Genomic DNA, 57,671 nt, shown 5'->3' on the forward strand with positions numbered 1-57,671 from the left:
ATTTATTTTGTACGACCACTTATTTACTTACAATTCAGGATGTAACCAATTAAATAACCCCAAAGAAGCAACTGTCCCAATGTAATGAGCGGTGATACCCGTCATACTTGCCATGGCGACAAAAATATCTAGGGAGCGAATAATCCGAGTTGGATCGTAAATTGCTACCCCTTGTGGTTGAGCAATAGATTTTGAGAGTAGAACACCCAAACCAGATCCTCCTCCCAAAATAGTCAGCAACAATCCTACAAAACCTGCAATTACAGCAATTCGCAGCACTTTCATTACTTCTGCTTTCTTAGGATGCAAGGTTGGATCGGGATTGCGGAGTCGTTTGGCAAAGCGAGTAATTCTAAAAGCTAGATAGGTAGTAAATAATAAGGCTAGAATTCCACACACTCCCCAAAAGATACTAATGTTAACTCCGGGTGTTGTTCCTTGATTATAATTTACACCTGGTACTGCACCTGGCACTCCTGGGGTAGGTGTTATTGCTTGATTGAAGCTACGACCAGAAATTGCGAAGATCAACATTAAAACAGAAGCTGCTCCCAATCCAAGTTGTAACCACAAGCTCACCCAACTAACAAAGCGTAAAATGTTGGCGATTCTTTCCAATTTAGTATTAAGAGTCTGTACTTCTGGCTGGGCTTGCATGGCTGTTGAATATAATCTGAAGATAAGTTTTTCTTATCTCAACAGTAGGTATCTTAGCAGGAGATTACGACCTTCTGAAGTAAGAATGTCCTTGACTGAAAGTATTACTTAAGTAGCGGTAGTTAAAACTTGGTGCCAAGGCGTTTATGCGATCGCTTCTTGATTAGCACTCAGCAAAGACAATTTGGATGAGAACTTCAAAATCGCAACTTAGCGCAGTTCATCAAACCCTAGAACTATCTTTGCTAACCTAGTTATATAGTTATATTAAATTTCATTCCTTTTCCAGAAAATAACTGCGACTAGGCAAAAAAGGTTTAATAAAATGGCTCATTTAGATCTGCGTCGCCCCGAAAATGTTAGTGGCGACTTTTATGTAGATACCACCTGCATTGACTGTGATACTTGTCGTTGGATGGCTCCCGAAGTTTTTATTGAAGCCGAGGGAATGTCAGCTGTTTATCACCAACCAGCGAATGCAAAGGAAAGAATTAAAGCGCTGCAAGCACTTTTAGCTTGCCCAACCAGTTCTATTGGTACAGTTGATAAACCTCAAGATATCAAAACAGTTCAACAAAGTTTTCCAATTCCTGTAGAAGATAATGTTTACGATTGTGGCTACCATTCGGAAAAATCCTATGGTGGAGCAGGCTACTTTATTCAACTACCAGAAGGTAATGTGTTGGTAGATTCCCCTCGCTTTACGCCGCCTTTAGTCAAGCGTTTGGAAGAGATGGGAGGAATACGTTATATGTTCCTGACTCACATGGATGATGTGGCAGATCATAAAAAGTATGCAGAGCATTTTGGATGCCAGCGCATCCTCCACAAAGACGACATCACTGCCGATACTCGTGATGTAGAAATTCAGTTGACTGGTTCAAAACCGACTCAATTAACTCCTGATTTATTAATTATTCCAGTTCCCGGACATAGCAAAGGACATACAGTCTTGTTGTACAAAAACAAGTTTCTGTTTGCTGGCGATCATCTAGCTTGGAATGATGAACTTGGGCATTTGTTCGCTTTTCGTCAATATTGCTTTTACTCTTGGACAGAATTAATTAAGTCAATGCATACATTGGCTAATTATACTTTTGAATGGGTTTTACCGGGTCATGGACGAAGGTATCATGCAGATGCAGAAACTATGAAAGAGCAAATGCAAAAGTGTATCGAGTGGATGGAAGTTAATTAACTGATTTAGTGCTGATGAAAGTGTTTTGAAAATTAGGCAGAGGGCAGAAGGAAAGAGAAGTTTTCATCAATTCGTTGAGGAATCATCCAAAATTTGGGGAGGATATTTCTTGAGCATGCCAGTCTTGAGCTTGTTGATGGATGCTTTGTAAATCTTCTTGAGAGATTTTATCTAAATTTTTCATAATTAAGCTCATCCGCCCTTGAAGTTGGAGCTGCTCGCGGTGTCGATCAAGAAAGTTCCAGTAGAAGAAGTTGAACGGACAAGCATTCTTGCCGATACGTTCTTTGTGGTTATAAACACAGCTTTTGCAATAGTCACTCATCCTATTGATGTAGTTAGCAGAAGCGGCATAAGGTTTGGATGCCAAAACCCCTCCATCAGCAAATAAACCCATACCGATGACATTTGTCTGCATTACCCAGTCATAAGCATCAATGAACGCGGCATGAAACCAATTTTCGACTGATTGCGGCGAGATTCCAGCAATTAGCGCAAAATTACTCACCACCATTAACCGTTGGATATGATGAGCATAGCCCGTGCGCTGCACTTGCGTAAGAACTTGGTGCAAACAATTCATTTTAGTTCTACCTGTCCAAAAAAAATCTGGTAGCGGTTGTGTGTGGTTAAACCAATTTTTTTCTGAGTAGTCTGCATCGACATAGTGATAGATGCCATGCATATATTCTCGCCAACCCAAAACCTGACGAATGAAACCTTCCACGCTATTTAAAGGTAGTTGGTGTTGCTCGTATGCTTGTTGAACTGCTTGAATTATCTCTAAAGGTTGAAGTAAACCGATATTCAAATAAGGAGAAAGCAACGCGTGCCACATTGTCTCTTCTCCCGTTACCATTGCATCTTGGTAAGAACCAAAATTCTTGAGTCGATTTTGAATAAACCAATCTAGTACCTGAAGTGCTTGTTGGCGAGTTACTCCCCAGCGAAACGGTTCTACTTCTCCATAGGTTGGCACAGAAAGAGAATTAACTTTGGCGATCGCCTTACGAGTAATTTCGTCTGGCTCAAACCAATGTGCAGGTGGTGTATTTAGCTTTCCTTTTGGTGGTTGACGATTTTCTTGATCAAAATTCCACTTTCCCCCCACTGGCTTGTCTTTCTCCATTAAAATTTGAAAACGTCGCCTTCCTTCGCGATAAAAATCTTCCATGAGCAGGCGCTTTCTACCTTTAGCCCAATTGTTAAATTCTTCTGTACTCCACAAAAAATGATCGTTAGGAATTAAAAGTTTCTGGCAAGAAAGTTCTAAACTTTGAATTATTTGTAGGAATGGGCGATCGCTTGGCATCATCACCCGCAACTCAGTAATTTGATTCGCCTCGATCCATTCTTGAAGCGGTGTCTCAAAATCTTCTGCAATCTTGTATGTTACTAAGTATCCGAGTTGGCACAATTCTTCAGCAAAATGCCGCATTGCTGACCAAACTAAGACTAGCTTTTGCTTATGATAGGGTCTGAGTTGGATATAACGCAACGATTCAATTAGAATTACAGGTACATTCTGTTGATGAGAAAAACTTTGCAAAGCTGCTTGTTTTTCCCAAAGCTGATCGCCTAAGATCCAAACCCCAATCGTCATTGTTAGTACCAAAACTACCCAGAACTACAGATAAACATAACGCAGTTAGCTTCCGGAACGCGGAAAAGTCAGAACTCATGTCACGGTGGTAGGGTGTGTTAAAGGCTATGTAAAGTTTTGAGAGTTTAAGAGAGTAAGAACTAGCCGTGACGCGCTGCTTTCACGCAACGCCAGGTGCTACCCTCTGGGCGTCTACAACGCGCCTAACCCGCAAGGGCGCATTGGCTCCCCTACATCTAAGGTTTAGTTGATAAACTATCTCTTAATGATTTATATTACAATTTCATCTAGTTATTAATGACTAATTTATATTCCAGAGTTAAGATAAAAGTACTATCTAATCAGGAATAAATATTTTGGTGCTTTAATCTAGTATAGAAATAAAGTAAAAAAGTATCTAAGTAAAACTGCTAGAAAATTCTAGTACTGTAGTTCATAGCAAACCGCATCAGTCTTAACTCTCTCTAACCTGAATGAGAATGAGAGAGCAACAATTTTCTCACGCTTTATGCATTGACTAGTTTAGGATCTGTCTATGTCACACCGTCGTTTCAATCCCGCTTTCTTAGGCAATCTCAAAACTAAATTATGGAACCTGAGCCAACCAAGTTTTTGGGGAACAGCAATTTTTTTATCTGTTGTGGGGTTGGTGGTTAAAGAATACTTGACCCATCCAGATCATCTCAGTGCCGGGCAAAAAGAGCAAGTCGAATCACAAAAATCTACTGACTCTTCTTTATCAGTGGAAGATAGGGCGATCGCGGCAGATATTGATAATTTACCAGTTCTTTTTTATGACTTTGAGCATGCAGATATAACTCCAACGGCTAGTACGCCAAAGAAAAATACCAGAACCAATGAAAATAAAGGCGTATCAAACGATTTAAGTAATGCCACTTCAAATCCAGGCTTAAAGCTAGCTAATCCTGCACCCGTCCCCAAGCTAGAAAATCCATTTGTAGTACAAGCCGAAAATTTATTGCAATTAAAAACATTTCAAAGCGATCGCCAGTTCTCTATAGTCAATGGGGTGACGACATTGCCGACTCAAATAGGTTCAGGAGAAAACTCTGCCTTTAGTCAAAATACTGCTCCACTTAGCGCTTTGCAAACAGCAATCAACCGATCGGCAAGCCAGAATCTACCAACTGGAAATAACACAAGTTTAACTCAGATGAATTCTTTTGAGCGATCGCTGCCAAATATGGGGTTGACTACACAAGCAAACACTACCGTGATTAATGGCAGTAATTATAATACGGTAACAGCAACAAGCCAGCCACAAAACTCTGTGACTATTCCCAATAATAATTTAGATTCCCGCTTCACTAACACTCAAAATCAATTTCCAAATAACTCTGTTAATTTAAATAGCAGTCAGTCATCTTCTGGCATCACACCATACAATTTTCAAACTCCAAATCGAGATGTTGTTGTTCCAAGCAACATAATGCAAAATAACTTTGATTCTGGATTTCCTAACCAATAGCATTTAGTTTCATTACAGATATAAGTAATTCAAAATAAATAAACTAAAAATCTAGATATAGAATCCTAGCTTCTTAGAGAAATTAGGGTTCTAACTAATAAAAAACCAGTGGTGTTAACACCACTGGCTACCCTGGCATTTAAATGGTTGAATTCTATGACAACAAAAATCTCGAAACTGATGATGTCAGTAAATTCTTACCTCGTAAAGTCATATGCAACTTTCATGCAACATTAAAAATTTTGGGTTGTGTAGCAAAAAATTTGAGGGCATGAAAACCCTAATCATAAATGACAAATGACTATCTTAATTAGTTAGCTTGATTTGCACCGACCTACTTATAAAATTTAACTAGCAGAGAAAACATAATTTTTCTGGTAATATGTTTGATACTCTTCCGACAGCAGGGGTTGCCACCAGTCGTAGTGAGCAAGATACCATTTCACAGTCAATCGTAAACCTTCTGCAACCGTAACTGAAGGCATCCATCCAAGCTGATTTTTAATTTTAGTAGCATTAATTGCGTATCTGCGATCGTGTCCTGGTCTATCTTTAACAAAAGTAATCAAATTCTCGGCAGGATTTACAGGCAATTCAGGCGCTAATTCATCCATTAACTGACACAACATCCGCACTAGGTTAATATTTTCCACCTCGTTGTTACCGCCGATATTATAGGTTTCACCGGGAGCGCCACTATTAATCACTACATCCAAAGCACTACAATGATCGCCCACATAAAGCCAATCCCGAACATTTTTGCCATCGCCATACACTGGTAATGGTTTACCCATTAAAGTGTTAATGCACATGAGAGGAATAAGTTTTTCAGGAAACTGGTAAGGGCCATAATTATTAGAACAATTTGTAATAATTGTTGGTAGTTCGTAGGTATGGTAATAGGCACGAACTAAGTGATCACTACCAGCTTTTGACGCTGAATAAGGACTATTGGGAGCATAGGGAGTAGTTTCGCTAAACGCAGGATCTTCAGCACCAAGACTACCGTAAACTTCATCGGTAGAAACGTGTAGAAAACGGTAATGAGCAGGATGTGAATTTGCTTGCCAGTGTTGGCGAAAAGCTTCAAGTAGAGTGTATGTACCCACTACATTAGTTTGTACAAAAGCACCAGGCCCCAATATAGATCTATCTACATGAGATTCAGCAGCAAAATGGGCGATAGTGTCAATATTTTCGGTTTGGAGTAGCCGATCCACCAACGAGCGATCGCATATATCCCCTTGTACAAAGCAAAAATTTTCCTGCTCCTCCCATCCCGCTAAATTTACTCGATTTCCCGCATAAGTTAAGGCATCTAATACTACCACTCGATCATTAGGATAATGCTGACACCAATGATGCACAAAATTTGAGCCAATAAAACCTGCACCACCGGTTACTAACAAACGACGACTCATGCAACTCGCTCCTGTTTGTTTTTAGCACTACAATACTAGCTGTTAAGTAAGTATTAGGTACAAGTTACAGGAAACAGGGAACAGCAATCAGTGAAGGATACCCAATCCCCGATCGCCTATGTCGCTGGGACGATGCTTTCAATTGCAGGTGGTTGAGAAGATACTCAAAAAAATCACAAATCTGCCAATGACTGATTTAACTCTACCAAAAGCGATTAGAAACATTCTCAACACTCATACTGAACCAGATTCTGTCTTTAATGCCTTACTTCCGGTACTTGGAGAAATATTGCAGTGCGATCGCTGTTTTCTTTATGTACGAAACCCTCAAACTAAGCTTGGTAAAGTTCCCTATTGTTGGCGGCGCAGTCTGGAAATTCCAGAAGTTATAGACTCTGAATGGAAATTAGAACCAGATTCGTTAACAAAAGAAGATCCGATGTTTGCTGCTGCAATTAGAACTGATCCTTCTATTTATGTCGAAGATGTAGAAATCGCAAATCCAGAGGTAGTGAATCAAGAATTTGAACGTAAACAATTTGGACATCGAGCTCTAATTCATGCTCACTTATGTCAAGATGGGCAATTATGGGGTATTTTACAGCCAGCCATCTTCGGTCAAAAGCGAGTTTGGTCAAAGTTTGATCGTGCCATTGTCACTAAACTTGAAAGTGAACTAACACCGTTGGTGGTTAGGTACGTTGTATCTAAGGAGATGCAAACTTATGACTGATGCGAACGAGGTTGTCAAAGCGATGTGTAAGAAGTATCAGGCAGCCGTTAACGCTAGCGATTCGACAGCTTATGGGAAGCTATTCGCCGCAGATGCGATTCGGATTCCACCGGGTTCAGAACCTGAGCATGGTGCAGTTGAGATTTCAAAAAGTGAACAGAAGGATTATGACATTGCGAAATGGACTATTCAATCTCAACCCATTGATGTTCTACAGATTGACGATCAATGGATATACGGCATTGCGCACATTGATATAACCACTACCGCCCATGCTGATGGAACGACGAATTCATTCAAAGCGACAAAAACCTGGCTTCTCCACAAAGAGAACTCAGGGGAATGGTTGATCAAAAGGCAGATGTGGAATCTCAAGTAATTAATTGAACAGAGTATCTTGATCCCACCTGGTAGTGAGTGAATTTGTCTGTGGCGATGAACATAAGAGCTTTTAACATCATATAATTTTATTTGTGTTATACGATTTCCCTAAATTTTGGCTAGAAATAGAACAAGGTTTGTAATTGCGCTTAAGTGCTATTACAAGCTACGTGTAGCCTTACTTTAGAGAATTGGTATTACACCATTTCACAAAAATTCTGATCCAAGTGCAGACAATGTAGAGACGCTAAATTTAGCGTCTCTTATACTAAATTGCCATTACAAAAGAGCCAAAACATCAATTATGAACTAAGTACTTTCTGTAAAGTCAGTAATAATTCCTTAACAGTATAAGGTTTTGACAAAAATGTTTTAGCCCCAAAAGTGGCTGCTTCCGCCAATTTACTGTTAGACATCAGTCCGCTTGTGGCGACAATTTTTACTGATGGATTGATTTTTTGTAAAGTACGAATAGCGGTAATTCCATCAAGTGATGGCAGCATCATATCCATCAGCACAACACTGATTTTATTTCGATTTTGGGCGTACAGCGCGATCGCTTCAATCCCATCACTAGCAATCAATGTCTTGTAGTTATAAGCCTCTAGCGATGCTTTAGTAATCTCTTGAATGGCAGGCTCATCATCCACAACCATAATTAATTCTCCCTTACCTGCCAGTGGTTCTAGTTCTTGAACTAACTCTGTTTCAGTTTCCTGTGCTGCTGGCAAGTAAATTTTAAAGCTGGTTCCATGCCCAACTTCGCTGTACACATTAATAAATCCACCGTGGCTTTTGACGATGCCAATGACAGTGGAAAGTCCTAAACCTGTACCTTTACCCAATTCTTTTGTGGTAAAGAATGGCTCAAAAATTCTCTCTAAGATTTCTGGAGGAATGCCAACACCAGTATCGCTAATAGTAATAACAGCGTAGGAGCCAACTTTGGCTTCTAAATGCATCCGAGCATAGTTTTCATCAATTACCAGGTTTTCGGCAGTAATTGTTAAAATACCACCACCTGGCATTGCATCACGAGCGTTAACGCAAAGATTCATCAATACTTGATGTAGTTGCGTACTATCTCCGCAAACCGTCCACAGGTTTTGCGGTAAATCCATAATGACTTCGATAGATTTGGGGAAAGTTTGTTTGACAATCTTGACAACTTCTTTAATCAAGTGCTTGACTTGCAAAGTCATGCGCTTGCCTTCAACACCCCGCGCAAACGACAAAACCTGCTTAACTAAATCGGCACCGCGTCTAGCACTATCTTCTAATATTTCTAACAGGTGCTCGTGTTCCGGATATAGATCAGGAAATTTAATTGGTAGCAGTTGAGCAACTGCCAAGATTGGTGTGAGGATATTATTAAGATCGTGAGCAATACCACTGGCAAGAGTGCCGATACTTTCCAGACGTTGAGTGCGAAATAATTGCGTCTCTAATTGTTTTTTCTCAGTAATATCGGTATCAACAGTGAGAATAGATTTGGGAGAACCGTCTTGTTGACAAACTAAAGTCCAACGGCTGGCAACCAAAATTTCTTTGCCTGTTTTAGTAACTTTAGTTAACTCGCCCTGCCATTTACCTTTGGCAATAACTGTTAACAGTGCTGCTCCTACTTCTGGCGGTAATTCGTCATTATACAAAAGTTCAGTGGCATCTTTACCGTAAACTTCTTCTGCACGCCAACCGTAAAGATTTTCTGCACCTTTATTCCAAAATATAATTTTGTTTTCTAAATCTCGCACCAGAATTGCATCTGTTGTCACATTTAATAATGCTGCTTGCTCGCGGATTTTTTCTTCTGCTAGCTTGCGATCGCTAATGTCAATACTGGCACAGGTTATTCCCACTACTTCTTGTGCTTCATTGCGCAATGGCTCTACAGTTAAATCGTAATATCGAGTTCCTTGTACTGTAGTGATAGATACTTCTTCTCTGGTGCCAATCCCAGTAGAAAGCACACGTTGTTTAATTTCTAACAGACGTTGCACTTGATCAGGAGCAATTAAATCTAAGTCTCGTTTTCCGATAATTCCCTCATCCACAAAGCCTGGTGAGGTATTATAAACCCACGTATAACAGAGTTCCTTGTCTTGAGTAGAAACAATAATTGGAGAGTTTTTTAATGCTACCCGAAATCTCTCCTCACTTTGCCGCAGTGCTTCTTCTATCCGTTGTCGCTCAATGGCATAGCGCATACAGCGCACAAGCAAGTCTCCATTTACTTGCCCTTTGATTAAATAATCCTGCGCTCCCTCTTGCATCGCCCTTGTAGCCAAACTTTCATCATCTAAGCCTGTCAGGACAATAATGGGAATCGCTGGTGCTTGCAAATGTAGTTTGAGAAATGTTTCTAACCCCTGGCTATCTGGCAGTGAGAGATCCAAGAGGATGACATCAAAGCTTTCTTGCTTGAGAGTTTTTAATGCTTCATCAAGCTTTTCAACTGATATTAATTGAAACTGTGCAGAAGTGACTTCCCACAAAAATTCCTGCAACAGACGGGTATCAGCGGGATTGTCTTCAACCAACAAAATTTTGAGCGGTTGTTCTGCCATTTTAGTCATTAGTTATTAGTCATTGGTCATTGTGGTTAGTAGTTAGTGGTTTATTACTCCCCTTCCTTGTCTCCCATTCCCCCTTGCTTGCTGCTCCTGTGCTCCCCCTCCCCGTGTCCGCTTGTCCTCTTCCTAATCCTTCGTCTTCACTCTGATGGCAGTTTGACAATGGTAAACCAAAAGCTTTCTATGGATTGTACGATTTTAACGAATTGATCGAAGTCCACAGGCTTGGTGATGTAGCAGTTAGCTGCGAGACTGTAGACTTTTAAAACATCTTCTTCAGCCTGAGAAGTTGTTAAAACTACTACAGGTATTCGCTTGAGAGTTTCATCTGCCTTGATTTCTGCCAGTACTTCTCTGCCATCTTTTTTAGGCAAATTTAAGTCAAGTAAAACAATATCAGGGTGGGGTACATCAGCATATTTATCTTCTTTGCGCAGAAACGCGATCGCTTCTACACCATCCTCAACCACACTCAAGTTGACAGAAATTTTGCTATCTTCTAGAGCTATTTTGGTTAATTCTACATCACCAGGATTGTCTTCTACTAACAAAACCTCAATAGGCATGATGTCTGTTGGAGTATTCACGATGTCGTACCTATCCTATCTGGAATTGTGAAGTAGAAGGTGGCACCTTGCCCTGCTTCTGACTCTACCCAGATACGCCCACCATGACGTTCGACAATTTTTTTACAAATTGCCAAACCAATACCGGTACCGGGATATTTGCCCCTAGCGTGCAAACGTTGAAAAATGACAAAAATGCGATCGCGATACTGAGCTTCAATCCCAATACCATTATCGCGCACCCAAAAGAGCCATTCTGTGAGTGAAGAGGAAGAGTGGGGGAGTGGGGAAGAGGGAGAATTTACAATATTACTTCTACTTTCTGCCTCCTGCCCTCTGCCCTCTACCCTAGTTACCCCAATCTCAATTTGTGGTGTTAGTTCGCTCTTGAATTTGATGGCGTTATTAATCAAGTTTTGAAATAACTGGGTAAGTTGGGTTGCATCGGCGATGACTTGGGGCAAGGCTTCCGTATGGGTGATCACTGCACTGCTTTCAACAATGGCAACTTTCAGGTTAGCGATCGCTCGCTGTAAAATCAGATTGCAATCAACAGTCTCAAAGGGTTGGGCGCGGGTACTAATGCGAGAGAAGCGTAACAAGTCATTAATCAGGATTTGCATCCGACTTGCACCGTCTACAGCATAAGCAATAAATTCATCTGCTTTGGAATCAAGTTTGTTCTTATATTTTCTCTCTAGCAGTTGTAAATAACTTGTCACCATCCGCAATGGTTCTTGCAAGTCGTGGGAAGCTACATAAGCAAACTGTTCTAATTCTGTGTTGGAGCGAGCTAGTTCTTCTCTTTGATGCACTTCTTGTTCTAACAGTTGTGCTTGAGATAGGGCAATACCAATTTGGTTTGCCAATTGTTGCAACAAATCAATTTCAAAACTACTCCAATCTCTTGGATATGCACACTGTTGAGCAATTAGCAAGCCCCAAAGTGTATCTCTAAGAATGATTGGTACAACTATGTGTGCTTTTACACTTAATTTCTCCAAAAATTCTCTATGACAAGGATGAAGGTTTGCCGTAGCAATATTAGGGACGACATGAATTCTTCCTTGACGATAAGCTTCTTGATAGTCTTCGTAAAAACAATGGTCTACGAGCTTTTGCGCCAAAATAGAGGTACAATCATGTACTAAAGCCTCTTGCACAACTGTTCCCCAACCATCGTGACCTAACTGAAAAATTAATACTCGGTCAGAATTGAGTAGTTTTTGGATTTCTGTAACTGTAGTTTGAAGGATTTCTTCAGTTCGTAAAGATTGGCGAATTTTAAGGGTAATTTCAGCTAAAAGTTGCGATCGCTGATTTTGGTGTCTTAATTCCTCCTCGGCTCGTTTACGTTCGGAGATATCACTGAGCGCTCCTAACATCCGCAATGGACGCCCCTTTGCATCCCTAATTGCCTTGCCTCTAATTAGGTACCAGTTGTAACTGCCATCGAACTGACGTAACCGTACTTCCATTTGACATGGTTGGTTGAGTTCCAGATGTTGATAAAGTAGTTCTGCAAATCGCTCTCGATCTTGGAGATGTACTAGTTGATAAAGAAATTCATAGAAATGCCTTTGTTCTTCTTTTGGCGGCAATCCCAGGAATTGATAAAATCGTTTTGAGCAAAAGCAATTGTTATAAACAATATCCCAATCCCAAATTGCATCATTGATAGCATCAATTACTAACTGCAATCGTTCTTCACTTTTCAGTAAGCCTGCTTCTGCTTGCTTACGCTCTGTAATATCAGTAATTGTCCCGACAAAGCCAGTAATTTTACAACCATTTTCTCTTTCCGCAACTGCTTGACCAAATACCCAAAAAACTGCTCCATCATCACGTTGAAACCGATACTCCGATTGAAATGGTAATAAACAGGTTGCATCCAAACTAACTGTATTTACCCATTGGTACCATCCACTCGCAACACGCTCTTGATCGTCTGGGTGTAGAGCTAGTATCCAGTCTTCTCCTAGTGCATCTTGGAAGGAGAGTCCGGTAATTTCACGCCAGCGTTCGTTAACATAAATAAAACTTCCTTGGGCATCTGTACGGAAGATGCCCACAGGCACGGCTTGGGCAAGAGTGGCATATCGACGTTCGCTCTCCCGCAAAGCCAGTTCTGCTTGCTTGCGCTTCGTAATATCTAAATCTATCCCTGCAATTTGGATCGGTTTGCCTGTATGATCGCAGATGACATGACCTTTTGTAGCAGCCCAACGAATTTTACCGTTAGGTAAAACAAAGCGAAACTCTAAGTCAAGGTAAGAATCTTCTTTTTCCTCGATCGCGCGGGCAGTAGCATCCAACACTCTGTCTCTGTCTTGTGGATGCAGCAACTGGATGAAAGTTTCCGAGCGCCCATCAAAGCTCCCTGGTGCCATTTCAAACAGCTGTTCTAGATTAGCAGACCAACTCAACCTTTGTGTCAGTAGATTCCAGTCCCAAGTCCCCATTCCAGCTACTTCCATTGCCAGTCGTAATCTAGCTTCGCTATCTTGTAGTGCTTGCTCTGTCTGCTTGCGATCGCTAATATTAATCCAATAACCAACGATTTCTAAAGGCTCACCAAAACTGTCTCGGACTAAAGTCATTTCATCCCGAACCCAGCGATAACTCCCATCTTGGTGTTGAAAACGATATTCATGGGTGTGATGTCCTTGCTCAAACAAAGTGGTTAAGTTTGCAAATACACTGGGAGCATCGTCAGGATGGATATGCTCTACCCAAAAATTGTTTTTTTCAATAAATTCACGGCTGTTATAGCCCAAGATAGAGCTAACATTGTCACTAATAAAGGTAGCGGAAAAATCTCCACTAGGTTGGCAAGAGTATATAATTGCAGGGCTAGCGCTCAGTAAGTGACGCAATCTTGCTTCCGCAAGTTGATGTTGTTCTTCAACTTGCCGCACCGAGATGATATCTCGCCGCATTTCTATTTGTGCCATCACTTGGCGTGCCAAAGCTTGCAATGCAGCCACCTGTTGTGAATTCAATTGCCGAGGTTCTCGATCCATAACGCAAATAGTAGCGATCGCTTGCCCCTCTGGCGCAAACAGGGGTACACCAGCATAAAATCGCACATGAAAAGGAGAAGCCACGATTGAATTTTTCTGCCACTGTGGATCTGCCAAAGTATCAGAAACAATTAAAACATCGTGCTGCTGAATACAAGCAGGACACATCCCAATATCGCGTAATAATTCTTTAAAATCCCAACCAACTTTTGCTTTCAACCATTGACGGTTTTCATCAATAAAATTGATACAAGCTATTGGAGTGCCACAAATGAGAACTGCTAATTGGACAAGATTATCGAAAGCCGCTTCGGGTTCAGTATCAAGGATTTGATATTGACGGAGCACTGCTAGCCTTGCCCTTTCCCGATCAATTGGTAGAGCTGACATTAATATTAGTGAAGCAAATCAAATTTTAAGCTTGAAAATAGTAAAATTTAAAATTTGCAAATATTCTAACTACTTAAATATTGGCAAATTAAAAGCATAGTAACTCTATTATTTTTTAAGTTACTAAATTAATTTACTTAAATTGATTTTTCACAGGAGTTTCTTTAGATTTTTGTTAAAAAATGAAATACAAAGAAGGTTGTTCAGGCACACCCACTTCTACGGGAATATCTCTGGCGAAAGAGAAACCCTTGCCCGAATTGTCAACCAATTTTTGGCAAACTCAACGGCAGATTTGACCGGAAACAGCCTAGCAGTAGTAGAACCAACTTTCGATACTTTGACGTAACCTGCTTGTTCAAAAGCTGTACCCAACTCAACAAAACAATCGTCTTCAAACTCAATATCTGTGTAGAGTTTCCATACTCTCTGTCCTGCCTCCAAAATTGCAGCCCCTTTGACAACTCGTTTTGCTCCATTGATGGAGTACTCGGCAAGATGAAAGCAGGTGGAACTATCGTAGCCGACTCCCAATAGCAGCACCCAACCGTTCAAGTCATAGAGCCGAGCTAGGGGAGAACCCTCTCCAAGAGAGTCGTCTAGAGAGTGATCTGTGACAATCGCTTTGGCGTGCTGCCCCCAAGCGGCAAATGAAACCGCAGGATGAGAACTCCGCAGCACATCAGGGCAAGTTCGGAATACTTCTGCAATCTTACCCATGCCTCGTGTGGGAGTTACCTGGGGGTCAAAAGCTGGCATCGTTTCTCGTATAATTGGCCACCACTCGGCTGGAACAGGTGGAGCTTGCCAATTACCCGGATCGGAATAATCACCAGAATGGGTAGGCATTACCAAAGTTCCTGTCGTTGTGACAACATCCATCAGCACCTCAATCACTGTCACAGCACCACCACAAACCCATCCTAGTGAACTGAGGGAAGAGTGTACGATTACTGTCATGCCCTCTGCCAATCCAAGTTGACGCAAATCGTTCAACAGCGAGGCACGAGTGCGAGGTGATGGTGTGCTTAAAATTGTTTCCAATTCACTCATTTTACGCAGAAAGTAAGAACTAAATTATGAGAAACTAAGCTCTATAAAAAATCATTAGTTGATTACTCTTTAGCACGAAAAGCATGATGGTAGTTAGATGATTTCTCATACATTATGTATCAATAATTAATTCCAAGTAAGAACTATGAACTTAATTTTAGGAATTGTTCTGGCAATTTGTATTGGTATGAGCTTGGGATTAATTGGAAGTGGCGGATCAGTTGTGGCAGTACCAATTTTAATTTACGTACTAAATGTACCGCCAAAATCAGCGATCGCGATGAGTTTAGTTATTGTCGGTGCTGTAAGCTTAATTGGTGTTATTCCTCACTGGCAACAAGGTAATGTAAATCTGAGAATTGCCGCCTTATTTTCTCCTACTGCCATGCTGGGTGCTTACATAGGTGCCAGAATTGCCTCATTGCCAATTATTTCCCCTACATTTCAGCTAATTTCTTTTGCGATCGCAATGGTAGTAGCTGCTATTCTAATGATTTGCAACAATAGCAACGAATTGGATGATAGCGATCGCCACAAAAACTATCAGTGGTTGGTAATACCAGCCGAAGGATTAGGGGTAGGAATTCTGACAGGATTTGTTGGTATTGGGGGCGGTTTTTTGATTATTCCGGCGTTAGTCTTACTAGGTAAAGTACCAATCAAAGAAGCTGTAGGCACATCATTAATAGTTATTACCTTAAAGTCAATGACAGGATTTGCTGGCTACTTTGGTCGCGTGTCCATTGATTTTAATTTGATGATGTACTTTACCATCGCTGCTAGTATAGGCACAATTGCTGGTGCTTATTTCACAAAATTTACCCAGCCCAAGCAACTGGAAACTGGTTTTGGTTTGTTCATGATTGCTATAGCTATATTTATCGTCATCAAAGAATATGTTTTCGGTCTGACATGAAAATAAGGCAGAAGGCAGTCCTAATGAAACAAGTTTCACCGTCAGGCATGAAAAACCTCACCCCTTGCCCTCTCCTTACCAAGGAGAAAAGTCAGTGCGATGGCTCCCCCACACCCAACACCCTTCTCTTTGACGACATTCAGTCATAGATTAAAAATTTGTAAAGATTTGTCACTAGTACAAGTATTCATTGCTTATGTAGTGGATGACAATCCTGACACTTAGTTGTTGAAGCAGTCGAGGGAAGCGTTAATGGAATTTTTGTCTGATACCGTAGTGTTGTCAAGGATGCAGTTTGCACTGACAGCCATATTCCACATTCTTTGGCCTGTATTAACAACAGGCTTGGCCATTTATCTAGCCATTGTTGAGGGAATGTGGTTGAAAACCCGCAATCCAGATTACTATTACCATGCTCGTTTTTGGTCAAAACTTTATGTCCTAAATTTCGGTATTGGCGTAGCTACTGGTATCCCGATGGAGTTTCAATTCGGGACAAACTGGGCTCCTTTTTCTGAGGCTGTCGGTAATTTTTTTGGCAGTGTGATTGGGTTTGAGGCCTCTTGGGCATTTATGCTGGAAGCTGCTTTTTTAGGCATTATGGTGTTTGGCTGGGAGCGCGTTCATCCCATCATTCACTTTATCTCTACCATCTTGGTTGCCACTGGTGCCAATCTCTCAACTTTGTGGATTTTGACAGCAAATTCGTGGATGCAAACTCCTGCGGGTGGAGAGATGGTAAACGGCAAGTTTATTGTCCACGATTACTTTCAGGCGATTCTCAATCCGTTTATGGCGGTGAGCGTGTCGCATATGTTCCTGGGTACACTGGAGACTTCGTTGTTTGTAGTTGGTGGAATTAGCGCCTGGTATATCCTTAACAATCGCCAAAGCGCCTTCTTTGCTAAAGCCTTTAAGATTGCCTTAATAGCAGCGATCGCTGTGGCTCCATTGCAGATATACGTAGGACATTTGAGCGGTGAGCAAGTGTATCACTATCAGCCTTCAAAATTGGCAGCAATGGAAGCGCAATGGGAAAGCACCCCAACAGGACAACCAGCAGATTGGAGCCTGGTGGCTCTACCAAATGAAAAAGCTGAAAAAAATAATTGGGAAATTACGGTTCCCAACGCCCTTGGATACATTTTGGAATTTAAGAAAAACCTTTCTGAACCTGTACGAGGACTCAAGGAATGGCAACCCCAAGATAGACCGCACCTTGTTGGTCTAATTTACTACTCCTTCCGCACGATGATTGCCATTGGCTTCTTTTTAGCAGGATTGATGCTCGTCAGCACTTTGCAATGGTTACGTGGCAAACTTTCCCCAGAAAATATTGCCCAGCAGCGTTGGTTGATGCGTGCTTGGATTTTTGCTGCTCCCCTGGGATATATTGCTGTCGAGTCAGGCTGGATTGTACGCTGTGTCGGACGACAGCCGTGGACGGTTTACGGACTGATCCGCACAGTTGATTCTGCCTCCCATGTACCTGCGACTAATGTCTTAACGTCTTTAATTGGGTTTGCAACTACCTACACAATTCTATTTATAGCTGTCTTGTACTTTGGTAGTCGTATTATCCGCATCGGGCCAAGATTAGACTTGCCAATACCAGGGATGGAAACTAAACCTGCAGTAGAAACAACTCCAGGGCAATTTGTTCCCGATGAGCGTCCCGTAGAAGCGCAGCAATAGGAGGTGATATGGAGACGCTAACTTATTTTCTACCACAGGTTTGGTTTGGAATTTTAGCCCTTTTTCTCTTTCTCTATGTGATGTTGGATGGGTTTGATTTGGGAGTAGGAATTTTGTCCCTGACTGCTTCCAATGAAGAACGCCGTGGAATTTTGATGACTAGTTTGAGTAACATTTGGGATGCGAACGAAACCTGGTTAGTGCTGATGGGAGGAGGTTTATTTGGGGCATTTCCTCTTGCCTATGGCACAATCTTGAATGCCCTTTACATCCCAATTTTGTTGATGGTGTTTGGGTTGATTTTTCGTGCCGTGGCGTTTGAGTTCCGCGAACAAGCAAAACGGAAGTTATTTTGGAACTTTGCCTTTGGCGCAGGGAGTTTTCTGGCAGCACTCGGTCAAGGATTTGCCCTTGGCGGCGTACTAAAGGGAATTCAAGTAGATCAAGCAGGGCATTTTATTGGTACAACTTGGGATTGGTTAAGTTGGCAAACTATATTGGTAGCTTTGACTCTAATTCAAGGTTATGTGCTGATTGGCTCAAATTACTTGATTTGGAAAACTACAGGCGAGTTGCAGGAAACACACTATAAAACAGCAAAAATTGCGGCTGTGACAACCCTAATCGGAGCAATTTTGATTACTGTCACAACTCCGATATTTTATGAGTACGCTAGAGAGCGTTTATTTCATCGTCCTCTAGTTTATGTGTTTGCCACAATTCCCTTGCTGGGAGTCTTTTTGATTTCGCTACTAATTAGGAGTTTATTTCGTAGAGAAGAGAGAGCACCGTTTATTTGGACAATTTTGCTTTTCATGCTTACGTTTATTGGATTGGCAATGGTTGTTTTCCCTTACATTATTCCGACTCAAATCACCATTTATGAAGCCGCCGCTGATCCCAGTGCGCTGGTGTTCATGATTATTCTCATCGGTGCGCTCATCCCCGTGATGTTGTTTTATAACATTTATCAGTACATTGTGTTTCGGGGTAAGGTTACTGGCGGGCAATATGGGGAATAATTAACAAGAGTGGAGACGCGATATATCGCGTCTCTATAATAGTTTTGGCGTTACACAAAATCATGTTTACGCTATGAAATTAGCAACGCTTTGTTGGTTGAAAATCCAATACAATGGATCGCTGTAGAAACAATACAACCAACAAGAAGTATTTTTAGCAAATATTGGCGCTTGAGTTAAGTATTCAAACAATAATTGACCTCTTTAAGCTAACTCTAATTCACCCTAGTTGCCACACGCTCTCGTCCACTTTGATGTAGGATTACGTGTGATGCTTTGCCTGTCTCATCTACTACAAATGTGCGTTGAGCATCTATTAGCTTCATAAAAAACTTTGTTGATGACTCTGGAAACAATTCAACTCTTTCCTGTCCAATCCATTGAGCAAAAAGGCGATCGCATTCTTTTGTCACTATCATCACCCATCCCGGCTCCAATTCATATTGCCCGACGTAGGCATCATAAATTGTGGGATCAAGTGCGATCGCTTGCCGTTTTTTAGGCAGCTGATAAGGTTCACCAAACAAAATCGCAGCCAAATCATTTGCAATAGCCACAACTGGTGTTGCTACTGCTGGATCTATGTTGGTAAGCACAATCATAGAAACTTGTTCATCTGGATATCTAGCAATGCGAGTGCTAAAGCCATCGATTCCACCACCGTGATACAAAAGCTTGCGTTTAAAGTGAGTGCATATAATTCCCCCATAACTGTGGTAATATCCTTTACCATCTTCTGCTGCACTAATCGTAACCTTGGGTGTAAACATCATCTCTCTAGACGCCTCACTCAGTACTGCATCGGTATAAAGTCCTTGCTCCCATTTGTAAAGATCCTCAATGGTTGAGTACATTGCCCCTGCACCCGATGGCCATGACATATCGATAAAATCTGCGTTTTGATAAGTTTCGCCAGTGAAAACATAGCCCGAAGCTCGATGGGGCAAAATCACCTCTTGGCGATCGCAGCCTGAGTCTACCATTTCCAAAGGTTCAAGAATTTGGTGTTGCAGGTACTCGGTGTAGGAGTAACCAGAGACTGTTTCAATAATCTTGGTGAGGACTACGTAGCCAGAGTTTGTATATTGGTAACGCTCACCTGGTGTAAACTCTAGTGGTTCACTACTAAATCGGGCAATCAAATCATCCAGAGTTACCTTAATTTTCTTTGTCCGCTCAAAGTTAGAAAATTCTGTGTAGTTGGGAATACCTGAAGTGTGGTTGAGCAGGTGATGAATAGTAATTTGCTCACCGTTGGGATAGTCAGGCAAATAAGTTGAAATCGAATCATGCACCTCAAGCAAACCTTGCTCATGAAGTTGGAGAATTGCCGTCGCTGTGAACTGCTTGGTAATCGAACCGAGGCGAAACTTTGTCTGGGGTTTATTTGGAACATTATGTTCAAGGTTAGCCATGCCGTAGCCTGCACTTAAGAGTACTTCACCTGCACGGGCAACCAACACCGATCCCATAAAGTAGCGATTGGCTAAACATGCTTGCAGATAAGCTGTCATCTCGTCAACAACAGCTTGATGGCTAAAGTGTGACTGTTTTCTGTGCTCGTCCATGCAGACTCACCAAGATTACGACTAAAAGGACGTACCAGACACAGCATAAACCCCCAAGAGCGATCGCCCTTGAGGGTTGCGAAGATGTTAATTTTCTTCAATCTAGGAAACAACTGCAATCCTAACTACTAGCAGTAGCAGTTGGCTTTTTCCGCATCTTTTCAAAATAGTCTTCCCAGAATTTCTTTTGAGCGTCTAGCATCATCCGGTGATTTTTTTCCTGGGCTTCTAGGAAGGATTTTACAATTTCTTCTTGGAAATCCAGGGATTTATTAAAAGCTTCGGAGAGATTTTCTTCTCGTTGCATATCCGGGAAATTTTCTAGGCAGGTATCTAAGAATTTTTTCTGCCAATCGCTAAACTGCTTTTGCCACTCGTTGAATTGTTTTTGGTACTCGTCAAAATAGGTGGTATACATTTGACGTTTAACCGCTACAAACACCATTTTTACTGTTTTGGGGGGAGTGGGGCGGCGTTTGCCACTTCCCTATGAGTAAATACTCATCTACTAATAGTATATGCCAGTTGAATTAGCTCAATTTCAACCACTTTACAGAAGTTTGCAACTATTCATCATCCATATAACTAACGCAAAATTCCTCTCAAATCCTCTTGCCTCCGTGTCCTACCCTGAGGGAAGCCGCTTACGCGTCTATGCATCCTTTGCGGTTTATTATTCCATCACTCGTGTGCAAGTCTCGATCAATTAGGACAACCCAAATTCGGAGCGATCGCGAAATTTTTGCAGGCATCACAAATTAATCTCTGCTTTTACCAGATCTGGCATACGATGCAGGCGGAAGCCAGCCTTTTCGCAGGTTCTTTGCATAGCTGTATTCTCCGGTAGAATATCAGCAGTGATACGCTTGATGTGTTCATCCTGTCCTACTTGCAGCAGTCGTCTTAGCAATTGTGTACCCAATCCTTGGTATTGAAACTTGTCACTAACCAGCAAAGCAAATTCTGCCTCACTCAAACCATGCAATTTAGTCAATCTGCCTAACGCTATAATTTCACGCTCATTTGTAGTTGGATTTTGATATTCCGCAACCAATGCCATTTCGCGATCATAGTCAATGCAGCACAGACGCATTAGACGTTCGTGGGCAATCCGTTGACTGAGTTTAACTAAATGGAAGTAGCGAAAATAAATACTTTGCTCCGACAACGTTTTATGAAATTTTACAGCTAGCGGCTCATCTTCAGGACGGATTGGGCGGATGATAACGTGCGTGCCATCTTTTAGCGTCCAAGGTGTAACATATTGCGTTGGATAGGGACGAATTGCGATTTTTGGGAGTTCCTCTTCCTTTATATCTGTTGGATGAAGAACTATTCGCGCATCTAGGGCGATGAGACTAGTAGAGGATTTAATTGTAGAAGCAAACAGGGGATTAATATCAATTTCCTTGATCCAGCGTTGTTCTACCAGTAGTTGGGAAAATCTAACTAATAGTTGCTCAACAGCTGCAATATCCACTGGTGGACGTCCCCGCACACCTTTCAGCGCTTTATAAATTCGAGTTTGTTCCATCATTCGCCGCGCCAAGGTTGTGTTGAGGGGAGGAAGTGCGATCGCTCTATCTTTAAACACCTCCACTAATTGTCCCCCTGCACCAAACAATAATACCGGCCCAAACTGCGGATCGAGGCTACTGCCGATAATCAATTCGTAGCCGTCATTCAGGTTCAACATTTGCTGTACCGTCACTCCCAAAAAGTGTTCTGCCCCCACTTTTTCTGTCACAGAAGTTTCAATGGTGTGGTAAGCCCAGCGTACAGCTTTGGCATCCATGAGGTTTAACTGCACACCTCCAACATCAGTTTTATGGGTAATCGTCTTCGACAACAGTTTGAGTACGACTGGATAACCAAGGGAATTAGCACAATCAACGGCTTCATCTGCTGTGGTTGCCACGCAGACTTGTACAGTGGGAATACCATAGGCTTCCAGAATTTGTTTTGATTCCATCTCTGTGAGAATGGTTCGTCCTTCCTGACGGGCTGTTGCAATCAGCTTTTCGGCAAAGGTGCGATCGGGTAATTGATCCCATTTTTCTACTAGCACTGGAGTTTCGTAGATGCCACGCAGGTTATATGTGTACTGCCACATATAAGTAAATACACGCGCTGCTGAATCTGGATAGGGATAAGTGGAAATACTAGCACGATTGAGAATTGCTTCTCCTGCCATCACCTCTGCTCCTCCCATCCAACTTGCCAGGATCGGTTTGCCTTTTAGCGATGTGTCATGAAGCACTTCTACACAAGATTTCAGCCGTTCAGCAGTTTGGGTAGGATCAGTCATTGCTTGGGGAGTGAGAATCACCAAAAATCCATCGCTATGAGGATCTTGGGCAGCAACTTCTAGAGTTTTGGCATAGCGTTCCGGATCGGCATCTCCCAAAATGTCGATTGGATTGTTGTGACTCCAATAAGGAGGCAAAAATTCATTATATGCAGCAATGGTATCTGTAGAAAGTTCCGCCAATTCCCCACCAGTGCTAATCAGACAATCAGTTGCCAGCACACCCGGCCCACCTGCATTGGTGATAATAGTTAGGCGTGGGCCTTTCGGACGAGGCTGTTTTGCTAGTACCTCCGCCATGTTAAACAATTCAGAAATTCTCGTGACTCTCAACACCCCACTACGCCGAAAAGCAGCATCCAGTACTTCGTCACTGCCGGTGAGCGCCCCTGTGTGAGAAGCCGAGGCTTTGGCAGCTGCTTCTGTTCGACCTGCTTTAATCATAATAATGGGCTTAGTTAATGCCACCTCACGAGCCGCAGACAGAAATGAGCGTGCATCTCCTATTGACTCCATGTAAATAACTATACTGCTAGTACGTGGATCGTCACCAAGATAATAAATTAGATCGCCCCAACCCACATCCAGCATTGAGCCAATAGAAATAAAAGCACTAAATCCGACATTTTCTCGCAAGCTCCAGTCCAGAATAGATGTACACAGTGCGCCACTCTGACTGATAAAGCCTACCCTACCCGGACGGGTGATCGCGCTAGCAAAAGTTGCATTCAGTCCTGTATGAGGATTCATTACCCCCAAACAATTGGGGCCGATAATTCTGAGTTTAGCTTTGCGAGCTTCCTGTAAAATTTGTTGCTCTAGTTCTATCCCAAGTTCACCAATTTCCTTAAAGCCAGCAGAAATGATGACTGCACTTTTTACTCCAGCTTCTACACACTGCCGCACTATACCAGGAACTGTTGAGGCGGGTGTGGCTATAACTGCCAAATCTATAGGTTCTGGTAATTCTGCAATATTTTTGTAAGCTTTAATACCCATTACACTGTGGTGTTTGGGATTTACGGGAAATACTGTGCCACCGAAGGGGTTGCTGATTAAGTTCCACAGTAAGGTACGTCCTACACTTCCAGGCGAGTCGCTCGCACCGATGACAGCAACTGTCTCCGGTAAAAAAATAGAACTGAGAGGTTGATGTTCGGAACGTAGAATATCGTAGGTGAGATCGGTTTTAAACTTACTGCTGGATTGCATATCGCTAAAATTCCTTAATCAGGACAGCCTTGTAAAGCTTATAAATCCAGCTCGTAGGTTAAAAGAAACAGTTGAGGAAATTGTGAGGAAATTTAACAAAAGCGCTCAAAAGTGCTGTTTTGATTGCATGAGTGAGCGTTGAGAGAATGGTATTTTTGTGATGCGAGAATTTTTTGTGTTTGCTCAAGCCTGGTTCAACTGACTGCATCGGCGGCTCTTATCAACTTAACTCCGCCATATTCTCATTGCTTTGGTGTGTGAGTGCGATCGCCCTTTTGATGAATTAACAAACGGTGGGCTATGACTTGCGTCTAACCCACCCCACAGATAAATAAAACTTGAATCTTGCCTAAATCCGCGACTTCACAAATTTCTCTAACCTATCCATCCCTTTTTCAATTGTTGCTAAATCGGTTGCGTAGGAGAGGCGAATGTTGTCGTCTACACCAAAAGCAATACCAGGAATGACTGCAACTTGCTGTTCTCCTAGTAAAGCATCACTAAAATCTAGAGATTTAAGTCCCGTTTTGCTGATGTCGGGGAACAGATAAAACGCGCCATCTGGCTGAGGACAACTCAATCCTGGTATAGCATTGAGCCTTTCTAACATTACCTGACGGCGTTTAGCAAAAGCTTGGCGCATTTCTTCGACACAGTCTTGAGAATCTTCTAAAGCCGCGATCGCACCATATTGGGCAAAGGTGCATACATTGGAAGTGCTATGGCTTTGGATGGTGATTGTAGCTTTAATTACATCAATTGGCCCTGCTAAATAACCTATCCGCCAGCCCGTCATCGAGTAAGCTTTGGCAAAACCGTTGCTAATAATTGTGCGAGCAAATATTTCGTCTCCCAAGGAACCAATTGTCACGTGTTTTGCGCCGTCATAGAGAATCTTTTCGTAAATCTCGTCAGACACAACCAAAATATCTGCTTCCACTACTACTTGCGCCAGTGCCTTAATTTCTTCTGGCGTATACACCATGCCCGTAGGGTTAGACGGCGAGTTGAGGATAAATAACTTTGTCTTGGGAGTAATTGACTTTCGCAATTGATCAGGAGTAATTTTATATCCTGTAGAGGCATCTGTAGGAACAATTACAGAAGTACCACCTGCTAGCGTCACCATTTCGGGATAGCTTAACCAATAAGGAGCAGGAATAATTACTTCATCACCTGGTTCAATTGCTGCCAGCATCATATTGAACAGAGAATGTTTGCCACCATTAGTAACAATGACATTTTCTGCTTTATAGTTCAGACCATTATCGGTTTTTAGTTTTTTGGCGATCGCTTCTCTTAGTTTTGGTTCTCCAGAAGCTGGTCCGTACTTGGTTTTTCCTTCCTGTAAAGCCTTTTGGGCTGCGGCTTTGATGTGCGCCGGAGTATCAAAATCTGGTTCGCCAGCGCTAAAACTACAAACATCAATTCCTTCTGCCTTCATTGCCTTAGCTTTCGCTGCGATGGCTAAGGTTATAGAAGGTGTCACTTGACTTACTCTTCCTGCCAGCTTCATCGTCACTAAAATGATCCGTAAATAGGTGTAAAATACATTCAGCTAAGGGATTCAAGTCCCTACGAGCAATTGAAATAGAAGATTTCTTGCGATTAAGTTCTCAACTATTCCAGAATATCTCAGAATCTCGATTGAGAATTTGCTGTCTTGTCATGATTTCATGAATTAGGGGATGTCACCCCTCATCTGATTTCATCTGGAAAATGCTAAACATAGCGGGCTGAGAAGATAGGCTTCGTTAGAGTTCAAAATTTACGGTGGGTTACGGCTTGTGCCTAACCCACCCTACTGGCTACTACGGTAAAACACAGCGGCGGCAGATAAAATAGAACTCAGCACCAGCTTGCGTGTGTCCGTTGCCGTGATGTGTTAGGCATGAGAAAACCTGGAATTCTGGGTTTTGGTTCCATAAGCTCAATCTAATGGTGACTTTTTTGCCTAAACAAGTAGTTAAAATAACTCGTCTATTTTCTGTAAGTCTCGCTCCGAAAGGATTTTAAAGCTCATTAGCTGCATTTACCCAATATTGCTTAACGACATCAAGCGATCACACCCAATGTTGAGCAAGTTACTCAGAATTACTCAAAATAAATGCTTATTGTGAGCTATCTATTGTTTTGATATCACAAGTATTTCTGAATTTTTGATTTCTGCTGATTGGGCGCTGATTGAGTGATCGCTAATTTGTTCAAATCTTCTATCCATGCTTTTGCCCGCCAAGAAATTTATTTCTTGGCGTTTTAGGGGTGAGGTACTGCTTTTTGATCAATCACTCAAATACGACTGTACGATTTCTATACACCAACACGCGATTCTGCAAATGCAAACGTACTGCTCTTGCCAATACAACCCTTTCTAAATCCTTACCTTTTCTAATCAAATCTTCAACTTCATCACGATGGCTAACTCGCACTACATCTTGTTCAATAATTGGCCCCGCATCTAAATCAGAAGTTACATAATGTGCTGTTGCACCAATAATTTTCACGCCACGCTCAAAAGCCTTATGATAGGGATTTGCACCTACAAATGCTGGTAAAAATGAGTGGTGAATATTGATAATTTGTGGAAATTTAATAATAAAATCAGCGCTCAAAATTTGCATATATTTTGCCAATACAACTAAATCAATGTTGTACTGCTGCAATAATTCTATTTGTTTGGCTTCTTGTTCAATTTTATTCTCTTTTGTAATTGGAATATGATGGTAGTCAATACTAAACTGCTCCGCCATCTCTCTTAAGTGGGGATGGTTACTAATGATGAGGGGAATTTCAGCAGTAAATTCTTTGGCACGATTACGCCAAATCAAGTCTAACAGACAATGATCTTGCTGGCTAACCCAAATCGCAATGCGCGGCACAGTGTCGGAAAAGTGCAGTTCCCATTGAGCTTGTAAAGGTTGGGCGATCGCATTGAATGCAGGTGCGATCAACTCACGGGGTAAATTAAAGCCTGCTAATTGCCATTCAATACGCGTCAGAAATAAGCCTGCGGCAAAATCTGTGTGTTGATCTGCATGAATAATATTGCCGCCATTAGAATAGATAAAATTAGCAAATTTCGCTACTAGTCCCCGTTGATCAGGGCAAGAGATTAACAATGTTGCTGTTGGACTTGTCATGATAACGTTACTATATCGAAAGATTGATGTCACCAAGGATAGCTAAATTTAAGCTTAATTAAGACAGCAAAATTAGTATATTTTATTTGAAAAATTTTGTAATTAGAAAAATTTTGTAGTAGTCAATAAAGTTAGTGTTGAATTATTATAGTTAATCGAGCAACAAATCATTTGAAATAGAAAATATAATTATAATTATGAACATCATCGAGCACAATGTTTTCTTTTATATAGCTATTATTATTTACTTAATAATGACTTACTGTTTTTTTACTAACTGGCTGGAGTTCTTTCAACAAGATAAAGACATGAATTCAGGAGAGCGCTCTTTTTCTAGTGCCATTTTGGTGATAGCTACTATTCTATGGCCGATTATCGTTCCTTTTGCTTATTTAGAGTTATTGAGGTTTCACAAAAAACATAAAAAATCTATTGATCAATTAATTCATGAGTCTACTTCTACTTTTGGCGATCGCTAAGATAAAAATACTAATTTATTCATAAACATACTTAAGTTTGTAGTGTTCGTTAACTTAGTGTAATTCACATCAATCATCCTACCAAAAGCCACCAGGCAGCAACCCACAAACTATCATTACCTGATTCAACCTGGTAACGACAACTGGAGCCTTTGGCATTTAATTTTGTGGAGTGGGTAAATTTAGGCTAGGTAAAGGTTTGCCTTCACCAACATCTGGAGTTTGTTTCCACTCCGACAGTTCCCGATTAACTGCATTTTCAAAATCTTTGGATACTAGTAGCACATCTACATTTTCACTTGATTTACGATCAGGATCAGTTTGAGCATATACGAAACTACCCTTAAAGTCAGGCTTACCCAAAATTAACTGATGAGTTTGCTGATTTTTCAGTGCAATGACGATTGTTGCTTGAGGCTGAACTAAACCAAATTCGGTAAGCTGATCAGCTGGAATTGATAAAGTGCGATCGCTTTTACCCTTAACCAATAAATCCATTAAATAAGACACGATCGCGTCACTAGCTGGAGCTTGTTGGGGAGATGTCATCAACCACTTTGGTGGCTCGGAATTATTGTTACGCTCTAAGTTGAGAGTATAATCTTTGGTTTTTACTGTCAAAGACTGTACATCATCTGCTGTAAAAGAGAAAATTTGTTGTGTTTTTTTCTGTACTTCCTCTTGTTGAGTCTTGGAGTAAAATTCATAAAAGTAAACAAAACCTCCTAAACCCAAAGCTAATAGTATCAAAATTAAAGTTGTTCGCTGTAGTTTCATATTTTAGTCATTTGTCATTTGTCATCAGTTAACAGCAACCACTGTACAAGCGGGTTTAAAAGAGAAATTATCGTTTTTAACTCAAAGTTAATCAACAAAATCTACCCCTACTAACCACTAACTACTAACTTTTTATCTTCGCAGCCACCACAAAACAAATGCTGCTGCAAATCCAATTAAAGGTAAAACTAACAGAGAAGATAAGCCAATCACACCAGCTTGCAAATTTGTCAGATTGATACGACGGTTTTTTGATTCTTTAGGGCGAATGGAAAGGGTTTGTTGATTTTGCTGAGTTGCCCAACTGACTGAATTAAGGAATACATCTCCATTTAGCTGCTGTAAAAATGAGCCATTGGTAACAAAGTCTGAATCGCCTATAATGACCATGCGAGACTCGGTAGCAGTTGAGCTAGGGGATGGAGATTCTACTGTTAGTTTACGCTTTAAAGCTACACCTAATGTTAAAGGGCCTTGGCGATCGCTTTCCTTATTGAACTGCAAGTTTTCGTTTTGTAAATCGCTTTCCGCCCAAGTGTTGGGATAAGCTTTTGTCAGTAGTATGGGAGTAGCTTCAACACCAGGTACAGGTGTGGTATAAATCGGTCGTGCTAAACGATAAAAAGAAATACCGTTGCCAAAATCTTTTGTAATCGGATGCTGTCCGTAATCTGTCACAATTGGCACAGCAGGGCCAAAAGCAACACTACCAGAGACATCAACTGCTAAACGATTGTCCAGTTTTACACCCCATTGTGAGAGTAAACTATCGAGTTTGGAATCTGTACCTGGGTCGAGCATCAGTAACAAATTACCACCGCGATTGAGATAGTTTTGTACTGCTGTGACTTCACTGTCCAAAAGTCCTCGTTTGGGATCGGCTATCACCAAGACATTAGCATCACTAGGAACACTAGATTTTTCTGTGAGATTGAGTGGGGCGGTGGTGTAATTTTTGTTGCCAAGAGCCTCAATAGCCTGTGACATACCATTTTCACTTGCATCAAGTGGGCGTTCGCCATGTCCTTGTAGGAAGTAAACTTTGGCACTCGTTGGATTAACGATTTGTTGTAGGCTGTTAGTTAACTTGACTTCTGAGAGGCGATCGCTAACATTTACCGTCTGCACCAATTGGCGTCTATTTCCAGATTGTAGGTAAACTTCACCATAATCTTTGACACCAAATTTCTCTGCCAGTGCAAATCTAGTTTGCGGATCGACGAACTCAAACTGGAATTGAGGATTTTGTTGACGATAATTATCCAATAATTCTCGGTCTTGCGGATTTTGAGCTACATCAAATACCCAAACTTTTACGGGTTGTTGTAAATTTTGTACCAATTCTTTTGATTCGGGCGCAAGGGTAAATAACTGAGTTTCTGTCAAATCTGCTCGAAAGTAGTAGCGAGTTGCTAAAAAATTAATTAACGCTAAAATTGCTAAGACAGCAACAGATGCTACTAAGGCATTAGTACTAGCTTGGGTAGAACGACGCCCCCACCAGCTACTGTATCGGCTTTTTCCTCCTAACCACAAGCCAATAATTAGTATGCCAGAAATTATCAACGCTAAGGGTATTGCTCCCCATTGATCTGTAATTAAACCTGTTATTAAACCAGCAACAACTAGGGATTGGCCAATCCAAAATAATAGATATTTCCAAGTTTTATTTTTTGCAATAATCTTCATTTTTTTAGTTACTTGTCCTTTGTCATTTGTGCTTTGTTATTAGTCATACGTCCTTAGAGATTATTTATAAAGTAAACCTTAAATTGTAGGATGCGTTAAAGCAGCGCGTAATGCACCGCATTTATTGATGCGTTCGGCTAATCTGACTCTCTTAAACGCTCAAATCCCTACATAGCCGTAACACATCCTACTTAATATTAACTTTATATATAGCCTCTTACTGATGACGAATGACTGTTGACTAATGACTAATAACTACTGTCGTTGAAAGCGGAGTGCATCAATTGATTGTGCTGTGAGAAAGATCCCTAAAATTATGTAACTGCCAAATAATACCAAGCTGCCAGTGTCAAAAATTCCTTGGATGAGAGTATTGTAATGTTTTAATAGTGATAAATGCCCCAAAGCTTCTCCGATAGGGCCGCTAATATTTTTAGCTACTAAATCAATAAATAACAGCAACAAAATGACTGCAAAGGTAAGTACAGCGGCCAAAATTGTGCTGTCTGTCAAAGAAGAAATAAACATTCCCAACGATAAAATTGCTGCTGCGAGCAGAATTAGTGCTAAATGTCCAAGCAGGGGAATGATGGGTGGCATTGATGGAGTTGATCCACTCAAGGCGATCGCTTCCAATGCCAGCAATGGTGCTACCATCGTGATAAAAAATGTTAGCACTCCCAATAATTTACCTACAGCTACTGCCCAATTAGTCACTGGTGAAGTAGCTAGCAGTTCTAAAGTGCCGCGCTTGCGTTCTTCGGCATAAAGCCCCATCGAGAGGATTGGCAGCACAAACAATAACAACCATCCCAACCGATCTAGAAATGCCCGCACAAATTCATAAGGCACGTCTATTGGTGGTACTGGAATTCCAAATTGTTGTCCTTGCAAATCTGCTGCTGCTACTGCTGTTAAGATACCGTCTGGCCCCATCAAAATTAGAACCAAGAACAATCCTGCTAAAAACCAAAAAATGCCAGCGATCGCATAAGCCAAGGGAGAGACAAAATAACTCTGTAACTCTCGACGATAAATGGCAATCACATTACTCAGTATTACACTCATTTAAGCTGCCTCCTCCTCATTAGTTATTGTTGAGTCAGCCTCATTTTCTGGAATATTTTCTTCTGTAGTTAGCTGCAAAAATACATCTTCTAATGTGGCACTAACACGTCGCATTTCATACAAGTTAAATCCAGTACGTAGCAATGCTGCCGCAATTTCCTTTCCTGGTTCTGTACCTGGTTGCGAAATTACCCGCAGGTAAATACGCCCATCTTGAATAGGAGTATGACTTGGTAGTGCCGTTGCAGTAATCGATTCTACCAGCTTTACACCTGGCAGATTGTGCAGCATTTGTTTAGCTAAACTTGCTTCGCCTTCAATTTCTAATTCATAGCCTGAACCAACTGTTAATTGAGTTAACAGATGTTCTGGGGTATCGGTAGCTACTACTTTGCCGCGATTAATAATAGTTACGCGGTTACAGGTCATACTTACTTCTGGCAAAATGTGAGTGGAAAGAATAATGGTATGGGTTCCAGCCAAGCTTTTAATTAAATTTCGCACCTCAATAATTTGTCGGGGATCGAGTCCTACCGTGGGTTCATCTAGAATAATTGCTGGTGGATCGTGAACAATTGCCTGAGCAATACCTACTCTTTGACGATATCCCTTAGATAATTTGCGAATAATGACGCGGCGCTTTTGTTGTAAGTTGCAACGTTCTATCGCTGCTTTCACTTTCGCAGAGCGATCGCCTGCTGGTACTCCCTTAATCCGTGCCACAAAATGCAAAAATCCTTCCACCGTCATTTCCGGATATAACGGTGGTGTTTCAGGTAAATAGCCAATCCTTTGCCGCACAGAAAGAGAATTTTCATGGACATCGAATCCAGCAATTCGCGCTGTACCGCTCGTTGCGGGCAAATAACCAGCTAGAATTCTCATAGTGGTAGTTTTGCCAGCGCCATTTGGCCCTAAAAATCCTAAGATTTCCCCTTTTTCGACGTTAAAAGTTACATCAGTAATTGCTGGGGTAGAGCCGTATATTTTACTCAAATGCTCAACTTCAATCATTGGTATCAGTTATCAGTTATCAGTTATCAGTTACCAGTTCCCATTCCCTGTTCCCTGTTCCCTCAACCCTATTCCCTTTTATTTGTTGTGACATTCTCTCATAGAGGTCTGTCTAGTAAATGACGAGTTTATGAAAATGAAACCACAAATTCACAAAACATCAAAAGTAGCTTACAAGATACAGGTGACAGCTTGGTTAAATTCCTCATGTTTCTTGCTTTCCCCTACAACGCCAGTCGCACGCGACTTGCACTCAACCAGGGAACCTCCAAGGGCGCAGTGGTTCCCGATCCCCTTCTATTTTTAAAACCATCTGACTATATTTTCATATGCAGACATAAAGTTCTTGTCATTAGGTAAATCAAAAGTTATTTTTGATTGTCATCATTTAAAATTTTTGCTCGTATATAAATAGTCAATGGTCAACTCTATCCTCGTTGCTACACTTTATGTCAACCCCGTAACGGGGAATGATAAAAATGCGGGGACGCGGTTGCTTCCCTACAAAACTCTTACTCGTGCCTTAAAACTATCCAGAACTGCAATCATTATTCAGCTAGCACCAGGAACTTATAGTTCTGCTAATGGTGAGCTTTTCCCGCTGATCGTTCCAGGTGGAGTGATGGTAGTGGGTAATGAGGCAACCAAAGGTCAAGGTATTATCATTTCTGGAAGCGGCGAGTATCAAAGTGAAAGTTTTGGAGCGCAAAATATTACACTGCGATTACTAGATGATTCTAGTCTGATGGGTGTGACGGTGACTAATTCCATTGCCAAAGGTACTGGTGTCTGGATTGAATCAAATGCCTCACCAACTTTGGCTAATAATACTTTGATTGGCTGTGGACGTGAAGGTGTTTTTGTCAGTGGTAATGCCAAACCAGCAATTTTAGATAATGTGTTTGTAGAAAATGGTGCCTCTGGGTTATTCATGGCACGTCATAGCAAAGGGGAAGTGTTACGCAATGTTTGGCAACGCAATGCGATCGCCATCGCGATTAGTGATTTTGCTGCTCCTTTGCTTGCGAATAATCATCTCTCCCAAAACCAGACTGCGATCGCTCTTGCTAGAGAAGCACGACCAGTTCTGCTGCACAATATTATTGAAAAAAATCGCCAAGGTGGTTTGTTGGTGAATGGTAACGCTATCCCCGATCTAGGTAGCGCTCACAATCCAGCAGGTAATATTTTTCGCGACAACGAAGCTTTTGACATTCAAAATGCTACATCAAATAAATTAGTTTCTGCTGGCAATCAACTTAATCCTGTGGGCATCAAGGGTTTAGTTGAATTAAGCGCAACGGCAGCAGAAGCTCCCAAGTTAGTGACTGTTAGTACTAGTTTTTCCGATTTGCGGGGACATTGGGCAGCAGCTTTTGTGGAAGCCTTGCTAAGTAAAGGTTTAATTAGCGGATTTGGCGATGGTAAGTTTCAAGCTCAAGCCCCAATGAATCGTGCCGCGTTTGCCGCCATGATTACGAAGGCTTTTGATGTACCAGTAAAAAATCAAGCATCTAAATTTACAGATGTTAAATCAGACTTTTGGGCAGCAGCAGCGATCCAGCGTGCTGCTAATATGGGTTTTCTTGGTGGATTCCCGGATGGGACTTTTCGACCAGGACAAAATTTAACCAAGATTCAAGCAATTGTATCTATAGTAAATGGATTACAAATCAATGGTGGCAATCCTAATGTGTTAGCAGTATATCGCGATCGCGCTCAAATACCTAGTTACGCAATTGACGCCATTGCAATTGCCACTCAAAAACTATTGGTAGTCAATTATCCACAAACCGAACTATTAGAACCGTTGCGGGATATCACTCGTGCTGAGGTAGCAGCATTAATTTATCAGGCGTTAGTAGCCAACGGCAAACAAAAACCCATTGTCTCTCCCTATATTGTCAATCCCGATGCAGATATTCCTTCGTTTACCGACATTATGGGGCATTGGGCAGAAGGGTTCATACGGGCATTAGTAAGTATGAACTTAACTCGTGGTTTTGCTGATGGTACCTATAAACCAGATCAGTCTATGACTCGTACTCAATATACGGCTTTAGTTGTAGCTGCATTTAACCCAACTCCTAAACGTCCAGTACCAGATTTTACTGACGTACCTCCAGAATTTTGGGCATATAAGGCGATCCAACAAGCCGCACAAGGTGGTTTTGTCGGTGGATTCGGCGATGGCAGTTTTCGTCCGCAGCAAAATGTGCAAAGGTTACAAGTGATCGTCTCCTTGGTAAACGGGCTTACCTTACCACCAGCTCACGCTGATACTTTATTAAATTTTAAGGATCGCCATAAAATCCCTGAATATGCCCGTACAGCTGTTGCAACTGCTACAGTGCAAAGAATTATAGTTAACTACCCAGATCCTAAGCAAATCGAGCCTCTGCGAGAAGCAACACGGGCAGAAGTGGCAGCAATGGTGTATCAAGCTTTAGTTGCAATTGGGCGATCGCCTAGCATTCATTCACCATATATTGTTTCCCCTTTTGCTGTTGGCAGCAAGTAGAATTAAGAACACCTCTTGAAAAAAGACACTCTTGGGACAAAACACTGTAGCAAAAAGCGCGGTAGGCTATATGCGAAGGGAGAACAATTTAGCTGTATTGCCTCAAGTTGATAGCCCAATGTTCACGCCAACTTTGGGAACATCTGCTGACTTGGCAATAGCCTTATTAATTCACTATAGTTTCGACCTCAGTGGTTATGGTGCTACTGAACTAGTTGAGCGCTGGCAAAATCAATTTCCAGATGGCTGGCTACACTTAGCGGTAATTGAAGCACTATATCAAGGTCGCTACAAAGCCATATCGGTACAGCAAATATTAACACTCTGGCAACGACGCGATCAGCCTAGTTTTCATTTCAATATGGAATTTGAACGCCTGATTTGCGGTAAATTTCCTGAAAACTTAACCTCGTTTGCAACTCCATCCCTAAACTCTGCTCATCTTCATGAACAGAGATATCAAGGAAATGTAGCAGGAGTAGTTTCTAATTCACCTCAATTGCCATCTTATAAAAAACACTCTTCTGGGCATTTACAAGCAGAGGAATCTCCTTATAAAAATGGTTCTTCCACCCTCAAGCTTCCTACTCCCTTACCTCCTGTCTACCATTCTCCATCGAGCGAGCACAAGACAAAGCTACTACCACCCGCTGTCAATCACCCACCGATTGAACAATTCACCCCCCAAAGGTGTGATCGCTCGCAATCTTTCACAGAAAAACTCAAAGCGATCGCCCAAGAAGAAAATCAAGATGAAAACAGCTTAGAGTAGTCCCCAGGGTTGCTTACTCCTCTATGAAACGTCATCTCATCTTCATCAGCGAGATATTATTTGGGATCTAGCAGCTTTTGTTGAGTTTGCTAGTAATTAGTACTAAATACTACTAAGTAGTAAGAATTTGATAAACTATTTATCGAAATAAATTTTTTAAGTACAATACGTTATATAATATTGGTTTGCGTACTTATTTTTAATTTACCTGCCTAGTTTTAGTAAAAAGCATAATTATTTACATTAATATGTATAGAGTTTTCTAGTTTTACGGTTAATTCCTAATTTACTCAAGCGACGTTCATAATTTGTTATTTACCTAAAGTTAAAGTATATCTGCAAATCTACCTCTTAAAAAGAGATATTCATGACACAATAGGGATTTACTGAATTACGCTTGATTGAATAACTTTCATGTTAGTTATTAGATAGAATAAATAAAATTTATTGGCTAAAATAAAGGCTGAAACAGCATTTTCAATAAATTTAGAAAATCTAATCCTAGAAAAAGCTTGTTTAAAGTTTTACTTCAGTTATAATAAGGCGTGATGTTAAGTAGAAGGCAAATTGCGGATAGCAGAAAGTGAAAGCCTGTTTCCACCTGCTGTCTAGAAATTAGTATTTCATATTTAAATGGTGTCCACCTGCTGTCTAAAAAGTAGTCTTTTGAATTGAGATGGTGTGCACCTAGTGTCTAAAAATTAGCAACTTATTATTGAATGAAGCTCACCTATTGTTTTGACTGAATCTAAAATTAAGTATAAGCGTCACAAAGCTAGAAAAAGCTCAAAAAGTCTAAAAATCGCTTTATAGATTTAGAGTTTAGTGGAAGTAAAAATGCACTGCTGATTATATTGATTACAAAGCGGTTTACAGCCAAAAATTGAAAGTTACTTCTACCGTTCCCACAATGCTGTTTCTCAAGGAAGCTATTCATCATGAGAATCTTGCTAGCAGAGGATGATAAGCGTATTGCCGATTTACTTGCAGAAGCTCTTGCTACCCAACATTACATTGTTGATATAGCTACTGATGGTGAAAAAGGTTGGGATTTTGTGAGGACTTTTGCTTATGATTTATGTTTGCTGGATGTGATACTACCAGAACTAGACGGTATCAGCCTTTGTCAGCGGGTGCGCTCTCATGGTTATCAGATGCCAATTATGCTGGTGACTGCTCGCGATGCAACTAATGATATAGTTACAGGGTTGGATGCAGGTGCAGACGACTATGTGCGTAAACCGTATAATCTCCAAGAATTATCGGCTCGCATCCGAGCTTTATTGCGTCGTGGAAACACCACTTTATCACCTGTGATGGAGTGGGGAAGTTTGCAAATCGATCCTAATATTTGTCAAGCCACTTATGAGAATCAGCCTTTACATCTGACTCCTAAAGAGTATCGTTTATTAGAGCTTCTCCTTCGTCGAAATGGTTGCATTCTCAGTCGTAGCGATATTCTAGAGAATCTTTGGTCTTTTGAGGAGCCTCCAGAAGAAGATGCAGTCAAAGCTATTATCAAGCGTTTAAGACAGAAATTGAAGGCAGCCGGAGCACCCAGTGATTTTGTGGCGACAGCTTATGGCATGGGCTATTATCTCCAGAATTGTTCACAAGAGCAAATTTCCAATTATGAAGAGCCTCTCTCTTGCCAGAGTGTGAATAATAGTTCTAGAAACGGCAGGGTAGGTATTTCAAATAGAAAAATCCGCTCTTAGTAAGGGATGCAATGAAAAAATCTAGGCAACAGAAGCCGCCATTGAGTTGTATATAGCATTCATTCAGCCTAATTTTCATGTTTCAATCTCTGCACAGACGTTTTCTGTTTCCATTGCTAAATAGACGTTTTACACTTGTGCTACTTTCTGTGATCGCAATTTCAGTACTGCCTGGGGTATTTTCTTTAGAAAATCATAGATATTTTGTAGGTAAATCTCAAAATTCCTCTCTGCATCCAGTAAAAGATTTGAATGATCGCCTGCTGGCTTTAGCTCAGAGTGCTGCTCCTTCTCTAAGGAGAATAAAATTTCAAGGATTGCAAGGTATAGAAGAAACAGGGTTACCTTGGCGTCAATCTTTAAAGGAAGGGCAAGGGTTGGAATGGTTTGATGCCAACGGCAAACATCTAGTAAGTGAAGGAAATACTGCCCCTAACACTCCTTTAGCTAGAGTTTTATTTTCTTCGCGTTTAAATAGGGATGCTCCAGTCATAGAACAAAATGGACATATCCGTTCTGTGTCGATCGCTGTATATACTAAGGAAGCAGCTAGGGAAAATGAGCGGTTAGAAGGCTACATTCGAGCTAGCGAGCTTACCCATCAAGTGGCATTGGAAGCAAAATCGCTGGAATTGGAACTGGAATTAGTTGAACTAGTGTTCATAATCTTAGCCGGTACCATTACCGTAAGTCTGTTTTGGTTTACGTTGAAGCCACTCAAGAAGAGTTTCCGGCAGTTACAACATTTCAATGCCGATGTTGTACACGAGCTACGCAATCCCTTGACGGCGATATTTATCGCCGCTGAAGTGATGCAAAGTCAATCACAACAGCTAAATCCCCTAATTGCAAAAAAGCTGGCGGTGATTCTCAGTTGTACTGAGCAGCTAACACGTCTTGTAGATGATCTATCTATGCTATCAAAGCTAGATGAGGTGGACAAAGACTCTCGTGTTCATCATTCTCTTATTCCTTTGGATGAACTGCTACAAGATTTGGTAGAGCGGTTTGAGGCTCAAGCGGAAAACAGAAATATTCATTTCGAGTCACAGTTACCTACTGGCATATTCATAACAGGTGATGCTCATCAACTTAGTCGTTTATTTTCAAATCTCCTAGAGAACGCCTTTAAATACACAGCAGCAGGAGGAAGAATTGCTCTGATGTTGAGAATCGAGAAACGATTTGCTGTTGTACATGTAGAAGACACTGGTATTGGTATTCCTCAGGAGAATATACCACTTATCTTTGAACGTTTTTGGCGCTCTGATAAAGCAAGATCTAAGCAGAAAGATGGTTTGGGATTAGGATTGGCGATCGCAAAAACTATAGTAGATAGACATAGCGGTCAAATTAAAGTTAGAAGTACAGTAGGAGTGGGTAGTAGCTTTCTAGTCTACTTACCATTAGCCGGAAGTAGAACTGCCTAAATCAATTTTTGATATTCCCGTGTTGGCTCAAACACAGATCATTTTCGGATAGTGAAGATTAAATTTAGTCTGATGTCCAGTTGAGCAGTTTAGCAACTTGTTCTGGTAGTGTCATGGGGTTAAACGGTTTGGCGATCGCTCCTGCTATACCCATTTGTTTGAAACCATTTTTTACCAGAATCAAAGTACTTGGTGATTTGTGGTTTTTTTGAATTCAGGTAATTTTTTTCAAATCTCTCTAACAAATTTGCAGCCTTATAGACTTGTTCCCATGTCTTTTCAGATGCTTCTAATAGCAAATTATTGCCAATTATGAGATATTTTTCAACTTTAGCAAATATAAACAGCTTCGGAACTTCTAACAAAGAAGGAATTTTCATTTTCAAGCTCCTTGAAAGTTAAAAATTTAATAACAATTTTCTTAGAATCTCTCAATTTGAATAATTATCTCCAATTTTGAGAACTTTTCAACGAAAGTCTAAGTAGTTATCTGATTCTAGATTCTCATTATTCAACTGATTAAATCTTCAATATTTTGATTATTGTAATTATCGAACAAACGTAATTTGTGAGAGTGATGCTGTCTTTTACAAGTGATTAAATCTTCAACATTGCGGTGCATAGTACTGCAAATCAGATCCAGAGGTAAATCATTTGGATCATGTCCAAAAGGTTCTTCTATTTCAGCACCAATTTCATCAATGCCAAGCAAAACTAAGCTAATAAAGCCGACTATTGGGCCTGTCCATAAGTGTAAACCTCCTACCATTTCTACAGGCAACAATAGAAAATAGATTATCAACAACATTTTGAGAATCATAGTATATATTAAAGGCATTGGTGTTTTGAGAATTCGCTCGCAACCGCCTAAAATATCTACCAAATCATCTAGTAATTCTTGTAAAGAATTCATTTGGAAAATATTTAGATTTTTCAATTCGTACTGATGTTGTAGAAAATCGCCAATCCAAAAAGCAATTTCTAGTGGGGGATGATTGACTTTTGTAAGTTTAGAGTATTGTAATTCAGATATCAGTAAAGATAACTCATGATTAACAGGCTCTCGTCGCAGATGTAACTTCATTGCAACTGTAAAAGCAACTACTTGTCGCAGTGTTCTCTCTTTTTTTGTTCTATCTCTTGGTTCATACTCGTTAACTTCAATCCAAATTCCACGAGTTAGATTACGGACAGTATTAACTAAAGAACCCCACAATTTACGTCCTTCCCAAAAACGATCATGTGCTGAATTTGTTCTAAAAGCTAATAACAAGCTCAAGACTATGTTGAGAGATAAAATTACCTGAGGTAGAACTTTACTTAATTCAATAAATGTAAAGAAACCAAAATGGTGGAGTAGTGAAATTAAACAACTATATCCAAAGCAGAGAAGTACCCAAGGAAGAATTGGTTGAAAAACTGAAAACTTCAGTTTAAAAACTACTTGAAGCCAGTGCAATTGCTCCCCAGTATAAATGTGAAATTTACTTTTAAATGACCTCAAAGTAGTAGTTTCCTTTTTTGAATATTTTGCTTTCACCAGTTTTTTCAATAACATTGACTACTCCCTTTCTTATATAATTGAAAAATTAAGAAAATTTGAAAATACATATCTTGCACTATTTTTAATAACCGTAGAGTGGGCATCACTAATAACCTAAGCATGAGAGCTTGAGTGAACTCTAAGTATTATCCACCCTACAAAAATTGCAAGCAACTAACGTTACCAATGACAGCTGCTAGAGGGTGTATATATGCTGTCGGGTGGATTTCTGGTATCGTTTCCATCAAATTGAAAGTTGCAATGATATTACTATGGATATTTTGCATGGGGTAACCTTCTTTTTCTTGTCAAAAATACTTAGGTTGTCAAGAGTAGAATTCTTTTTTGTGTTGAGTTGGTTAATGCATACAAGAAAATTGAATAAAGGTAGCAGTGGAGTAATCAGACATAGAATTTATCTAATGACAGCTCCTGCCTCATCTGGAAGACTTTTAAAAATCTTCTCTTGGTTATCTTATGAGTTAGAAGGTGACAAACCTGAAATAAAAAAGTGTCAAACTTGAGATAAAAAAGTGACAAAGTCGAGACATAAAAAAGCGATCGCCTAGAATCTATGACAGAGAAACTCAAAGCGATCGCTCAAAAAATTAAAGATGAAAGTAGCCTCAAACAGCTAAAGGTTCATCATCAATCCATGAATACGTTGATATTCGCGGATCATAATTGCGTTTTTTAGCTCGATTTTGGAAAGTACAGAGTCAGGAAACTTATCCCCTGAGTAGCGAGGCTGATACCAACTTTGACTCTCAAAGTGGCGCTGCAACTTTGGCTCTTTAAACATCCGCCCGTGACGCGCATAGATTTCGTTACGCATTATCGTTAGTTCCCAAGCGCTACGCCCTTTTAAGTCTGCTGAAGTTAGCAGCCGCTGTTGAAATAAGGGTGTAGTTGTAGCATTTAAAACTTTAGACTTGGGAAGTTGCGAATCTTGTTGTTTGGGTGTCTGAGTAGTCGCTTTTGATACGGTTTGCTGTGTGGTATTTCCAGGCGTAAAGCTTGGTTTTGGTGATACAGCTTTTGGTATGCTGGTTTTATTTTTAACTTCTGTTTTTTTTGTTTGTGCAGGGCTGAAGCTTGGCTCTGGGACTGCGACTTCTGGCGTACTGATGCTATTTTTTACTTCAGTTTCTTGGCTCTGTGTTTCGGCAAACTTAGGATGCTGCCGTACTGAATTTAGCGGTTTATCCTTGGCTGCAACCTCTTGATTTGATAGCACAGCCCAGGAGCAAGCCCCTCCGACAACAAATCCCCCCACAAACATCACAGAAGCCAACCCTACCTTAGAACTTACATCCCTAACAGATGAAGGGTTTGGTTTTCGGATCTGAAACTTGGGTTTTTCTAAAGGAATTTGAGATTCTCTGGTGTATGAATCAATTTCTTCCAGATTATCTTCTTCTAGAAAGATATAAGAAATGGTATCCAGTAATTTCTGCTGGTTTAAGGGTTTGTCATGGAGGTAGTGTTTATTGGTATCCTTTTTTGGCGTAACTGGTTCTGGAACTAGATCGGTTAATTCTAGTTCAAAAGCCAGTATTTGTGGTGGTTGTTGTTCAGAACTTTGGGCATTTTCTTGAGTTTCTTGAGCTTGAAGAGCAATAATCTCGCTATCTTCCTCTCCCAAATCCAGAGAAAGTAGACTGGAGATAATTAAAGGTTCTTCCTGCTGTGCATCAGGCTCATGAAACTCCTGAAAGTGATTTACGTTGATAGTGCTGTTACAAGTGCTATTAAGAGTGTCGTCCATATTGCTTTTGCGAGTACAGCTAGGCAGTTACCTGAAAGTGAAAATGAAGCACTAGGAAACTGACTTGACAATGCTGAGAGTCATTACTTATGAAAACTCAAAGCAATGTTTTGGGCAGAAGTAATTATGGCAGGATGCACAACTGTATCAAGTTAGTTGATTGTTTCCCGTCATTTTCGGAAAACGATCATATATGTCTATTGAAGAAATTTTATACTACCCTATAAAAAAGCGATCGCCCCCGATACCCCACATCAACAAGCGATCGCTTATGAAAAATTAGATCCTAAAAACTGTTAATGGTTAACAGTCAAAAACTAACAATAATGCATAAATAACTATCAACTAATTGCCTATTAACTCCATCGTCGCTTGTAACCCATTGTTGTTAAGTATTTTCAGCATTTGTTCGGCGTTAGAGCGACTGCTAAAGACTCCTACTTGCATAGCTGCTTTACCTTGCCAAGAAGTGGCAAAAGCACCAGGAGCAAGAAATCTCACTAATTCCTGATCTTTTTGTGTTTGTACTGCTGCCATCACTCGGTAACGCCCTATCCCTGGAGATTGCCCACTTAATGAACTTCTGACTTGAACTGGTTTGGCAGTAGCGCCGGGTACTGGCACTTTTCGCATATTGGTAGACAAAAGTGCCGCTTCGCCTAGAGGTACAGCTTGTAGTACTGGCAATGACTGGGCAGGAGCGGATGTAACTGGAGTGGATGGGCGCTGCGCACCAGGTGCAACAAACTCTATGACATTGTTATCATTGTTAGCGATCTGCATGTCATTAGTCTGTGATTTGCTTCCCCTGACTGTTTGTCTACTCGTCAAGGTACTTGGAATTGGAGATGCTCCAGTTTTTGGGGAAGTCGGTTGCTTTGGTTTGGATGCTGCGACACGCAGACGAGACGCCACAGAGGATTGCTGTGAATTCTTGACATTCGGGCTGCGGAGCGCTCTCATCTCAGTGAATGCCCGTGGCACACCCGTAGCCGTTTCTGTTTGCTGAGGTTGAGATTGTAAGTTACGGGCAATGGGTACTGCTGTACCTTTTGTATCTACTTTACCGACAACGCGATCGCTTGCTAGTTTATTGCCGTAGGCAGAAATAGTTTGCCCAAGAGCGTTGGCGTTAATGTCATAACGTTTGTTATTACGAAACTCGTTGCCACCAGCATCAGAAAGGTTGCCTAAATCTGGCTGTGCTTGAGCGATCGCAACTAACCCATCTTCTTTACTACCTTGAATTACATTTTTCCGTATCACTGGGTGAGAAGCAGCTTGTACAATAATCCCACTTCTGTTGTCTTGAATTTGATTACCGACAATTAAGGGTTGAGCTTTTTGAGCAATATTAATCCCAAAACCCGTTTCTTGAAAAATATTTTCACGGACTTCCGCATCAGAGGTGCCGGTAATTGTAATGCCGTTGGCTCCATTGCGAGCAAACAAATTATGACGAATAATTGGTTTCCCGCTACCAGTAACGGTAACCCCATCTTGAGTACTGCCAGTAAACGTGTTCTCTGCTACTGTTAGATTGCTAGATTCAATCCATAAACCATAACCACGTGGATTGGAGTTAGTAATAGTCACCCCAATTATCTGCGCTTCCTTGGCTCCCACAATCGCAACATTTTTACTGCCAAAACTACGACTGAGATAGTCACCACCACCAGCGATAATAATATTGCGACCTTTGTTGCTAGCATCTCCTTGAATCGTAACACCAGGCTTTAGTATTAAAGGAAACATCTCTCCTGTTTGGGTACTGTATGTTCCCTCGACCAGCTTAATCGTAGTATTAGGAGTAGCTATTCGCAAAGCCTGAGTGATAGTTTTCAAAGGAGTGCTTTCACTGACCTTATCTTGTTTGTCATCTCCGACACTTGGGTTGACAAAAAGCACGTTAACCTGAGAAATTGTACTCTCACTTAGGTGTATCTGCACTGGTGTCTTCGGTATCTGAGCAACAGCACTATCCAGGCAACTACCCAGGAAGGCTGCACTACCTACTCCTATACCAGCAAGCAGAGATAAAAATGAAAAACGAGATATGTGAGGAATTGCGACAAAAACACAAAAATATCTTTTGCGCTTTTGAGCAACTGTGTGTGTTAATTGGATATCCTGCCAACAAGACTTAGAAAAAAAATGGAGGTCAATCACTTTTGCTGCACTCCCTATAAAAAGCTAGCATTTTTTATACTCTTTCTTTTGCAAAAATGTCGATAATACAGCTCAGTTACCGTAATGGTAGCTATTTTTGATACAAAGTGTTTTAATGAAGTGCCAGGGACTAAAGTAGAAATATTCTACAATCCCTCATCTTAAATTCTTAGTAAAAAATTAGTAGATATGCAAAAAATATTGAGAATATGAAACAGGCTGACTGTTACGATGAAAGCACTAATGGGGTTGTTGTAATGGTCGAGCCATACAGCCAAAGAGAGCAAATCCAACAAGTTGTTTACCGCATCTTGGATGCAAACTTAGATCGGGTGCGGGAAGGCTTGCGAATTATTGAAGAATGGTGTCGCTTTGGCTTGAATAATTCCCAGCTGGCTGGGGAATGCAAGCGAATGCGGCAAGAGGTAGCAAGCTGGCATACAGCTCAATTACGGGCGGCGCGTGATACACCAGGTGATTCTGGTACTGAATTAACCCATCCTCAAGAAGAGGAACGCTCAAGTATAAAATCTCTGCTGCAAGCTAACTTCTGCCGAGTGGAAGAAGCCTTGCGAGTGTTAGAAGAATATGGTAAGCTTTACCACTCAAATATGGGGAAAGCTTTTAAGCAGATGCGATATCGGGTTTATACCCTAGAAAGTGATTTAATGGGTTATCAGCGACACCAATTACTGTTGCGATCGCATTTGTATCTTGTCACTTCCCCAACAGAAAATTTACTGGAAACTGTCGAAGCAGCCCTTAAAGGTGGGTTAACTTTAGTACAGTATCGCGATAAAAATGCTGATGATAGTACCCGGATTGCATTAGCTGAGAAATTGCGGCAGTTATGCCATTCTTATCATGCAATTTTCATCATCAATGACCGGGTGGATTTAGCTTTAGCGGTAGATGCTGATGGGGTACACTTGGGACAACAGGATATGCCCATTGCCATTGCCCGACAGTTACTAGGGCCTCACCGTTTGATAGGTCGTTCTACCACAAATGCGGATGAAATGCAACGGGCAATAGCCGAAGGTGCGGATTATGTTGGTGTAGGGCCAGTTTATGAAACTCCTACAAAAATTGGCAAGCCAGCTGCTGGTTTAGAATATGTCAGTTATGCTGCCAAACATTGCTCCATACCTTGGTTTGCCATTGGGGGCATAGATCCAAACAACATCAATGAGGTGATTGATGCTGGAGCACAACGTGTAGCAGTGGTACGCAGTATCATGCAAGCTGAACAACCTACTTTGGTAACACAATATTTTCTATCGCAGCTAAATCGCATTCAACCAATTCCTGAAAAGTCCTATGTCTAATCAAATTACCCTTCAGGTAAATGGAGAAACTCGTAGCTGCCCTTCTCAAACTTCTTTACCCGATTTACTTCAACAATTGGGGTTTAATCCTCGTTTGGTAGCAGTAGAGTATAACGGTGAAATTCTTCATCGTCAGTTTTGGCAAAATACTCAAGTGCAGCCAGGCGATCGCTTGGAAATAGTCACCATTGTTGGTGGAGGTTAAGTCAATAAACAAGAATAGCGAGCCTCACGAACATAAGGCCATTGATGCAAACTCCTCTTGTTGGCTAAAACTCTTCCCCTGCGCCCTAATTTCTCGCGCAATCCTTTATCTTCACATAGTTGCCTAAATGCTGTCAGCATCTCGTTGCCAGAATTAGGGTTTACTAGTATACCATTTTCTCCATGACGGATGACATCTATCGCAGCACCAAAGCAAGAGGCGATTACTGGCTTGCTAAAATAACCTGCTTCCAAGTGAGCAACACTAAAGCTTTCAATACTAGCAGCCTTGCGATCGAATAAAGCTAGCATAGCAAAAATGTCACAAGCTGCATAGTAGCCAGCTAACTTATTATTAGATATGTGTCCGGCAAAGTGTACCCACCGATCTAACCGCAAACGCTGAACCTGAGAGTGAAGTTTTTGCTCAAAAGGGCCTTGTCCACAAATTATATAGTGGACATCTAGCCCCAAAGTCAACAGTAGCGGCAAATTGTCAATTACTAAGTTGTTGCCTTGATGCTTGTGGAGTGTTCCGACAGAAAGGATTACCACAGAGGATTCCGAAATATTGTAGCTATTTCGCACTTGCAAACGTAAATCCTCCATACTTGTGGAATTTTCAATGTCAAATTTTTCCCTTCTGACTACCGGGTGAATGACATGGGCAGGAGTATTAAATTGAAAATAGGTGGTAACCAAATCACGGGTGAAAAAACTGTGACAAATAATCCCTGTAGCGCGTTGTAGAGTGAATGCAAACAGCGATCGCGCTATAGGATTGCGTAAAGCACACAGAATTTCATTCCCATTTAGATAGATAAAAAAACGAATCGGTAAAAGATAACTCAAAACTAATAAACAAAGAAAACTATAACCGTGAGTCCACTCTATATAACGGTAGTGATAACGGAAATAAAGCTTAATTACTAGTATAAAATTGTATACAAAATTGAGCAATGGTGTTAGGAAAATTCCCTGCAAACCACCATACCAAAATTTAGGAATTTGCCACCGATAGATAGGAAAACCTTGCGCTCTGTCAAATGCTCTATCGCCCATACAATTAGCCGTAAGCACAATTACTCTTTCCCGTTCTTGAAGACAACGATTGTATATATATTCCTCACTCCCGCCTTCTATTGGTAAAAAAGTACGAGACACGATCAAGATATCTGGAGATGCAACTGTATCTCTAATTGTTGCTAACCTTTGGGAAATCTGTTTCATTAGGAATTAAATAATTAAACTTCTAAATAGTAGAAAATCTGAAATTATTTTTTTGAATTACAGACTTAAAAATCACTTAATTAGTAAATCAAGAAAAAATATTGTTTCTGTTTTAGAATAATCAGACATCCATACAATTCAATTTCAATGTTAATTTATGGGAAAATTTTATTTCCTATTTCCTCGTTTTAGTAACCTAATTTTCGGGAAATTTGACATAGTAACTTTTATCTCTCATTCTACTTTATAGCTTCATATTTTAATTCACATCATTATATGTAAATTCCAAGCTAAATTTACTAAGAGTACTTAGTTTAAAAAACTAGATATTGATTGACTATCAACAACCAAATTTCCAAATAGAGTTTATTAAAACTCGATCCAGTGCAAATTGATTTTGATTCCGAGACTTTTTATAATCTATCTTCAAAAATTTCATATTTATTGAATTGTAAATAAATATGTATAAACTTTCTATATTTGTATATACTTTTTTGCATTCATTTTTGTTTCTTAATATTATTTAACCAATAATTTTTTAATAATTTAGTATTTGAGTGTTGTCATAGTAACTTATATAATAATAACTACAAAGCAATTTTATAATTGAGTAATTTTGAATCAATGAAATAATCTGTATAAAAAGCAAAAATTACAATTGTGCTAAATAATTGAACTATTCGTCTAACGCATCCAACCCTTAAAAACGGTGCGTTACGCTCCGTGATCACACATCTGACTGGCTACATATTTTTCAAAAATCAAAGATGAGTCCTATAGTTATTTTTCTAACTCCACTAAATTTTGTAAAAATACAATAGTTAAACCCCGCTTTAGAAAATAGCAGTATACTCACCTCATAAAGCTTTAAGGGAGATTAACCATAAAAGTTTTTATTAGCTATTCTTTTTAGTCATAAACACAATAGCTGAATGAAAATAAAATGTCTTGCCATTTTGGCAACTTTAATATTAGGGACGCTTGAAGAGGAGTGGGAGAGGGAGAAATTTATCAAAAATATTTGCCGTGTCTCCTTGTCTCCTTTCTAATCCCTATCCGTTGCCCCTTTGAAGATAAAAAATAACAAGTACGGTTATTGCGATCGGAATACCCTCTAAAGATAGCTGTTGATGTCGGGTTGGAAACGGTACATTGAAGATGTAGCCTGTGATGAGAGCTACTACTAATGAAAACTCGCTCCGGGCCATGAACTGGCGTCACTGACTAAACAAAAACATCCCACCCTAGTGAGAAAATCATAACCAAATACCGTTTTTCAAGCAATTGTGTTATGCGTAAAAAACTACAACAAACCATCAAACCGCTTTTAAAATCCCTGTTTGTTCTGGTCGCGGTGTTCGCATTGGTGCTAACTCAAGCCGATGGAGCACTAGCAGCCCGTAGCGGAGGTAGGATTGGTGGTGGTTCTTTCAGAGCGCCCAGTAGCCGCCCCTACTCATCACCCCGGACTTATGCACCTCCTGGCGGGGGATACTATCCAGCGCCCTACCCTGTGTATCCAGGTGGTGGATGGGGATTCCCCTTTGTCGTACCAATTTTTGGTGTCGGTGGTGGATTATTTAGCTTGCTAATTTTTATTGCGATCGCTGGCTTTTTAGTCCAAACTTTCCGTCGTGCTACCAGTGGTGGCTATGAGGGTGGCTACGACGAAGTTGGCTATAGCAGTAACCCTCCTATTTCAATTGCGCGTTTGCAAGTGGGCTTATTAGCTCAAGCTCGTGATTTGCAACCCGAACTCAATCGTATTGCTGAAACTGCTGATACCAACTCTCCAGAAGGTAGAACTGAAATATTGCAAGAAGCCAGCCTGGCTTTACTTCGCCATCCAGAATACTGGGTATATGCGGGTGGTGGCACACAACAAGCACGTTTGAATGCAGCTGAAGGTGTATTTAACCGTTTGGCATTGGCAGAACGCAGCAAATTCACCGAAGAGACTTTATCTAACGTCAATAACCAGCTCAAAGCAGCCAATCCCAAAGGTGCTTTACCGTCTACTGGTGAATTGGATAATCCAACCCGTTTGATTACCGAAGGGCCAGGAGAATACATTATAGTGACTTTACTGGCGGCAACTCTGGGCAAATTTGAAATTCCACAAGTCAACAGTGCTGATGACTTGCGTCAAGCCTTACGTCAAATCGGTAGTATCCCTAGCGAAAAACTGTTGGCGATTGAACTGCTGTGGACTCCTCAAGCAGAAGGCGATGTCCTTACCACTGATGATATACTGGCGCAATATCCAGAGCTAAAACTCGTGTAGATTGAGGTGGAAAATTCCACTTATAAGAAGATCCCCGACTTCTTAAAGAAGTCGGGGATCTGTGTTTTTAGTTTATTTATGTTGACTTACTTAGAAGAATTTATTTCAAATTCATTTAATTACTTATCATTCAAAACTCTCCGCGCTAGTTTCAATGATTAATTTTCAAGTGAACTCGATATCATTCCTCCAAATCCAGTTGTGCAGTCTCCTGTTCTTCATAATCATAAGTATTGTTACTCATGATTGAGCTTAATTCTTCTTCTTCCTCGTCATCATAATCGTAGTATTCTTCAGTACCACGTGGTATTAATCGACCTCTATTTCTCAACCATTCGAGAAATGATTCTTCATGCTTGAGAGGAATAACAGCAGCTCTCTGATTACGGGGTTCCTCCTGGAGAACTGGCTCAGACGGCTTCACCATATTCTCTCACCTCCAATAGGCTATGTAATTAGATGCTATCGTTGCATATCCATTGCCAGGGACTGTCAATTGTGGTATTTACTTCTATTACTTTGGTAGTACATCGATAGACTGAGGTTGAACAAAGGATAATCATTTCATTCAGCCATTGTATTTATTAACTAAAAAGATTTTTTAATGCTCATTTATCAATAACTATTAAGATTTCTTTGCCTTGTAGAGCGCATAATTATAGTAACCACAGCTTGTTTGAATAGAGGCGATCGCTTCTACAACTGAGCTAACTTTAATACCGGGTGTAGTAACTAACATCTCCCACAACTGAGGCAACGCTTGAGGAGCGCCGATTTTTCCTAACGCCTGTGCCGCACTTTCACGCACAGCCAAGACTTCGTGTTGACAAGCTTTAACTAATACATCTAATGACAACGGATTCGCTACTTGTCCTATGGCATCAAGAGAATCATAGAAAATATAACTATTTTGTTCACCTTTACAAGCTTGAACTAAAGCATCCACCGCTAAAGGAGTGCCAATATTTGCTAATGCACAAGCAGCCGCTTCGCTGATGCCTCCAGAATTCAAAGCATGAATAAGAGCAGGTATAGCTACAATATCATCAATATTTCCTAGTGCATGAGCAGCACGGATGCGAACACCATAGTCTTCATCTTCTAAAGCTTGAATCAACAGATCCACTGCTTTTGGATCTCGAATTTGTCCTAAAGCACCAGCAGCTCCTCCACGCACCTCTGGCATTTCATCCTTCAAAGCTTGAATTAGCGCATCCACCGCTTTTGATTTACCAATTTTCCCTAACGACTCAGTAGCATTTTCCCGAACCTCGAAATTCTCATCTTGCAACGCCTCAATCAAATTATCAATCACAGAGTCATCGCCAATTTGTCCTAACCCAATAGCCGCAACACTACGAATACTAAAATCCTGATCATGCAAAGCCTCAATCAGGGCATTGACTGCCGAGGGATGGTGAATTTGTCCTAATGACTCAACAGCACAAACACGAATATCAGATCTGTCAGAATTCAAAACCTGCTTCAGTGCATCTACCGCCAATGGATTGCCAATATTTCCTAAAGCACAAACCGCACAAGCACGTACAATCGAGTCTTCATCCCGTACAGCTTGCATTAGGGCTTCTAACGCTTGTGGTGTGCTGATTTGTCCTAACTGAATCGCAGCAGTTCGCCGTACGCCAGAATTTTGATCCAATAAAGCCTCAATGAGAGCATTTACATTCAAACTATCGATTATCGGTTCTAAGATAGAAATTTCTGGGGTGCTGTGCTTAAATTTTTCTGGATTTTGCAGATGATCATCTTCTTTTGCTAACATCTCATCCACAGATGCGATCGCCTGTTCACAAGCTGTTATCCTCAACAGATAACTCCGACAAGTTTCAGGCACTTTTAGGGAAGCAACCAAACTCACTGTCTGTTGTTGAAACTCTTGTTTGACAACTCCTGCTAACTTTGCCCCCAACATCAAATCTACTTCTAAAGCCAACCGGATAACTCGTGCCACCTGCACCTGATCATCTAGTTCCTGCAACATCTGGACTATAGGTTCTGTCCATTGCAGGTGATTCAAATAATCTCGTTTAAATTTTTGATCGCTGAGGTTGAGCACAACAGATGGCGAGTTGTGCAGCAATTCCACAGGTGGCAACTTATCTTTGCTTTTACCCATGCCAATCTATGTACAGAAATGATTATTCTAAACCAATAAAGGTAGGATAACTAGGGACACTTGAAGAGGAGGAGGAGAGTGGGGCAAGGAGTTCTCCTCTGAGCATGGGCGCTGTGGAAGACAAGGGGACACGGGGCAGAGGAGAACAACTAATACTAACCACTAACTACTGTACGGGCGGGTTTGAACAACAATCTCTCTAGAATGACGAAATATCTAAATAAACCCGCTCCTACCAATGACAATGACCAATCCCCAATTAAGTGGTTGTTTTTATATCATTTTTTATCTTAATAGTGGCACTTGTTTGCTTTTAATGCAATGATCTAAATTAAGAGTAGAGTTGGGATCGCCTGCATTCAAAATTTCAAAAATATCCCAATTCCTAATTGTTAACTCCTAAATGTGAAGCGATTAAAAGTAGAGCGATCGCAATGAATCACTTGCTCTTTTTATCATAAAGAGGTGAGTATAATCACTACTCAAGCAACGAAGCAAAAATTACAAACGCCAAGGCAGCAGAAGAAAAAATAATCACTCAATCTTCGCCAAAAAATTTCTATTTAGCAAATACCTCCACGCCAATTTGCAAATCAGCAAAAGGATGAATGCAAAAATGAGTAGGAGGAAGCAACTTAAGTCAAATTCCTGAAAAACTTCTTCACACAAGCAATAAATATCTAACAGTGAGGAGGGATTATGCAACTACCACTGCAAATAACCTTTCACAATATGTTCCCCATCAACAAAAATTGTCAAAGTTAACATAGATTAACTTCTTCCTAAATTTGATTAGTGATTATTTTTTCCCTTAGTAACGTCGAAAAGTAGCAAGAAACTGTTGCCAAAAGTAAATTTGACAAATACTGTAACTCAAACTGTGGTGAGGAAAACAAGTTAAGTATTTGCTTGTAAATCTTACAGAACAAAATCAAGACATTACTTTCACCTTATTAATTCTTTTTGCCCTTGAAAAACAAAAATTGTTCTGAGCAATCCACCAAGCCAAGGAGGTGAGAAAGATGGCAACAAAATTTCACGATCGCGCTGAAGCAGGCAAGATTTTAGCTAGAAGACTTGCAGCTTATGCCAACCGCCCAGATGTGCTAGTTGTAGCTTTGCCTCGTGGGGGCGTTCCAGTAGCTTTTGAAGTGGCAGAGGCACTCCATGCCCCCTTAGATATTTGTATTGTTAGAAAGCTTGGTGTACCCCATCACAAAGAACTAGCAATGGGTGCGATCGCTGCCGGTGGAATTCGGGTACTCAATTACGATGTGATCAGTTGGTTTGGAATCTCCAGTAAAACCATAGATGAAGTTGCAGCCAAAGAATTGCGAGAATTACAACGTCGCGATCACGTCTATAGAGGAGAACACCCACCATTAGATGTACGCAATCGCATTGTAATTTTGATTGATGACGGTATTGCTACGGGTTCAACTATACGTGCTGCCATTGCTATTCTGCAACAGCAACAACCTCAACGCATAGTTGTAGCCGTTCCAGTCGCACCCCTGGCTACGTGTCAAGAGTTGCGAGCTGAAGTGGAAGAGGTAGTGTGTCTATTAACACCAGAGCCTTTGTATGCGATCGGTCTTTGGTATGAAAACTTCTCGCAAACAACTGATGATGAAGTGCGGGAACTGTTAGCAAGACAATTTGCAGTTAGCGATCAGCTTTCAAGCTTAATGGAACTGAGCTTTTAGCAATTCAGCACCCTCACCTTATTTATAGCTAGCCAGCATCGACATCTAGACGCCCCCGTCGGGAGGGAATACCAATGGATACAAAATCAATATGGGACGCACAAGAGCAAATAGTGACAGTCAAGATTGACTCAGCTTACTTAGAAGCAGAACTGGTTGTCCCTGAAACTGCTGAGGGAATTGTTATGTTTGCTCATAGTGGCGGTAGCGGCAGATACAGCACCCGTAACCGCTATCTCTCCCATATCTTGCGTCAGGTAGGGCTGGCAACTATTGCCATCAATTTACTGACAAAAGAAGAGGAAGCGATCGATGTGCGAACCAAGCATTACCAATGCGATACCAAACACCTAGCTGCACGCTTAATCAAAGCAACTAACTGGCTAGCTGAGAATCCTAACACCAGCAAACTTAAGGTTGGTTTCTTCGGTTATGGAACTGGCAGTGGTGCGGCATTGCTAGCAGCAGTAGAACATCCAATGGCAGTTGGGGCGATTGTCTCATATAGCGGTCAAACTGACTTAGTTTGTGAAGTTCTCTCCTGCGTGCAAACTCCAACACTATTAATTGTAGGAAGTAATGACTTGCCAGTCATAGCAATGAATGAAGATGCCTTGGCATTAATTACTGCTCCAAATAAACAACTGGAGATAATTCCAGGGGCAACTCACAACTTTAATGAGCCAGGAGCACTTCAAGAAGTAGGGAGGTTAGCAAGCCAGTGGTTTAAACATCACCTCACCACAGATCAGCAGCGAGACTTACACGTTCATGCGATGTCACTCGTTTAGTTAGTAGGTAGTAGTTAGTAGGTAGTAGGGGTGGGTTTAGAAGATAAATCATCAGTTTGAGCCGAAAGATAATCAACGAAACCCGCCCGCCCGTACAGTAGTTAGTAGTTTATTTCCGACTAACCACTATCCATTAACCGATTCCCATTTAAAAGGAGCAATCAACTATGCCAGTGGATCATAACGGTGATGGCGATCGCCAAAGCAAAACACCACAACCTCGGCATATGGGCAGTAGTGTACTGCTGTGGTTATCATTACTGATGTTCTTAAATATGCTTCTGTGGGTACAACCTGCCCGTAATCACGTACCATACAGTGAATTTATCTCTCAGGTAGAAGCTGGTAAAGTCGCTCGCGCAGTTGTTGATACGAACCGGATTGAGTATGAACTGAAACCAGAACCAACTACAAAACAATCCGACACGCAATCCAAACAGGTGTTTGTTACCACACCAATTCCACTGGATTTAGAGTCGCAAAAGATGCTCCGGGAGCATAATGTTGAGTTTGCCGCCCTGCCTCCTAGCCGCACTGGTTGGATCTCAACTTTATTTAGCTGGGTTTTACCACCGTTAATTTTCTTTGCGATTTGGGGATGGTTGATGAACCGCAGTCAAATAGGAGGACAGGCAGCGCTGACAGTGGGTAAGAGCAAGGCTCGCATTTACTCAGAAGGCAATACAGGTGTGAAATTTGATGATGTTGCTGGTATTGATGAAGCGAAAACAGAACTGCAAGAAATTGTCGATTTTCTCAAAAATGCAGACAAATATACCCGTTTAGGGGCAAAAATCCCTAAAGGAGTATTGTTGATTGGGCCTCCGGGAACTGGTAAAACCTTACTAGCAAAAGCAATTGCAGGCGAGGCAGTTGTTCCTTTCTTCAGTATTTCCGGTTCTGAGTTTATCGAACTGTTTGTAGGTATTGGTGCTGCACGGGTGCGAGATTTGTTTGAACAAGCAAAGCACCAAGCACCTTGTATCGTTTTTATCGATGAACTTGATGCTTTAGGTAAATCCCGTGCTAATGTAGGGCCGCACTTAAGTGGTAATGATGAGCGAGAGCAAACTCTCAATCAACTACTTTCGGAGATGGATGGTTTCGATTCCAACACAGGCGTGATTATCTTAGCTGCTACCAACCGTCCAGAGGTTTTAGATCCAGCCTTGCGTCGTCCTGGTCGATTCGACCGTCAGGTTGTGGTAGATCGTCCAGATAAAATTGGTCGGGAAGCGATTCTTAAAATTCACGCCAAAAACGTGAAGTTAGCAACTGATGTGGATTTATCAAAGTTAGCGGCTCGAACTCCAGGGTTTGCAGGCGCAGATTTAGCGAATCTCGTTAATGAAGCAGCATTACTAGCAGCCCGCCGCAACCAACAGACTGTGGCAATGGCTGATTTTCAAGAAGCGATTGAGCGAGTTTTAACGGGGTTGGAGAAAAAATCCCGGATTCTCAATGACAGTGAGAAAAAAACCGTTGCCTATCATGAAGTTGGACACGCACTGATTGGTACGCTCGTGCCTGGAGGTGGCAGCGTGGAAAAAATTTCGGTTGTACCTCGTGGTGTAGGTGCTTTAGGTTACACGCTGCAATTACCAGAGGAAGACCGTTTTTTGATGACAGAAGATGAAATTCGCGGGCGAATTGTCACGCTATTAGGTGGACGTGCGGCAGAAGAGCTGATTCTCAATAAAGTTTCCACTGGTGCTAGTGATGATATTCAAAAAGCAACCGATTTAGCAGAGCGATTTGTTACGCTTTATGGTATGAGTAATACTCTTGGCCCTATCGCTTTCGAGCAGATTAAACAAGAGTTTTTAGAAGGGTTCACTAATCCTCGGCGCACAGTTAGCCAGAAGGTAGCCGAGCAAATTGACCAAGAAGTCAAGGAAATTGTCGATAGAGCACATTACATAGCCCTAAAAATTTTAGACAAGAATCGGGCATTGTTGGAAGAAACAGCCCAAATCCTATTACAAAAAGAAGTTCTAGAGGGAGAAGAGTTGCGATCGCGACTCCGGTGTGTCCAATCTCCATCAGAAATGGATGAATGGCTGCGTACAGGCAAAATTTCTAGATCACTTGCCCATGCCAACAATTTGGAATGGTACTCAAACGACCGGACTGGAAAAAATTAGCAAGTATATCTTACAGGAGAAGTGTATTTGCTAGCTATGGCACTTAGTTTTACGAATTGATTGGATTTTGTTCTTTGTTTAGTTATCAATTAATTTTTTAAATTTTTAATTTTTTATTGCTTAAAGGGAGACCGAACTTATATGAATAAGACATCAGAACGGAAAGCTCAACAGAACCTAGTTTTAATTACAACAGGTTCGGTCAAGCTAGAGGGCAATCTAGTTATACCTGAGAATGCCCAAGGAATTGTATTATTTGCTCATGGTAGTGGTAGCAGTCGCCACAGTCCTCGCAATCAATTTGTTGCAGATATACTGCAATCTCACGGATTGGCAACTTTGTTAATTGATCTACTGACATCCCAAGAAGAAGCAGTGGATTTGCGGACAAGACACCTGCGCTTCGATATTGGTCTTTTGGCATCGCGGTTAGTTGACACAACAGATTGGCTTGCCCAAAACCCAGACACAAGTCAGCTGAGGGTGGGTTACTTTGGAGCCAGTACTGGAGCAGCTGCTGCATTGCTAGCAGCCACAGAATGTCCACAAGCTGTAGGAGCAATAGTCTCTCGTGGCGGACGCCCAGACTTGGCTGGCTCGGCATTAGGTCGTGTCAAAGCACCGACACTTTTGATTGTTGGTGGGTATGATACTTCAGTGATTCGCATGAATCAGGATGCACTAGCACTAATGCGTGTTGACAAAGAACTAGAGATTGTCCCTGGTGCAACTCACTTATTTGAGGAAGTAGGGACATTAGAGGAAGTAGCGCGATTAGCGACTGGGTGGTTTAAGCGGTATCTTTCGAGAAATAAGGCAGAGGGCAGAGGGCAGAGAGAAGTTTGAGCGGAGGTTTCCTCCGTTAGCAAAGCTCCTCCGAAGGAGGCTCAAAGCTTCAAAGAGGCAGAAGGAAAGAGGATTTGACTTGTTTGTTTCATTAGATTTCTATGAAAGAGTTAGTCACCCTAGCATTTATTGGTGATGTTATGCTCGGTCGAGGAGTCAACGAAGAAATTTCTTGGCGATCGCCTGATGATTTCTGGGGTAATGTCCTGCCGATTTTACAGAAAGCAGATGCCGTGATTGCTAATCTGGAATGTGCTATTACCGAGCACCCTCAACAATGGAGCAAAACGCCAAAAGCCTTCTACTTTCGTGCCGATCCCGCTGCAGTAGATGTGCTTCGTGCTGGTAATATTCGCTTTGTTAGTCTTGCCAACAATCACACGCTGGATTTTGAAGAACAAGGGTTACTTGATACGTTGCACTATTTAGATGCTGCCGGAATTCATCATGCTGGGGCGGGTAGAAATATCAAAGAGACAACAACTCCAGCCGTCATTAATGTTGGCGGATTAAAAGTAGGTATTATTGCAATTACAGATAACGAGCCTGAATTTGCAGCAACAAGCGATCGCCCTGGCACTAACTATCTGCCAATCCGCTCTGACTCTAAAACCCTAGCACTAATTGAATCTTGGGTGGTGCAGTTACGGCGCTCAGGCGCTGGACTGGTAATCCTTTCTGCCCACTGGGGGCCAAATATGGTCACTTCCCCACCACCCCACTTCCGCCGCTTTGCCCACGCAGTTATAGATTGCGGCGTGGATATCTTTCACGGTCATTCTGCCCATTTATTCCAAGGTATAGAACACTACAAGCATGGTTTAATCCTTTATGATACTGGCGATTTTTTGGATGATTATGCAGTAGATCCGCTCCTACGTAATGACTGGTCTTTTGTATTTCTTGTAGAAGTAGATAGTAAAGGTGTGCGTAAGTTGCGTTTAATACCAGTTCGCCTGTGTTATGCACGAGTTGACCTTGCTCAAGGAGAAGAATTTGAAGCCATTTGCAAACGGATGCAATTTTTATGTGCGGCATTTAATACTGTATGTATTTTAAAATCACCTGAAGGGCTGGAAGTTAACTGAAGCCTGAAGTATGAAGT

The 57,671-nt window shown here is 41.1% G+C and carries 43 protein-coding genes; 20 read left to right on the top strand and 23 right to left on the bottom strand.

What is annotated here, in order from left to right; all coding sequences use genetic code 11:
- Positions 1–27: 27 nt before the first annotated feature.
- Positions 28–657 carry a DUF3611 family protein gene (locus tag U2718_RS06290; protein WP_341998093.1) on the bottom strand — a complete coding sequence of 210 codons (630 nt, stop codon included), beginning with the start codon at positions 655–657 and terminating at the stop codon, positions 28–30.
- A gap of 325 nt (positions 658–982) precedes the next feature.
- Between U2718_RS06290 and U2718_RS06295 the strand changes: the two genes are divergently transcribed.
- On the top strand, positions 983–1,855 hold the full coding sequence (locus U2718_RS06295) for an MBL fold metallo-hydrolase (RefSeq protein ID WP_341998091.1): 873 nt from the start codon (positions 983–985) through the stop codon (positions 1,853–1,855).
- A gap of 82 nt (positions 1,856–1,937) precedes the next feature.
- On the opposite strand, the gene U2718_RS06300 is transcribed toward U2718_RS06295, so the two are convergent.
- A complete protein-coding gene (locus U2718_RS06300; protein ID WP_341998090.1) occupies positions 1,938–3,458 on the bottom strand; it encodes a cryptochrome/photolyase family protein in 1,521 nt (506 codons plus the stop codon).
- A 535-nt stretch (positions 3,459–3,993) separates the two neighbouring features.
- Between U2718_RS06300 and U2718_RS06305 the strand changes: the two genes are divergently transcribed.
- Positions 3,994–4,947, top strand: coding sequence for a hypothetical protein (locus U2718_RS06305; RefSeq protein ID WP_341998088.1), 954 nt, complete (start codon positions 3,994–3,996; stop codon positions 4,945–4,947).
- 347 nt (positions 4,948–5,294) lie between these two features.
- Here the strand turns inward: U2718_RS06305 and rfbB are convergent, their stop codons facing one another.
- On the bottom strand, positions 5,295–6,368 hold the full coding sequence (rfbB, locus tag U2718_RS06310; protein ID WP_341998085.1) for a dTDP-glucose 4,6-dehydratase: 1,074 nt from the start codon (positions 6,366–6,368) through the stop codon (positions 5,295–5,297).
- A 187-nt stretch (positions 6,369–6,555) separates the two neighbouring features.
- Between rfbB and U2718_RS06315 the strand changes: the two genes are divergently transcribed.
- Together U2718_RS06315 and U2718_RS06320 are read left to right on the top strand one after the other, a co-directional pair.
- Positions 6,556–7,101, top strand: a complete 546-nt coding sequence (locus U2718_RS06315) for a GAF domain-containing protein (protein WP_341998118.1) — start codon at positions 6,556–6,558, stop codon at positions 7,099–7,101.
- On the top strand, positions 7,094–7,480 hold the full coding sequence (locus U2718_RS06320; RefSeq protein WP_341998083.1) for a nuclear transport factor 2 family protein: 387 nt from the start codon (positions 7,094–7,096) through the stop codon (positions 7,478–7,480). Before U2718_RS06315 ends, U2718_RS06320 begins: the two co-directional genes overlap by 8 nt.
- Before the next feature lie 304 nt (positions 7,481–7,784).
- On the opposite strand, the gene U2718_RS06325 is transcribed toward U2718_RS06320, so the two are convergent.
- The 4 genes from U2718_RS06325 to U2718_RS06340 all read right to left on the bottom strand — a co-directional run bounded on the left by U2718_RS06325 (position 7,785) and on the right by U2718_RS06340 (position 15,087).
- Entirely contained in the window at positions 7,785–10,049 is a 2,265-nt protein-coding gene (locus U2718_RS06325; protein WP_341998116.1) for a response regulator, read from the bottom strand.
- A 146-nt stretch (positions 10,050–10,195) separates the two neighbouring features.
- Positions 10,196–10,642 (bottom strand): response regulator, encoded by a 447-nt coding sequence (locus U2718_RS06330; protein WP_289789690.1) that lies wholly within the window; start codon positions 10,640–10,642, stop codon positions 10,196–10,198.
- The gene (locus U2718_RS06335; protein WP_341998081.1) at positions 10,639–14,034 is read right to left on the bottom strand and encodes a PAS domain-containing protein; all 3,396 of its coding nucleotides are present in this window, start codon (positions 14,032–14,034) and stop codon (positions 10,639–10,641) included. Before U2718_RS06335 ends, U2718_RS06330 begins: the two co-directional genes overlap by 4 nt.
- A 219-nt stretch (positions 14,035–14,253) precedes the next feature.
- Positions 14,254–15,087, bottom strand: coding sequence for an AAC(3) family N-acetyltransferase (locus U2718_RS06340; protein ID WP_341998079.1), 834 nt, complete (start codon positions 15,085–15,087; stop codon positions 14,254–14,256).
- A gap of 145 nt (positions 15,088–15,232) precedes the next feature.
- Here U2718_RS06340 and U2718_RS06345 point away from each other — a divergent pair, with 145 nt between their 5' ends.
- From U2718_RS06345 to cydB, 3 genes are all read left to right on the top strand, one after another.
- Positions 15,233–16,003, top strand: a complete 771-nt coding sequence (locus U2718_RS06345) for a sulfite exporter TauE/SafE family protein (protein ID WP_341998077.1) — start codon at positions 15,233–15,235, stop codon at positions 16,001–16,003.
- A gap of 252 nt (positions 16,004–16,255) precedes the next feature.
- Positions 16,256–17,698 carry a cytochrome ubiquinol oxidase subunit I gene (locus U2718_RS06350; protein ID WP_341998075.1) on the top strand — a complete coding sequence of 481 codons (1,443 nt, stop codon included), beginning with the start codon at positions 16,256–16,258 and terminating at the stop codon, positions 17,696–17,698.
- A gap of 8 nt (positions 17,699–17,706) precedes the next feature.
- A complete protein-coding gene (cydB, locus tag U2718_RS06355) occupies positions 17,707–18,720 on the top strand; it encodes a cytochrome d ubiquinol oxidase subunit II (RefSeq protein ID WP_341998074.1) in 1,014 nt (337 codons plus the stop codon).
- A 215-nt stretch (positions 18,721–18,935) separates the two neighbouring features.
- On the opposite strand, the gene U2718_RS06360 is transcribed toward cydB, so the two are convergent.
- From U2718_RS06360 to purU, 5 genes are all read right to left on the bottom strand, one after another.
- On the bottom strand, positions 18,936–20,288 hold the full coding sequence (locus tag U2718_RS06360; protein WP_341998072.1) for a serine hydrolase: 1,353 nt from the start codon (positions 20,286–20,288) through the stop codon (positions 18,936–18,938).
- A gap of 121 nt (positions 20,289–20,409) precedes the next feature.
- Entirely contained in the window at positions 20,410–20,733 is a 324-nt protein-coding gene (locus tag U2718_RS06365; RefSeq protein ID WP_341998070.1) for a thylakoid-associated protein, read from the bottom strand.
- Positions 20,734–21,039: 306 nt separating this feature from the next.
- Complete coding sequence (locus U2718_RS06370; RefSeq protein WP_341998068.1) at positions 21,040–23,808, bottom strand: bifunctional acetate--CoA ligase family protein/GNAT family N-acetyltransferase; 2,769 nt, start codon at positions 23,806–23,808, stop codon at positions 21,040–21,042.
- Positions 23,809–24,157: 349 nt separating this feature from the next.
- Entirely contained in the window at positions 24,158–25,324 is a 1,167-nt protein-coding gene (locus U2718_RS06375; RefSeq protein ID WP_341998114.1) for a pyridoxal phosphate-dependent aminotransferase, read from the bottom strand.
- 769 nt (positions 25,325–26,093) lie between these two features.
- Positions 26,094–26,948 (bottom strand): formyltetrahydrofolate deformylase, encoded by an 855-nt coding sequence (purU, locus tag U2718_RS06380; RefSeq protein WP_341998066.1) that lies wholly within the window; start codon positions 26,946–26,948, stop codon positions 26,094–26,096.
- Positions 26,949–27,202: 254 nt separating this feature from the next.
- On the opposite strand from purU, the gene U2718_RS06385 reads away from it, so the two are divergent.
- On the top strand, positions 27,203–27,427 hold the full coding sequence (locus U2718_RS06385) for a hypothetical protein (RefSeq protein WP_341998064.1): 225 nt from the start codon (positions 27,203–27,205) through the stop codon (positions 27,425–27,427).
- A 159-nt stretch (positions 27,428–27,586) separates the two neighbouring features.
- Here U2718_RS06385 and U2718_RS06390 read toward each other — a convergent pair whose 3' ends face one another.
- The 4 genes from U2718_RS06390 to U2718_RS06405 all read right to left on the bottom strand — a co-directional run bounded on the left by U2718_RS06390 (position 27,587) and on the right by U2718_RS06405 (position 31,975).
- Positions 27,587–28,204, bottom strand: a complete 618-nt coding sequence (locus U2718_RS06390; protein WP_341998062.1) for a DUF4340 domain-containing protein — start codon at positions 28,202–28,204, stop codon at positions 27,587–27,589.
- Between the two features lie 132 nt (positions 28,205–28,336).
- Positions 28,337–29,893, bottom strand: coding sequence for a GldG family protein (locus U2718_RS06395; protein ID WP_341998060.1), 1,557 nt, complete (start codon positions 29,891–29,893; stop codon positions 28,337–28,339).
- A 255-nt stretch (positions 29,894–30,148) separates the two neighbouring features.
- The gene (locus U2718_RS06400) at positions 30,149–30,961 is read right to left on the bottom strand and encodes an ABC transporter permease (RefSeq protein WP_341998058.1); all 813 of its coding nucleotides are present in this window, start codon (positions 30,959–30,961) and stop codon (positions 30,149–30,151) included.
- Entirely contained in the window at positions 30,962–31,975 is a 1,014-nt protein-coding gene (locus U2718_RS06405; RefSeq protein WP_341998056.1) for an ABC transporter ATP-binding protein, read from the bottom strand. It abuts the gene before it with no gap.
- A 418-nt stretch (positions 31,976–32,393) separates the two neighbouring features.
- On the opposite strand from U2718_RS06405, the gene U2718_RS06410 reads away from it, so the two are divergent.
- From U2718_RS06410 to U2718_RS06425, 4 genes are all read left to right on the top strand, one after another.
- Positions 32,394–34,496, top strand: coding sequence for an S-layer homology domain-containing protein (locus tag U2718_RS06410; protein WP_341998054.1), 2,103 nt, complete (start codon positions 32,394–32,396; stop codon positions 34,494–34,496).
- A gap of 70 nt (positions 34,497–34,566) precedes the next feature.
- On the top strand, positions 34,567–35,268 hold the full coding sequence (locus U2718_RS06415) for a hypothetical protein (RefSeq protein WP_341998052.1): 702 nt from the start codon (positions 34,567–34,569) through the stop codon (positions 35,266–35,268).
- Positions 35,269–36,206: 938 nt separating this feature from the next.
- Positions 36,207–36,986: a response regulator transcription factor gene (locus U2718_RS06420; RefSeq protein WP_341998050.1), complete on the top strand. Its 780-nt coding sequence runs from the start codon at positions 36,207–36,209 to the stop codon at positions 36,984–36,986.
- A gap of 77 nt (positions 36,987–37,063) precedes the next feature.
- Positions 37,064–38,416 (top strand): HAMP domain-containing sensor histidine kinase, encoded by a 1,353-nt coding sequence (locus U2718_RS06425; protein WP_341998048.1) that lies wholly within the window; start codon positions 37,064–37,066, stop codon positions 38,414–38,416.
- Between the two features lie 119 nt (positions 38,417–38,535).
- On the opposite strand, the gene U2718_RS06430 is transcribed toward U2718_RS06425, so the two are convergent.
- From U2718_RS06430 to U2718_RS06445, 4 genes are all read right to left on the bottom strand, one after another.
- Positions 38,536–38,796, bottom strand: coding sequence for a hypothetical protein (locus U2718_RS06430; protein ID WP_341998046.1), 261 nt, complete (start codon positions 38,794–38,796; stop codon positions 38,536–38,538).
- 131 nt (positions 38,797–38,927) lie between these two features.
- Positions 38,928–39,974 (bottom strand): bestrophin family protein, encoded by a 1,047-nt coding sequence (locus U2718_RS06435; RefSeq protein ID WP_341998044.1) that lies wholly within the window; start codon positions 39,972–39,974, stop codon positions 38,928–38,930.
- Positions 39,975–40,593: 619 nt separating this feature from the next.
- The gene (locus U2718_RS06440) at positions 40,594–41,727 is read right to left on the bottom strand and encodes a YARHG domain-containing protein (RefSeq protein WP_341998042.1); all 1,134 of its coding nucleotides are present in this window, start codon (positions 41,725–41,727) and stop codon (positions 40,594–40,596) included.
- A gap of 345 nt (positions 41,728–42,072) precedes the next feature.
- Positions 42,073–43,896 carry a DUF1565 domain-containing protein gene (locus U2718_RS06445; protein WP_411813237.1) on the bottom strand — a complete coding sequence of 608 codons (1,824 nt, stop codon included), beginning with the start codon at positions 43,894–43,896 and terminating at the stop codon, positions 42,073–42,075.
- 209 nt (positions 43,897–44,105) lie between these two features.
- On the opposite strand from U2718_RS06445, the gene U2718_RS06450 reads away from it, so the two are divergent.
- Entirely contained in the window at positions 44,106–45,224 is a 1,119-nt protein-coding gene (locus tag U2718_RS06450; protein WP_341998040.1) for a thiamine phosphate synthase, read from the top strand.
- Entirely contained in the window at positions 45,217–45,429 is a 213-nt protein-coding gene (thiS, locus tag U2718_RS06455; protein ID WP_341998038.1) for a sulfur carrier protein ThiS, read from the top strand. The genes U2718_RS06450 and thiS overlap by 8 nt, the downstream gene beginning before the upstream one ends.
- On the opposite strand, the gene U2718_RS06460 is transcribed toward thiS, so the two are convergent.
- A complete protein-coding gene (locus U2718_RS06460) occupies positions 45,426–46,658 on the bottom strand; it encodes a glycosyltransferase family 4 protein (RefSeq protein ID WP_341998036.1) in 1,233 nt (410 codons plus the stop codon). The two genes, thiS and U2718_RS06460, sit on opposite strands and share 4 nt — an antisense overlap.
- A gap of 1,291 nt (positions 46,659–47,949) precedes the next feature.
- Here U2718_RS06460 and U2718_RS06465 point away from each other — a divergent pair.
- Positions 47,950–48,942 carry a DUF1517 domain-containing protein gene (locus U2718_RS06465; RefSeq protein WP_341998034.1) on the top strand — a complete coding sequence of 331 codons (993 nt, stop codon included), beginning with the start codon at positions 47,950–47,952 and terminating at the stop codon, positions 48,940–48,942.
- Between the two features lie 181 nt (positions 48,943–49,123).
- On the opposite strand, the gene U2718_RS06470 is transcribed toward U2718_RS06465, so the two are convergent.
- Together U2718_RS06470 and U2718_RS06475 are read right to left on the bottom strand one after the other, a co-directional pair.
- Positions 49,124–49,369 carry a DUF3134 family protein gene (locus U2718_RS06470; RefSeq protein WP_341998032.1) on the bottom strand — a complete coding sequence of 82 codons (246 nt, stop codon included), beginning with the start codon at positions 49,367–49,369 and terminating at the stop codon, positions 49,124–49,126.
- A gap of 198 nt (positions 49,370–49,567) precedes the next feature.
- The gene (locus U2718_RS06475) at positions 49,568–51,079 is read right to left on the bottom strand and encodes a HEAT repeat domain-containing protein (RefSeq protein ID WP_341998030.1); all 1,512 of its coding nucleotides are present in this window, start codon (positions 51,077–51,079) and stop codon (positions 49,568–49,570) included.
- Positions 51,080–52,101: 1,022 nt separating this feature from the next.
- Here U2718_RS06475 and U2718_RS06480 point away from each other — a divergent pair.
- The 5 genes from U2718_RS06480 (at position 52,102) to U2718_RS06500 (ending at position 57,654) form a co-directional block, all read left to right on the top strand.
- On the top strand, positions 52,102–52,785 hold the full coding sequence (locus U2718_RS06480; protein ID WP_341998029.1) for a phosphoribosyltransferase: 684 nt from the start codon (positions 52,102–52,104) through the stop codon (positions 52,783–52,785).
- Between the two features lie 74 nt (positions 52,786–52,859).
- Positions 52,860–53,576, top strand: a complete 717-nt coding sequence (locus tag U2718_RS06485; protein ID WP_341998027.1) for a dienelactone hydrolase family protein — start codon at positions 52,860–52,862, stop codon at positions 53,574–53,576.
- Positions 53,577–53,743: 167 nt separating this feature from the next.
- The gene (ftsH, locus tag U2718_RS06490) at positions 53,744–55,720 is read left to right on the top strand and encodes an ATP-dependent zinc metalloprotease FtsH (protein WP_341998025.1); all 1,977 of its coding nucleotides are present in this window, start codon (positions 53,744–53,746) and stop codon (positions 55,718–55,720) included.
- Positions 55,721–55,861: 141 nt separating this feature from the next.
- A complete protein-coding gene (locus tag U2718_RS06495) occupies positions 55,862–56,566 on the top strand; it encodes a dienelactone hydrolase family protein (RefSeq protein WP_341998023.1) in 705 nt (234 codons plus the stop codon).
- A 101-nt stretch (positions 56,567–56,667) separates the two neighbouring features.
- Complete coding sequence (locus U2718_RS06500) at positions 56,668–57,654, top strand: CapA family protein (RefSeq protein ID WP_341998022.1); 987 nt, start codon at positions 56,668–56,670, stop codon at positions 57,652–57,654.
- Positions 57,655–57,671 lie beyond the last annotated feature (17 nt).

Origin of the sequence: Chlorogloeopsis sp. ULAP02 (genome assembly GCF_038404745.2) — a bacterium.
GTDB lineage: Bacteria > Cyanobacteriota > Cyanobacteriia > Cyanobacteriales > Nostocaceae > Chlorogloeopsis.

What these genes read in the sequence shown, in the direction of transcription:
- U2718_RS06290 (WP_341998093.1), bottom strand. Translation starts at nt 657, where the DNA reads ATGCAAGCCCAGCCAGAAGTACAGACTCTTAATACTAAATTGGAAAGA.
- U2718_RS06295 (WP_341998091.1), top strand. Translation starts at nt 983, where the DNA reads ATGGCTCATTTAGATCTGCGTCGCCCCGAAAATGTTAGTGGCGACTTT.
- U2718_RS06300 (WP_341998090.1), bottom strand. Translation starts at nt 3,458, where the DNA reads ATGACGATTGGGGTTTGGATCTTAGGCGATCAGCTTTGGGAAAAACAA.
- U2718_RS06305 (WP_341998088.1), top strand. Translation starts at nt 3,994, where the DNA reads ATGTCACACCGTCGTTTCAATCCCGCTTTCTTAGGCAATCTCAAAACT.
- rfbB (WP_341998085.1), bottom strand. Translation starts at nt 6,368, where the DNA reads ATGAGTCGTCGTTTGTTAGTAACCGGTGGTGCAGGTTTTATTGGCTCA.
- U2718_RS06315 (WP_341998118.1), top strand. Translation starts at nt 6,556, where the DNA reads ATGACTGATTTAACTCTACCAAAAGCGATTAGAAACATTCTCAACACT.
- U2718_RS06320 (WP_341998083.1), top strand. Translation starts at nt 7,094, where the DNA reads ATGACTGATGCGAACGAGGTTGTCAAAGCGATGTGTAAGAAGTATCAG.
- U2718_RS06325 (WP_341998116.1), bottom strand. Translation starts at nt 10,049, where the DNA reads ATGGCAGAACAACCGCTCAAAATTTTGTTGGTTGAAGACAATCCCGCT.
- U2718_RS06335 (WP_341998081.1), bottom strand. Translation starts at nt 14,034, where the DNA reads ATGTCAGCTCTACCAATTGATCGGGAAAGGGCAAGGCTAGCAGTGCTC.
- U2718_RS06340 (WP_341998079.1), bottom strand. Translation starts at nt 15,087, where the DNA reads ATGAGTGAATTGGAAACAATTTTAAGCACACCATCACCTCGCACTCGT.
- U2718_RS06345 (WP_341998077.1), top strand. Translation starts at nt 15,233, where the DNA reads ATGAACTTAATTTTAGGAATTGTTCTGGCAATTTGTATTGGTATGAGC.
- U2718_RS06350 (WP_341998075.1), top strand. Translation starts at nt 16,256, where the DNA reads ATGGAATTTTTGTCTGATACCGTAGTGTTGTCAAGGATGCAGTTTGCA.
- cydB (WP_341998074.1), top strand. Translation starts at nt 17,707, where the DNA reads ATGGAGACGCTAACTTATTTTCTACCACAGGTTTGGTTTGGAATTTTA.
- U2718_RS06360 (WP_341998072.1), bottom strand. Translation starts at nt 20,288, where the DNA reads ATGGACGAGCACAGAAAACAGTCACACTTTAGCCATCAAGCTGTTGTT.
- U2718_RS06365 (WP_341998070.1), bottom strand. Translation starts at nt 20,733, where the DNA reads ATGGTGTTTGTAGCGGTTAAACGTCAAATGTATACCACCTATTTTGAC.
- U2718_RS06370 (WP_341998068.1), bottom strand. Translation starts at nt 23,808, where the DNA reads ATGCAATCCAGCAGTAAGTTTAAAACCGATCTCACCTACGATATTCTA.
- U2718_RS06375 (WP_341998114.1), bottom strand. Translation starts at nt 25,324, where the DNA reads ATGAAGCTGGCAGGAAGAGTAAGTCAAGTGACACCTTCTATAACCTTA.
- purU (WP_341998066.1), bottom strand. Translation starts at nt 26,948, where the DNA reads ATGACAAGTCCAACAGCAACATTGTTAATCTCTTGCCCTGATCAACGG.
- U2718_RS06385 (WP_341998064.1), top strand. Translation starts at nt 27,203, where the DNA reads ATGACTTACTGTTTTTTTACTAACTGGCTGGAGTTCTTTCAACAAGAT.
- U2718_RS06390 (WP_341998062.1), bottom strand. Translation starts at nt 28,204, where the DNA reads ATGAAACTACAGCGAACAACTTTAATTTTGATACTATTAGCTTTGGGT.
- U2718_RS06395 (WP_341998060.1), bottom strand. Translation starts at nt 29,893, where the DNA reads ATGAAGATTATTGCAAAAAATAAAACTTGGAAATATCTATTATTTTGG.
- U2718_RS06400 (WP_341998058.1), bottom strand. Translation starts at nt 30,961, where the DNA reads ATGAGTGTAATACTGAGTAATGTGATTGCCATTTATCGTCGAGAGTTA.
- U2718_RS06405 (WP_341998056.1), bottom strand. Translation starts at nt 31,975, where the DNA reads ATGATTGAAGTTGAGCATTTGAGTAAAATATACGGCTCTACCCCAGCA.
- U2718_RS06410 (WP_341998054.1), top strand. Translation starts at nt 32,394, where the DNA reads ATGGTCAACTCTATCCTCGTTGCTACACTTTATGTCAACCCCGTAACG.
- U2718_RS06415 (WP_341998052.1), top strand. Translation starts at nt 34,567, where the DNA reads ATGCGAAGGGAGAACAATTTAGCTGTATTGCCTCAAGTTGATAGCCCA.
- U2718_RS06420 (WP_341998050.1), top strand. Translation starts at nt 36,207, where the DNA reads ATGAGAATCTTGCTAGCAGAGGATGATAAGCGTATTGCCGATTTACTT.
- U2718_RS06425 (WP_341998048.1), top strand. Translation starts at nt 37,064, where the DNA reads ATGTTTCAATCTCTGCACAGACGTTTTCTGTTTCCATTGCTAAATAGA.
- U2718_RS06430 (WP_341998046.1), bottom strand. Translation starts at nt 38,796, where the DNA reads ATGAAAATTCCTTCTTTGTTAGAAGTTCCGAAGCTGTTTATATTTGCT.
- U2718_RS06435 (WP_341998044.1), bottom strand. Translation starts at nt 39,974, where the DNA reads ATGTTATTGAAAAAACTGGTGAAAGCAAAATATTCAAAAAAGGAAACT.
- U2718_RS06440 (WP_341998042.1), bottom strand. Translation starts at nt 41,727, where the DNA reads ATGGACGACACTCTTAATAGCACTTGTAACAGCACTATCAACGTAAAT.
- U2718_RS06450 (WP_341998040.1), top strand. Translation starts at nt 44,106, where the DNA reads ATGAAACAGGCTGACTGTTACGATGAAAGCACTAATGGGGTTGTTGTA.
- thiS (WP_341998038.1), top strand. Translation starts at nt 45,217, where the DNA reads ATGTCTAATCAAATTACCCTTCAGGTAAATGGAGAAACTCGTAGCTGC.
- U2718_RS06460 (WP_341998036.1), bottom strand. Translation starts at nt 46,658, where the DNA reads ATGAAACAGATTTCCCAAAGGTTAGCAACAATTAGAGATACAGTTGCA.
- U2718_RS06465 (WP_341998034.1), top strand. Translation starts at nt 47,950, where the DNA reads ATGCGTAAAAAACTACAACAAACCATCAAACCGCTTTTAAAATCCCTG.
- U2718_RS06470 (WP_341998032.1), bottom strand. Translation starts at nt 49,369, where the DNA reads ATGGTGAAGCCGTCTGAGCCAGTTCTCCAGGAGGAACCCCGTAATCAG.
- U2718_RS06475 (WP_341998030.1), bottom strand. Translation starts at nt 51,079, where the DNA reads ATGGGTAAAAGCAAAGATAAGTTGCCACCTGTGGAATTGCTGCACAAC.
- U2718_RS06480 (WP_341998029.1), top strand. Translation starts at nt 52,102, where the DNA reads ATGGCAACAAAATTTCACGATCGCGCTGAAGCAGGCAAGATTTTAGCT.
- U2718_RS06485 (WP_341998027.1), top strand. Translation starts at nt 52,860, where the DNA reads ATGGATACAAAATCAATATGGGACGCACAAGAGCAAATAGTGACAGTC.
- ftsH (WP_341998025.1), top strand. Translation starts at nt 53,744, where the DNA reads ATGCCAGTGGATCATAACGGTGATGGCGATCGCCAAAGCAAAACACCA.
- U2718_RS06495 (WP_341998023.1), top strand. Translation starts at nt 55,862, where the DNA reads ATGAATAAGACATCAGAACGGAAAGCTCAACAGAACCTAGTTTTAATT.
- U2718_RS06500 (WP_341998022.1), top strand. Translation starts at nt 56,668, where the DNA reads ATGAAAGAGTTAGTCACCCTAGCATTTATTGGTGATGTTATGCTCGGT.